This window comes from Nocardioides sp. CCNWLW239 (assembly GCF_037137035.1).
Lineage (GTDB): Bacteria > Actinomycetota > Actinomycetes > Propionibacteriales > Nocardioidaceae > Nocardioides.
Genome location: NZ_JBBBNW010000005.1, coordinates 113,472 through 170,373, shown reverse-complemented (window position 1 = coordinate 170,373; position 56,902 = coordinate 113,472). Strand labels below are relative to the sequence as shown.

Here is a 56,902-nt window from a genome sequence, read left to right as displayed (position 1 = left end):
AAACACCCAGCCCTACGGCCTGCTCCACGGCGGCGCCTCGATCGCGCTCGCCGAGACGCTCGGCTCGACCGGGTCCGGCATGCACGCCGCGACCATGGGCAAGATCGCGGTCGGCGTCGACATCAACGCCACCCACCATCGCTCGGCCACCTCGGGCATCGTCACCGGCACCGCGACCGCGATCCATCTCGGGCGCACCTCGGCGTCCTACGAGGTCGTGATCACCGACGAGCGCGGCAAGCGGGTCTGCACCTCGCGGATCACCTGCGCGCTCGTCGACGGGGAGCGGTTCGCGAAGTAGCGGACGTACGCAGCGAAGTGCCCCGAAGCTGTGTGGCTCCGGGGCACTTCGTGGTCGGGCTTGCTCAGAGACCGGATCTCGACACGCAGTTGCGGCTTCGCAGGCTCAGCCGCACGCTCGCTCGATCTCTTCGCGTGTGACCCTGCGACTTCGCCGCAGGGTCACAGGCTCAGACTTCGCCAGCGATGAACTTGACCGGGGCGTAGGTGCCCTTGTCGTTGTACTGGTAGATACCGATGGACGCCGCCGTCGGGCTACCGGTCTCGCCGAGCTCGATCGGGCCGGACTTGCCGTCGTAGTCGATGTCCTTGCCGTCCTCGAGGAGCTTGACGCAGTCGGTGTACGTCTCGCACTTCTCACCACCGGAGGTGATGTCGACGATCTCCTCGGCGATGGCCTCACCGGCGTCGCTCTCGGCCTTGATCGCCGCCAGTGCAGAGACGATCGTGGCGTCGTAGGACTCGGCCGAGTAGGAGTAGTCCTTCAGCTTCGGGTCGACCTTGAGCAGCTGCTCCTTGAAGTCGCCGGCGGTCTCGGCGCCCGGAAGGGTGCCCTTGACGCCCGTGAGCTCGCCCTTGCCGAAGTCAGCGGAGTAGTCCGACAGGTTGCCGTCGACGAAGTAGGTCGGCAGCTTCGCCGGGCCCACGCCCGCGGAGATCAGCTGAGGGATCAGCTTCTTGGTCTCCTCGAAGGCGATCACGACGACCGCGTCGGCGCCCGAGCCGGCGATCTCGTTGATCTGAGCGCTGTAGGAGGAAGCGTCCTCGGAGTAGAACGCCGTGGTCGCGACCTTGGATCCGGCGCCCTCGAGGTTGGCCTTGACCTCCTCGGCCAGCGTCTCACCGTAGGCGTCCTGGCGGGCCAGGATCGCCACGTTGGTGCGCTTGTCCTCGAGCAGCAGGTTGGCCATGACGGCACCCTGCAGGATGTCGGACGGAGCCGTGCGGAAGTAGAGGTCGGGCTTGGAGTAGTCGCCCTCGTCGAACTCGGTCGAGGTGTTGGCCGGCGAGAACATCACCGTGCCGGCCGACATGATCTTGTCGATCACGGTCATCGACACGCCCGAGGACGCAGTGCCGATGATGACGTCGGACTTGGCGGAGAGGAGCTTGTCCGCCTCGGTCGGAGCGATCGCGGAGGTGGTGTCACCGGAGTCGGCGAGGACCGGAACGACGTCCTTGCCGAGCACGCCGCCCGCGGCGTTGATGTCCTGGATCGCCAGCTTGACGCCGGCGAACTCGGGCGGGCCGAGGAACGCGAGGCTGCCGGTCTGCGGGAGGAGCTGCCCGATGGTGAGAGTGCCGTCGCCCTTGGCGGCAGCCTTCTTCTCCGGCTCCTCGGATGCGGTCTCGCCGCCGCAGGCGGCGAGGGTGAAGCTGAGTGCCAAGGCGCCGGCGCCTGCGGTCAGCTTCACCCAGGTAGAGGATGATGAGTTCACTGCTGTAGTCCCTCTTTCGTATGGGCCGGCCCGGCTCACGTCGGACCTTGCGGAGAAACATTAGAGACGGTCGGCAGGTGAATCACCCGAGGGACATTTCTTTTCACCAATCCGTTACATCTCCCCCATGGCACCATTGCATGGGTTGCCGCCATGATCGGCTCCGTATCATCGGGGCCGTGGTGACCCATGATCACTCGGGGAACCCGATTCCCGCCAGGAACAGGCACGATCGTGGAGGAATTGTGATGATCTGTACGCACGGCGCCCATGGAGGACCGACTCGATGAGCAGGGTGCCGGTGACGGTGCGGGAGGCACGAGCCGATGATGCGCTCTTCCTCCTGGGCATCTGGCAGGACTCGCTGCGGATGGCCGACTCCCAGGAGCAGCTGGGCGATCTGGAGACCATCATCCGCGACGCCGAGTCCTCAGCCGACCAACGCCTGCTGGTCGCCGAGTGCGGCAGCGAGCCGGTCGGCGCTGTCTACGTACGTGCCACGACCTTCGGTCCGCTCAACCTGGAGCCGACGGTGCAGATCTTCGCCCCCCACGTCGTTCCCAGCTTCCGCCGCCGCGGCGTGGGCCGGATGCTGATGGAGTCGGCCGTCGGCTTCGCCGAGGAGCGTGGGATCAGGACGATCGCGGCAGCGGCGTCCGCCGGCGGCCGCGACGGCAACCGGTTCCTCGCCCGGCTGGGCCTCGGAGCTCAGGCGGTCATGCGGGTGGCGCCGACCGCCGTCGTACGCTCCCGGCTCAACGTCCTCGGCCGAGCGCTCCCCCACCACGCCCGTCTGTCCCGCAGCCCGAAGCAGTCCAGCGCCGTCGGCGAGCTGCTCGCCGCCCGCCGCTCCCAGCGTCGCTCGCACACAGTGGCCTGAGCACGACCGACGGCAAGTGCCCCGGAGCAGCTGCTCCGGGGCACTGGCCATCTCAGGACGTACGGACTCAATCCTCCTTGGCACCCAAGGTGCCGAGGTAGAGCTCGATCACCTTCGGGTCATCGGCCAGGTCACGTCCAGCACCCGTGTAGGCGTTGCGGCCCTGGTCGAGCACGTAGCCGCGGTCGCAGATCTGCAGGCACCGGCGGGCATTCTGCTCGACCATCACGACCGAGACACCGGCCTTGTTGATCTTGCGGGTCTGGACGAAGACCTCGTCCTGCATCACCGGCGAGAGTCCCGCGGAGGGCTCGTCCAGCAGCAGGACCGACGGCTCCATCATCAGGGCCCGGCCCATCGCGACCATCTGACGCTCACCGCCGGAAAGACCGCCTGCCCGCTGCTTGCGGCGCTCGCCGAGGGCCGGGAAGATCCCGGTGACGAAGTCGAACCGCTCGGTGAACTTCTTCGGGGCCTGGTAGCAGCCCATCTGAAGGTTCTCCTCGATGGTCAGGCTCGGGAAGACGTTGTTGGTCTGCGGGACGAAACCGATCCCGCGGCTGACCAGCTCGTCGGCCCGTTTGCCGGTGATGTCCTCGCCATTGAGACGCACGGAACCCTCGTGGATCTTCACCAGCCCGAACAGCGCCTTCAGCAGCGTGGACTTGCCGGCACCGTTGGGGCCGATGATGCCGACCAGCTCGCCGGGCTGGCAGTAGAGGTCGGTGTCGTTGAGGATGTTGACACCGGGGAGATAGCCGGCGACCAGACCGTCGGCACGGAGCACCGCACCCTCGGCCTCGGCCAGGTGTGCCTCGCGGAACTTGTCCGCATCGGTGGATGTCACTTCGAGTCCTCCTCGTGGGCGATCTCGGCCTCGACCTCGGCCTCGAGCCGCTCTTCGTCGAGCTCGGTCAGATCGGTGTCGTGGTGAGCCCCGAGATAGGCGTCGATGACCCGCTGGTCGGCCATGACCGACTCCGGGGTGCCCTCGGCGACGATCTTCCCCTGTGCCATCACGATGACCCAGTCGGAGATGTCACGGACCATGTCCATGTCGTGCTCGACGAAGAGGACCGTCCGGCCCTCGTCACGCAGCGACTTCACGTGGCCGAGCAGAGACTGCTTCAGGGCCGGGTTCACACCCGCCATCGGCTCGTCGAGCATGACCAGCTCGGGGTCGACCATGAGCGCGCGAGCCATCTCCAGCAGCTTGCGCTGGCCACCCGAGAGGGATCCCGCGAAGTCCTCGCGCTTCTTGTCGAGCAGGAACCGGGCGAGCAGCTCGTCCGCCTTCGCGGTGACCTCGTCCTCCTGCTTGCCCCACAGGAACTTGAACGGCGCAGCCCAGAACCGCTCGCCCTTCTGGCCGGTGGCGCCCAGACGCATGTTCTCGATGACGGTGAGCTTGGCCAGCACCTTGGTGAGCTGGAAGGTGCGCACCATCCCGAGACGGGCGACCTTGTAGGGAGCGACGCCCTTGAGCGACTTGCCCTCCAGGCTCCACGAACCGCTGTTCGGCTGGTCGAAGCCGGTCAACAGGTTGAAGAACGTCGTCTTGCCGGCACCGTTCGGCCCGATCAGGGCGGTGATCGCGCCCCGCTGGATCTCGACGTGGTCGACGTCGACGGCGGTGAGCCCGCCGAACGTACGTGTGATCTTGTCCGCGACCAGGATCGGGTCGGGCTTCTTGGCACCCGGCTCGGTGTCCACGCCGACGAGGCCCGCAGGTCCCGTACGGGTTGTCTCCGTGTTGGTCTGATCAGTCATGTCAGCGTCCATCGATCGCGATCTCCCTACGGTCGCCGATGATCCCCTGAGGTCGGAAGATCATCAGCAGCATGATGGCCAGACCCAGCATGATGTAGCGGATCAGGCTGGCCTGGGTGTCGGACATGATCACCGTCGGGATCCAGCCGCCGTCACCGGCCGACTGGCTGAAGAACGAGCCCAGACCCGCGATCAGGAACCAGAACACGAACGCACCGATGACCGGACCCATCACCCGGCCGGCTCCACCGAGGAGCAGCGCCGCGAAGGCGTAGAAGGTCATCAGCGTCGAGTAGTCGCTGGGGACGACGGACGCCTGCTTGAGCGCCAGGAACGCCCCGCCCAGGCCACCGATGACGCCACCGAGCGCCAGCGCCTGCATCTTGTAGGCGAAGACGTTCTTGCCCAGCGAGCGGACCGCATCCTCGTCCTCGCGGATCGAGCGGAGCACGCGGCCCCACGGGCTGCGCATGAGCGCCCACACCAGCAGGCAGCACAGCGCGACCAGAGCCCAGCCGACGGTCAGCGACCACAGGTCGTTGCGCCCGAACGAGACGATGCCCAGGTCGAGCCCGCTGCTGAACGGGTTGGCCTCCTGGAACGGCTTGGCGTAGCCGTTGAGGCCGTTGGACCCACCGAAGGTGTCCTTGGTCTCCACCGCGCCGAAGATGAACCGCAGCACCTCCGCGGCGGCGATGGTGACGATGGCCAGGTAGTCGGCGCGCAGCCGCAGGGTCGGTACACCGAGGATCACCGCCAGCACGAGCGGGGCGACGATCGCCATCACGAGGCCGAGCCAGAACGGCGCGTCGAAGGTGACCACCGTGACGGCCATGCCGTACGCACCCGCGGCGACGAATCCGGCCTGGCCGAAGTTCAGCAGCCCGGTGTAGCCGAAATGGATGTTGAGGCCGATGGCGGCCAGGACGAAGACGATCGCCTGGGGGCCCAGCGCCTGCTGCAGCGCTGCCCGGAGAATGTCGAGAATATCCATGGTCTCTCCTACCCGAGCCGCTCTTTACGACCCAGGATGCCCTGGGGCCGCACCAGCAAGATCACGATCATGATCAGCAGCGGGCCGACCTCCTTGATCGACGTGGGTACGCCGAACAGCGGCCCGAGCTCGTAAACGAGCCCGATCACCAAGGAGCCGACCAGCGATCCCCAGATCGTGCCGAGGCCGCCGAGGGTGACCGCGGCGAAGATGACCAGGAGGATGCGCATCCCCATGAAGACGTTGACCTGCAGCGTGAGCGCGTAGAGCACACCGGAGAGCGCCGTCAGCGCAGCACCGATCACCCAGGCGTTGGTGATGACGCCGTCGACTCGCAGACCTGAGGACGCGGCGAGCGCCGGGTTGTCGGAGACCGCACGCATCGCCTTGCCCATCCGGCTCTTCGCCAGCCACACGCAGACCGCGGTGATCGTGACGATCGAGATCAGGACGGTGATCGCCTCCCGGTCGGCGAACGCGAGACCGAGGTAGTACCAGTGCGTTTCGCGCTGCTGACCGGAGTACTGCGACACCGACCTCGTCGAGGAGGTGTAGAAGTACTGGAAGAGGTAACGCAGGAAGATCGAGAGACCGATGGAGACGATCATCATCGCGATCAGACCGGTCCCGCGTCGCCGCAGCGGACCCCACAGCACCTTGTCCTGCACGTAGCCGCCGACGCCGCCGAGCACGACCGCGATGATGCCCGCGAGGATCACCGAGACCGTGGCCAGACCACCGGTCTTGAAGAGCTGGTCGAAGGTCCAGGCCATCAGCGCACCGAAGGTGAGCAGCTCACCGTGGGCGAAGTTGGACAGGCCGGTGGTGCCGAAGATCAGCGAGAACCCGAGAGCGGCAAGACACAGGACCAGGGCGAACACGATGCCCGCGCGCAGGTTCTGGGCGAGGTCCTTGCCGAAGTTCGACTGTTCGCCGGCGGTGACCCCGATCGGGAAGATGGCCCGGTTGTTGGGGCCCTGGAAGCGCACCTGGACGGTGGCCTCGTTCTTGGTGTTCTCGTCGAGGACCGTCCCCGACGGGAGCGTCTTCTCGTCGAGGGTCACGACGTACTTGCCGAGCTCCTCGACCTCGATGATCGCCACACCCTTGGCGTCGGTGACGCCTTCGCCGGCCTTCTCGCCGTCCTTGGTGACCTCGAGGGTCACTCCCTCGATCGGCTTCGGATTGCCTTGGGCATCCTTGTTGGCCTCGTCCTGCAGCGTCACCTGGATCGCGGTGGCGTCTGGCGGTGGGGTCTCGGTCGCCTGTGCGGCTCCCGGGGTTCCTACCATCAGCACCATCAGCGCACCGATGAGCGCGACCAGGACTCTGTAGAGCCGCTTGCGCACGTGGGTACTCCTACCTGTGTGTCCTAGGACGGACCCTGACACCAGCTGTGGGGTTGCTGGTCAGCCGGATCCGCCGGGGCAGTCTAGGCAGACTTTGATCGGGAAGGATATGGGTCTGGCGACTCCGCGAAGACCGCAACCGATCTGTGATGTGACGTTTACACGACCCAGCGACGGGGCGGCGCGACGAGTCAGGCCTGCGGGCCGCTGACGCCGTGCTCGATGACGCCCTCAGCGACCTGTCGCATCGAGAGCCGCAGGTCCATCGCAGTCTTCTGGATCCACCGGAACGCCTCGGGCTCGCTCAGGGTGAGCCCCTCCTGCAGGATCCCCTTGGCCCGGTCGACCGCCTTGCGGGTCTCCAGCCGGTCGGTCAGACCGGCGACCTCCTTCTCGAGCTGGGCCAGCTCTTGGAAGCGGCTCACCGCGAGCTCGATCGCGGGCACCAGGTCGGAGATGTTGAACGGCTTGACGAGGTAGGCCATCGCACCGGCGTCGCGGGCGCGTTCGACCAGATCGCGCTGCGAGAACGCGGTCAGCATCACGACCGGGGCGATGCGGTCGCGCGCGATCGCCTCTGCCGCCGCGATCCCGTCGAGCACCGGCATCTTCACATCCAGGATCACCAGGTCGGGTCGGTGCTCGGTGGCGAGCTCGATCGCGGCCTTGCCGTCACCGGCCTCACCGACGACGTGGTAGCCCTCCTCGGTGAGCATCTCCTTGAGGTCCATCCGGATCAGGACCTCGTCCTCGGCGATGACGACCGTACGTCGGGCCTGGGTCTCCGGGGTGCTGTTGGGGTTGCTCTCCGTCACGAGCACAGACTAGGGCATCGTCACGCCCGTCCCGACGTGATCTTGCCCTCTACACTCATGTAGGTTTTGACCGGCCGCCACGCCCCGGTAGTCCAACGGCAGAGACGATGTGCTCAAACCACATACAGTGTCGGTTCGAATCCGACCCGGGGCACAGAATTCGTCCGTACGTTCCACGAAAATGTCGGTGCTCGAGCGCAGACTGCGGGCATGTACGCAGCCCGGGTCCGCGCCGAAGCACTCGCGCTCCTTCATCGGGGCGAGTCGCTGTCCGCCGCGGCGCGCGCAACGGGCGTTGCCCGCTCGACGATCCGTGAGTGGCGAGACGGCGAGCCCGGCACCGGACCTGGCACCTGCCCACGGTGCGACGACCTTCCGATCGACGAGGAAGCGTACGCAGCGCTACTCGGCTTCTACCTCGGCGACGGCTACATCGCGAGAGCAGCGCGCTACTCCTTCCTCCGCATCACGTGCGACCTCGCCCACCCCGGGATCATCGACGACGTGGTCGACCTGCTCGGCCGGATCAGGCCAGGCGGGAAGGTATTCACCGTCAAGAAGTCCGGCTGCGTCGACCTTCAGTTGAACTGGCAGCACCTGACCTGTCTCTTCCCGCAGCACGGACCAGGCCGCAAGCACACCCGCCGCATCACCCTGGAGCCGTGGCAGCAGAAGATCGTGTCGACCCATCCCGGCCCTCTGCTACGCGGGCTCTTCCACTCCGACGGATGTCGCGTGAACAACTGGGCGACCCGCGTCGTAGGCGGTCAGAAGAAGCGCTATGACTACGGACGCTGGCAGTTCGTCAATCATTCCGACGACATCCGCGACCTGTGCACCTGGGCGCTCGACCTGGTCGGCATCCCGTGGCGCCAGTCCTCCTGGAAGACGATCAGCGTCTCGCGCCGCGACGCGGTCGCGGCGCTCGACGCACTGATCGGCCCGAAGACCTAGCCTTTGCGCTCGTAGGCGGGCGCGACCTCGTTGATCGCGTCGCCGATGCGGTGGATCCGCAGGGCGTTGGTGGAGCCGGGGATGCCGGGAGGCGAGCCGGCGATGATGACGACGAACTCGCCTTCCTCGACACGGCCGAGCTTGAGCAGGTTCTCGTCGACCTGGCGGACCATCTCGTCGGTGTGCTCGACCTCGTCGGTGCGGAAGGTCTCGGTGCCCCAGCTGAGCGCGAGCTGGCTGCGTACGGCGTCGGAGGGGGTGAAGGCGAGCAGCGGGATCGAGCCGCGCAGCCGGGAGAGGCGGCGGGCGGAGTCGCCGGAGGTGGTGAAGGCCACCAGATACTTCGCGCCGACACGGTCGGCGACCTCCGCGGCGGCCTTGGCGATCACGCCGGAGCGGGTGTGCGGGTCCCAGTCGATGCGGCTGAGCTCTGCGGCGGCGGAGCCGTCGCGGGAGAAGGCGTGACGCTCGGTGGCGGCGATGATGCGCGCCATGGTCTCCACGGTGTGGATCGGATAGTCACCCACGCTCGTCTCGGCCGAGAGCATCACCGCGTCGGCGCCGTCGAGGACCGCGTTGGCGACGTCGTTGGCCTCGGCCCGGGTGGGCGCGGGGTTGGAGATCATCGAGTCGAGCATCTGGGTGGCGACGATGACCGGCTTGGCGTTGAGGCGGGCCAGCTCGATGATCCGCTTCTGCAGGAACGGCACCTCCTCGAGCGGGCACTCCACACCGAGGTCACCACGGGCGACCATGAACATGTCGAAGGCCGCGATGACCTCGTCGAGGTTGTCGATCGCCTGCGGCTTCTCGATCTTGGCGATGACCGGGACGACACGTCCCTCCTCGTCCATGATCTTGCGGACGTCCTCGTAGTCCTTCGCGTTGCGCACGAAGCTGAGCGCGATCATGTCGACGCCGAGCCTGAGCGCGAACCTGAGGTCCTCCTCGTCCTTCTCGGACAGGGCCGGGACGGAGACGGCGACACCGGGCAGGTTGATGCCCTTGTTGTTGGAGACCGGACCTCCGACCAGCACCTCGGTGTGGACATCGGTGTCGTCGACCGCGGTGACCCGCAGCCGCAGCTTGCCGTCGTCGATGAGGATCGGGTCGCCGACCTTCACGTCACCCGGAAGGCCCTTGTAGGTCGTCCCGCAGATCTTGTCGTCGCCGGAGACGTCCCGGGTGGTGATGGTCCACGCCTGCCCCCGGTGGAGGGTCGCCGAGCCCTCCGCGAAGCGTTCGAGGCGGATCTTGGGCCCTTGCAGGTCGGCGAAGATGCCGACGCTGTGCCCGCTCGCCGCAGCCGCCTCCCGCACCAGCGCGTAATTGCTGGAGTGGTCGTCGTGGGACCCATGGCTCATGTTCATCCGGGCCACGTCCATGCCTGCGTAGACGAGCTCGCGGATGCGACGCTCCGTCCCGACGGCCGGTCCCAGGGTGCAGACGATCTTCGCTCTTCTCACGGGAGCCCAGACTACCCCTCTGGAACGTTCAAACCAGCACCCGCGAGGCGTCCCTTTTCCGAGGTTCATCGAGCATTCATGCCAGAGCGCCGGGTCAATGGAGAGGTGTCACAAACTCCTCGCCACATGTGTGTACGAACCTCGTCGGATCCTACGATCCACTGGCTGAGACCCGACTGGCCCGGCACCTCCGCGAGGGAGGTGCCGGGCCAGTGGTCGGCACGCCGTTGTGCCTCGATGTATCGGCCTGGCTGTCTGCCAGCCGGCCTCAGACCATCAGCTGCCGGTCCGTCGGGCGGATCGGCGCCGGCAGGGTGGTCGAGCCGGTGAGGAAGGTGTCGACCGCGGCCGCGGCGGCACGGCCCTCGGCGATCGCCCACACGATGAGCGACTGCCCGCGACCAGCGTCGCCGGCGACGTACACGCCGGGGACGGAGGTGGCGAAGGAGTCGTCACGGGCGACGTTGCCGCGCGCGTCGTACTCGACACCCAGCTGGGTGAGGAGACCGTCCTTCTCCGGGCCGATGAAGCCCATCGCCAGCAGGACCAGGTCGGCGGGGATCTCCTTCTCGGTCCCCTCCTTCTCGGTCAGCTTGCCGTCGATGAACTCGACCTCGACGAGCCTGAGGGCGCGTACGTGGCCGTCCTCGGTGCCGAGGAACTCCTTGGTGGAGACGGCGTAGACGCGCTCGCCACCCTCCTCGTGCGCGGAGGCGACCCGGTAGGTCATCGGGTAGGTCGGCCACGGCTGAGCATCGGGACGCTCCTCCGGCGGCCGCGGCATGATCTCCAGCTGGGTGATCGACTCCGCACCCTGGCGGATCGCGGTGCCGAGGCAGTCGGCACCGGTGTCGCCGCCACCGATGATGACGACGTGCTTGCCCTCGGCCAGGATCTGGTCCTCGACGGCCTCGCCGAGCGAGGCGCGGTTGGACTGGGGCAGGTATTCCATCGCCTGGTGGATCCCCTTCAGCTCACGCCCGGGGACCGGCAGGTCGCGGCCCACGGTCGAGCCGTTGGCCAGCACGATGGCGTCGTAGCGGTCCTGGAGCTGCGCGCCGGTGATGTCGGTGCCGACGTCGACGCCGGGACGGAAGACCGTGCCCTCGCGGCGCATCTGCGCCAGACGCTGGTCGACCTGCGACTTCTCCATCTTGAACTCGGGGATCCCGTAGCGCAGCAGTCCACCGATCTTGTCGGCCCGCTCGTAGACGGCCACGGTGTGGCCCGAGCGAGTGAGCTGCTGAGCGGCGGCCAGGCCCGCGGGTCCGGACCCGATGACGGCGACCGCCTTGCCGGAGAGCCACTCGGGCGGCTGCGGCTTGACGTGGCCCGCGTCCCAGGCCTTGTCGATGATCGAGACCTCGATGTTCTTGATCGTCACCGCCGGCTGGTTGATGCCCAGCACGCAGGCGGACTCGCACGGAGCCGGGCAGAGGCGACCGGTGAACTCGGGGAAGTTGTTGGTCGCGTGCAGACGCTCCGAGGCGCCCTCCCAGTCGTTGCGCCAGACCAGGTCGTTCCACTCGGGGATGATGTTGCCGAGCGGGCAGCCCTGGTGGCAGAACGGGATGCCGCAGTCCATGCAGCGCGAGGCCTGGGTGTTGATGATCGGGAGCAGGGTCTTGCCGATCTTGCCCGGGTAGACCTCGTGCCAGTCCTTGACCCGCTCCTCGACGGGACGACGGGTCGCGACCTCACGCCCGTTCTTCAAAAAGCCCTTGGGGTCAGCCATGGAGGACCTCCATAATCCGCTGCGCTGCCTCGTCCTCGTCGAGGCCCTCCTCAAGGGCCTCTTCCTGGGCTTCGAGCACGCGCTTGTAGTCACTGGGCATGACCTGCGTGAAGCGGGTCAGAGCGTTCGGCCAGTCGGCCAGGAGCGCCTCGGCGACGGCCGAGCCGGTCTCCTCGAGGTGGTCGCGGACGAGCTGCTCGAGCTCGGCGGCGTACTTCTCTTCGACACCGGTGGCCTCGACCAGCTCACCGTTGAGCCGCTGTTGTGCGAAGTCGAGGACCCAGGCGATGCCGCCGGACATGCCGGCGGCGAAGTTGCGCCCGGTCGGACCGAGCACGACGACACGACCTCCGGTCATGTATTCGCAGCCGTGGTCGCCGACACCTTCGGTGACGATGCTGGCGCCGGAGTTGCGGACCGCGGCCCGCTCCCCCACGCCACCGCGGATGTGGATCCGCCCGCTGGTGGCGCCGTAGGCCAGCGTGTTGCCGGCGATGATGTGGTCCTCGGCCCGGAACCCGGCCGTACGCTCCGGGCGGATGACCACCCGGCCACCGGAGAGACCCTTGCCGACGTAGTCGTTGGCGTCGCCCTCCAGGCGCAGCGTCAGGCCGCTCGGGATGAACGCGCCGAAGGACTGCCCGGCGGAGCCGGTGAAGGTGATGTCGATCGTGCCCTCGGGCAGACCCGCGCCACGGTAGCGCTTGGTGATCTCGTGCCCGAGGATCGTGCCGACGGTGCGGTTGACGTTGCGGATCGGCAGCTGAGCGCGCACGGGCTCGCCGCGCTCGAGGGCCGGAGCCGCGAGCGGGAGCAGCTCGGTCACGTCGAGGGACTTCTCCAGGCCGTGGTCCTGACCCTTGACGTTGTAGAGCGCCTGATCGGCGAACTGCGCCGGGGACTCCACGCGGGTGAAGATCGGCGACAGGTCGAGCCCGGACGCCTTCCAGTGGTCGATCGCGTCGCGGGCGTCGAGCGCCTCGGCGTGGCCGACGGCCTCGTCGATGCTCCGGAAGCCGAGCTCGGCGAGGAGCTCGCGGACCTCTTCGGCGATGTAGCGCATGAAGTTGACGACGTACTCCGCCTTGCCGGTGAATCGCTCGCGCAGGACCGGGTTCTGGGTGGCGACACCGACCGGGCAGGTGTCGAGGTGGCAGACCCGCATCATCACGCAGCCGGAGACGACCAGCGGCGCGGTGGCGAAGCCGAACTCCTCGGCACCGAGCAGCGCGGCGATGACGACGTCGCGGCCGGTCTTGAGCTGGCCGTCGGTCTGCACCACGATCCGGTCGCGCAGGCCGTTGAGGAGCAGCGTCTGCTGCGCCTCGGCGAGGCCGAGCTCCCAGGGGCCGCCGGCGTGCTTGAGGCTCGTCAGCGGGGAGGCACCGGTGCCGCCGTCGTGACCGGAGATCAGGACCACGTCGGCGTGGGCCTTGGAGACACCCGCGGCGACGGTGCCGACGCCGACCTCGGCCACGAGCTTCACGTGGACGCGAGCGCTCGGGTTGGCGTTCTTGAGGTCGTGGATCAGCTGAGCCAGGTCCTCGATGGAGTAGATGTCGTGGTGCGGGGGCGGGGAGATGAGACCCACGCCCGGAGTGGAGTGACGCGTCTTGGCCACCCACGGGTAGACCTTGTGGCCGGGCAGCTGACCGCCCTCGCCGGGCTTGGCACCCTGAGCCATCTTGATCTGGATGTCGTCGGCGTTCGTCAGGTATTCGCTCGTGACACCGAAGCGCCCCGAGGCCACCTGCTTGATCGACGAACGACGCTCGGGGTCGTAGAGACGCTCCGGGTCCTCGCCGCCCTCGCCGGTGTTGGACTTGCCACCGAGGATGTTCATCGCGATGGCGAGCGTCTCGTGGGCCTCCTGGGAGATCGAGCCGTACGACATCGCGCCGGTCGAGAAGCGCTTGACGATCGCCTCCACCGGCTCGACCTCGTCGATCGAGATCTTCTGGCGGCCCAGCTCCTCGGCGCTCTTGAGCTTGAAGAGCCCGCGCAGCGTCATCAGCCGCTCGGACTGCTCGTTGACGCGGTCGGTGTATTGCTTGAAGACGTCGTAGCGGCCGGTGCGGGTGGCGTGCTGGAGCCGGAAGACCGTCTCCGGGTCGAACAGGTGCGGCTCACCCTCGCGGCGCCACTGGTATTCGCCACCGATCGGCAGCGTGCGGTGGGCGTTGGCGACGCCGTCGCGCGGGTAGGCGGTGGCGTGCCGCTTCGCGACCTCCTCGGCGATCACGTCGAGGCCGACGCCACCGAGCTTGGAGGTGGTGCCGGTGAAGTAGCGGTCCACGACCTCCTGCGAGAGGCCGACGGCCTCGAAGATCTGTGCGCCGGTGTAGGACGCGACCGTGGAGACGCCGATCTTCGACATCACCTTGAGGACGCCCTTGCCGAGCGCCTTGATGGTGTTGGCCATGGCCTTCTCGGCGTCGGCCTTGACGAAGTAGCCCTCGTAGGCGAGGTCCTCGACGGACTCGATCGCCAGGTAGGGGTTGACCGCCGCGGCGCCGTAGCCGATCAGCAGGGCGACGTGGTGGACCTCGCGTACGTCGCCGGCCTCGACCAGCAGACCGACCTGCGAGCGGGTGCGCTCGCGGACCAGGTGGTGGTGGACGGCACCGGTGAGGAGCAGCGACGGGATCGGCGCCATCTCCTGGGTGGCGTGGCGGTCGGAGAGGACGATGATGCGGGCACCGTCCTCGATCGCCTGCGAGACCTCGGCGGCGATCTCGTCCAGGCGGTTGCGGAGCGCCTCCGCGCCGCCGTCGACCTCGTAGAGGCCGCGGACGATGTGGACCGCGAAGCCCGGCATGTCGCCGTCGCGGTTGATGTGCCGGATCTTGGCCAGGTCGTCGTTGGAGATGACCGGGAACGGCAGCACGATCTGGCGGCACGAGGCCGGGCCGGGGTTGAGCAGGTTGGACTCGGCGCCGATGGTGCCGTTGAGGCTGGTGACGAGCTCCTCACGGATCGCGTCCAGCGGCGGGTTGGTGACCTGTGCGAAGAGCTGGGCGAAGTAGTCGAACAGCATCCGCGGCTTGTCGCTCAGCGCCGCGATGGGGCTGTCGGTGCCCATGGAGCCGATCGGCTCGGCGCCGGTGTTCGCCATCGGCGCGAGCAGGATGCGCAGCTCTTCCTCGGTGTAGCCGAAGACCTGCTGGCGGCGGGTCACCGAGGCGTGGGTGTGGATGATGTGCTCGCGCTCGGGGATGTCCTCGAGGCGTACGAGACCGGCGTGGAGCCACTCGTCGTAGGGGTGCTCGGCGGCGAGCTCGGACTTGATCTCGTCGTCCTCGATGATGCGGTGCTCGGCGGTGTCGACCAGGAACATCTTGCCCGGCTGGACCCGGCCCTTGCGGACCACGGTGGCGGGGTCGATGTCGTCGAGCACGCCGGCCTCGGAGCCGAGCACGACCAGGCCGTCCTCGGTGACCCAGTAGCGGGAGGGGCGCAGGCCGTTGCGGTCGAGGACCGCGCCGATCTGGGTGCCGTCGGTGAACACGACGCTCGCCGGGCCGTCCCAGGGCTCCATCAGGCTCGAGTGGAACTCGTAGAACGCCTTGCGGGCGGGGTCCATCTCCTCGTGCTTCTCCCACGCCTCCGGGATCATCATCAGCATGGCGTGCGGCAGGCTGCGGCCGGCCAGGTGGAGCAGCTCGAGCACCTCGTCGAAGGAGGCCGAGTCGGAGGCGCCCTCGGTGCAGATCGGGAAGAGCCGCTCGAGGTCGCCGGGGATCAGGTCGGACTCGAGCAGCGCCTCGCGCGCCTTCATCCAGTTGCGGTTGCCCATCACGGTGTTGATCTCGCCGTTGTGGGCGATGAACCGGAACGGGTGGCTCAGCGGCCAGCTCGGGAAGGTGTTGGTGGAGAACCGGCTGTGGACGACGGCGATCGCGGAGGCGACCCGCTCGTCGGCCAGGTCGGGGAACACCTCGGCCAGCTGGGGCGTGGTGAGCATGCCCTTGTAGACCAGGGTGCGGCTCGACAGCGACGGGAAGTAGACGTCGGTCTCCTTCTCGGCCCGCTTGCGCAGGCAGAACGCGAGCCGCTCCAGGGCCAGGCCCGTCACCCGCTGCTTGCCGCCGGCCACGAAGAGCTGACGGAAGGTCGGCATGACCGCCTTCGCGGTGGCGCCGAGGGAGTCCGGGTTGACCGGTACGTCACGCCAGCCGAGGACCTCGAGGCCCTCCTCGGTCGCGATCTCCTCGACCAGCTTCACGGTGCGCTCGACCTGGTCGGCGTCGCCCGGGAGGAACGCGGTGCCGACCGCATAGGCGCGCTCGGCCGGAAGGTCGAAGTCGACGACCTCACGCAAGAAGGCGTCCGGGACCTGCAGCAGGATCCCGGCGCCGTCGCCAGAGTTGGTCTCGGCACCGGCGGCGCCGCGGTGGTCGAGGTTGACCAGAGCACGGATGCCCTGCTTCACGATGTCGTGGCTCGCCACGCCGGTCAGCGTCGCAACCATGGCGACGCCGCAGGCGTCCTTCTCGAACCGAGGGTCGTAGAGGCCCTGGGGGGATGGATACGAGTGCTCGTACGGCACTGTGATCTCCCGTCTGTCCGGGCTCGGACGCGCACCGACCGACGCAGCCCGATAACCCCGGATTTCCGGCTCTGCATCGAACCGGGTCCGGAGTGGGGAAAGTCTGCGACAGGTGCGCGCGCCCTTGCGGGGATGAAACTGGCAATCTGCAGGGGACAGCGTTGGCCCGCGCGAGTGCGGCTAGGTTACCACTGTGTCACGCGTGGGTTGCGAACGAGGGTCGCAGGGTGGACACCCTCCCGCGGAGCGCTTCCTTGCGCCCAGGATCTGCGCCTGATCAGGCCTTTGTCGAGGATTCCTCGTCGTCGGTGCCGTTGTCGTCCGCGTCGACGGTGACGTCGTCGGAGTCCTCGGAGTCGTGCGCCGGGGCCTTGGCAGGATCGCTGTAGACCTCCTCCTCGAGGTTACCCCGGCCGGTGAGGGTCGCGAAGACCCACCACGCAGCGGCGAGCAGGAAGAGGATGATCGACATCCACTCGCTCCAGCGCAGGCCGAGCACGTCGGCCAGCTGCACGTTGTCGATGCGCAGGGTCTCGATCATGCCGCGGCCCAGGCAGTAGGCCATCACGTAGAGCGCGACCACGCGGCCACCGCCGAGGCGGAGCTTCTTCTGCAGGTAGACGATGACGAAGAAGGCGAGGATGTCCCAGCAGAACTCGTAGAGGAACGTCGGGTGGAACGTGGTGCCGGCCGGGAACTGGCCGGGTCCTTCGGGATAGCGGGAGGGGTCGATCTCCAGGCCCCAGGGCAGGTCGGTGGGCCTGCCGTAGAGCTCCTGGTTGAACCAGTTGCCCCAACGGCCGATGCCCATCGCGAGCAGGCAGGTCGGAGCGATGGTGTCCAGCAGCGGGATGATCTTGATGCCCTTGGTCTTCGCGCCGATGATCGCGCCGACGGCGCCGAGCGCGATCGCACCCCACACGCCGAGCCCGCCGCGCCAGATGTAGAGCGCCTCGACCGGGTTGGCACCGTCGCCGAAGTAGAGCTGCCAGTCGGTCATGACGTGGTAGATCCGGCCGCCGATCAGCCCGAACGGCACCGCCCACAGAGCGATGTCCATGATGTCGTCGGGGTTGCCGCCTCGCGCCTTCCAGCGTCGCATCGAGACCCAGACGGCGACGACGATGCCGAGGATGATCGCGAAGGCGTAGCCACGCAACGGGACCGGCCCGAGCCAGAGCACGCCTTCGGCCGGGCTGGGGATGGACATCGGGAGCATCATGCGGCGTTTTCTTCCTGAAGAAGGTGGCGGATGTCGTCGGCGAACTGCTTCGGCGAGGTGTTCATCGACCACACGACGCTCGCCTCTCCCCCGGACACGGCGGAGACGTGGGTGTCGTGGACCCCGAGATCGTAGCCCCCGCTCGGTAGCCGGTCGGCCTCGCCCACGTAGAGCCGCATCGACTCGGCCACGGTGACGATGTCCTTCAGGTCGCCGGTGAGACCGATGAAGTCCTCGTCGTAGCGGTCGAGGTATTTCTCGAGCACCGTCGTCGTGTCCCGCGCCGGATCGGTGGTCACGAAGACGACGTCGACCTGCTTGCGCTCAGCCGGGTCGAGTCGGGTCAGCGCCGAGGTCAGGCTCGACATCACCAGCGGGCACTCGTCCGGGCACTGCGTGTAGCCGTAGAAGACCAGGGTCAGCGGCTTGTCCGCGTCGGTGGCGATCGAGAACGGCTTCCCGGCAGTGTCGGTCAGGGCGACGTCGGCGAGCTGGTAGGGGGTGTGCTCCTCCCCGGTCATCGCCGAAGCCGGCTTCTGGCCGGTGCCGGCCGCGCCGCAGCCGCTGAGGAGGCCGACAAGGGCGAGCAGGACGGACAGTACGACGAACCTCAACGCGCACGGACTCCCGCTGCCAGGTCCTCGGTCAGGGTCGCCAGCGCCTTGAGCGCCGCCTGCTCGTCGGAGCGGTTGTCCAGCAGCGTACGCACGAAGGCGGAGCCGACGATGACGCCGTCGGCGTACGCCGCCATCTCCGCCGCCTGGGCGCCGTTGCTGACCCCGAGTCCTACCCCGACGGGCAGGTCGGCCCCTGCGGGGCTGAGCTTCTTCGTCCGGGCGACGAGCGGGGCGGCCAGGTCGGAGGTCTTCGCGCGGGCGCCGGTGACGCCCATGACCGCGGTGGCGTAGACGAAGCCGCGGCACTGGGCCGTGGTCATCTCGATCCGCTCGTCGGTGCTGCTCGGCGCGACCAGGAAGACCTTGTCGAGGTCGCGGGCGTCGGCGGCCTCGATCCACTCCGGCGCGAAGTCCGGAGTGATGTCGGGCGTGATCAGGCCCGCGCCGCCGGCGTCCTGCAGCTGCTGGGCGAAGCGGTCCACCCCGCGGCGCTCGATCGGGTTCCAGCTGGTCATCACCAGGGTCGGCACCCCGGTCGCCGCCACGGCCTCGACCACGCGGAACACGTCGTCGACACGTACGCCGCCGTCGAGGGCCTGCTGCACGGCGTCCTGGATCGTGGGGCCGTCCATGACCGGGTCGGAATAGGGCAGGCCGATCTCGATGATGTCGCAGCCGGCCTCGACCATCGTGGTCAGCGCGTCGATCGAGCCCTCCACGGTCGGAAAGCCCGCCGGGAGGTAGCCGACCAGGGCGGCGCGGTTCTCGTTCTTCGCCTTCTCGAAGGCGGCCGACGTGCTCACTGTGCTTCTCCCTGCTCGCTCTCGCGGGTGGCATCGCCCAGCCCGAAGTATTCGATCGCGGTGCCCATGTCCTTGTCGCCGCGGCCCGACAGGTTGATCAGGATGGTGGCGTTCTCACCGTGTCGCTCACGGACCTCCGGGGCGATCTTGATGGCGCCCGCGATCGCGTGCGCGGACTCGATCGCCGGGATGATGCCCTCGGCGCGCGAGAGCAGCGCGAAGGCGTCCATCGCCTCCTTGTCGGTGATGCTCGTGTAGCTCGCCCGGCCGGACTTGGCCAGCCAGGCGTGCTGCGGTCCGACGCCCGGGTAGTCGAGACCGGCGGAGATCGAGTGGGACTCGATGGTCTGACCGTCCTCGTCCTGGAGCACGTAGGTGCGGGCGCCGTGGAGCACGCCCGGGTCGTTGGCCTGGATGGTGGCGGCGTGGCGGCCGGTCTCGAAGCCGTCTCCTCCGGCCTCGAAGCCGTGGATCTCGACGTCCTCGTCATCGAGGAAGGCGGTGAAGAGGCCGATGGCGTTGGAGCCGCCGCCGACCGCGGCGACGACCGCGTCCGGGAGGCCCCCGAACTGCTCGATCGCCTGTGCCCGGGCCTCGTCACCGATGCCGCGCACGATGTCGCGGACCAGCGTCGGGAACGGGTGGGGGCCGGCGGCGGTGCCGAACAGGTAGGCGGTGTGGTCGACGGTCGCGACCCAGTCACGCAGCGCCTCGTTGATGGCGTCCTTGAGGGTGCCGCTGCCGGAAGGCACCGGCACGACCTCGGCACCGAGCAGCCGCATCCGGGCCACGTTGAGCGCCTGACGGTCGGTGTCGACCTTGCCCATGTAGATGGTGCAGTCGAGGCCGAAGTAGGCCGCCGCGGTCGCGGAGGCCACGCCGTGCTGGCCGGCGCCGGTCTCGGCGATCACCCGGGTCTTGCCCATCCGCTTGGTGAGCAGCGCCTGGCCGAGCACGTTGCGGATCTTGTGGGCGCCGGTGTGGTTGAGGTCCTCGCGCTTGAGGAGAATGCGGACGCCGAGCTGCTCGGAGAGCCGGGTCGCGTGGTAGAGCGGGCTCGGCAGGTTGGCGTAGTCACGCAGGATCGCGTCGAACTCCTCCACGAACTCCGGGTCCGCCTTGGCCTGCTGCCAGGCCTCGTCGAGCTCGATGAGCGCCTTCATCAGCGCCTCCGGCATGAAGCGGCCGCCGAAACCCTCGGCCTCGCCGCCGAACCAGCCGAGCTCGTCGGCGTCGTAGGAGGTCTTCTCGTGGATGTGCGTCGTCATGCGCGTACTCCTGTGAACTCGGCGACCGTGCCTTGCGGGTCGCCATGCTTGACCAGCGCCTCGCCGACGAGGACCGCACGGGCCCCCTCGGAGACATGGCGCTTCACGTCGGTGGCGGTGAAGATGCCGGACTCGGCGACCTTCACCCGGTCCTCGGGGATGAGCGGGGCGAGCCGGCCGAAGACGTCCTGGTCGATCTCGAGGGTCTTCAGGTTGCGGGCGTTGACACCGATCAGCTCGGCGCCGAGGTCGACCGCCCGGGCGACCTCGGCCTCGTCGTGGGTCTCGACCAGCACGGTCAGGCCCAGCTCGCGCGCCTGGTCGTAGAGGCGGCGCAGGGTCTCGTCGTCGAGCGCGGCCACGATCAGCAGCGCCAGGTCGGCACCGGCGGCCCGGGTCTCCAGCACCTGATACGGCTCGACGATGAAGTCCTTGCGCAGGATCGGCGTCTCGACGGCTGCCCGGACCGCGGCGAGGTCGGCCAGCGAGCCACCGAAGCGGCGCTCCTCGGTGAGCACCGAGATCGCGGCGGCGCCGCCGGCGGCGTACTTCTGGGCCAGCTCGGCCGGGTCGGGGATGTCGGCCAGCGCGCCCTTGGAGGGGCTCTTCCGCTTCACCTCGGCGATCACGCTGCTCCCGGCCGCGCGGAAGTGCGGCATCGGGTCGCGCGGCGTCTCGACGTCGGCCAGCCGGGCCCGCAGGTCCGCCTCCGACACCGTCGCCTGGCGTTGCGCCAGGTCCAGACGTACGCCGTCGATGATCTTGTCGAGCACCGACATGTTTAAACCTCTCGTTTCCGGGTATGACCCACGTGCAAAGCCTCTCACCCGAACCGTGACACGCCCGATTTGGCGCCACAGTGCGGGCGGGAAACGTTAAGTTTCTCCCATCTCAACCCAACTCGCCTGACTTTGGAGGTCAGACACATGAGCTACGGAACTCCGCCGCCGCCACCGCCGCAGTACGGTGCACCGGCACCCGGCCAGCCGGCCGGAAACAGCAAGAAGGCGTTGTGGGCCATGATCCTCGGGATCCTCAGCCTCATCTGCTGCGGCATCTTCACCGGGATTCCGGCGCTGATCCTCGGCAAGCAGGCCCAGGGCGAGATCGACGCGTCCGGTGGAGCCATCGGCGGACGCGGCATGGCGACCGCAGGGTTCATCCTCGGGATCATCTCGATCGCCGTGACGATCCTGTGGATCATCCTGTACGCCACCGGCGCTGTGGACATCTCCGGCAGCACCACCACCTACTGAGCGACGCTCACCACATCAGCGAGGCCCCCGGCGGATCCGCCGGGGGCCTCGCTGTCTCACAGGCTCAGTGTGACTCGACGTTGAAGCCGAGCTTGGCGAGCACGATGAAGAGCAGGCCACCGACGACGGTCACGGCCACGCCGACCCAGAAGATGAACCAGCTGATCGGGTCGAGCATCATGGCGACGCTGCCGATGAGGAAGCCGAGGAGGCCGACCGCGACTGCGATCCAGGCTGCCGGGGTGTTGCCGTGGCTGGCGGACATGCGATGACTCCTCTACGAGTTCTTTGCTGAAGCGAAGCCCGAAGCGATCCAGGTGGGCTTGGCTGCAGTGTATTCATTGATCCCCTGTTGTCGGGTCGCGACCCTCGTCCAGAGACTTCCAGACGTCGATCGTGGACTGTTCCTCGAGGGGCTTCTGCTCGGGCTTCGCGGCGGCCGGGGCGTCGTACTTGCGGCCCATCTCGGGCCACGACGGCGCCGAGCGCACCGCGACGACGGCAGCTACCACGGTCAGGACGGCGCCGAGCAGTGCCAGATAGGGCCACACGGTGGTGGTGTGCTCGGTCTCACCCCACACGACCTCGGAGTCGATCGCCCGGCCGAGCGCGTCGATCCCGGGGTGGCCGAAGAAGGTGACGATCACCCCGATCCCGGCCAGGCCGGCGAGGGCGGCCACCAGGCGGCGTACGAGGCCACGGGTGACCAGGACCACGCCCCAGGCCGCGAGGGCGACCAGGGCCAGACCGGTGGTGGCCGGCGAGTCGTTGAGGTCGGCCGGCATCTGGGCCGGGGCGGTCACCTTCACCCACTCGTTGGAACCGGCCCACGCGGCCAGAGCCGCGCCGGCGAGACCGGCGGTGATGGTCGGGCCGAAAGCCTTCACGAGGCGGCACCGGAGATCAGGCCGGCGTCGAAGCAGGTGTGGTCGCCGGTGTGGCAGGCGGGCCCCTCCTGGTCGACCTTGAGCAGGATCGTGTCGCCGTCGCAGTCCAGGCGCACCTCCTTGACGTACTGCCGGTGGCCGGAGGTCTCCCCCTTGACCCAGTACTCCTGGCGGCTGCGGGACCAGTAGGTCGCTCGCCCGGTGGCGAGCGTGCGCGCCAGCGCCTCGTCGTCCATGTAGCCGAGCATCAGCACCTCGCCGGTGTCATGCTGCTGGGCCACCGCGGGCACCAGCCCGTCGGGGTTGCGCTTGAGGCGGTCGGCGATGGCGGGGTCCAGGCCCTCGCTCGCGGGTCCAGTAGTCACGCCTCCAGTATCGCGCACCGGATCAGCTGCCTTGCTGGGCCACCCACGAGGCGTGCAGGCGTGCGTACGTCGAACCTGGCTGCGCCACCAGCTCGGCGTGCGGTCCTCGCTGGACGAGCTGGCCGGCATCGACGACGAGCACCTCGTCAGCAGCCTCAGCGGTGGAGAGGCGATGGGCGATGGTGACCGAGGTGCGTCCGCTCATCAGGCGCTCCAGGGCGCGGTTGATGCGCATCTCCAGACGCGGGTCGACCGCGGAGGTGGCCTCGTCGAGGACCAGCAGGTCGGGATCGGCGAGCTGGGCCCGCAGCAGCGCCACCAGCTGACGCTCGCCGGCCGAGAGTGACTCGCCGCGCTGCCCGACGTGGGTCCGGACCCCGTCGGGCAGACCGGCCAGCCAGTCGCCCAGACCGAGCACTCCGGCGGCCTCGACGATCTCCTCGTCGGTCGCGTCCAGACGGCCGTAGCGGACGTTCTCGGCGAGCGTGGAGTCGAAGAGGAAACCCTCCTGCGGGACGAGCACGACGCTGGTGCGCAGTGAGGCGTTGCCGATGTCGCGTACGTCGACGCCGTCGAGTCGGACCTGTCCGTGCGTGACGTCCATGACCCGGGTGAGCAGCTTGGCGATCGTCGACTTCCCCGATCCGGTCTCGCCGACCACGGCGACCCTGCTGCCGGGGGCGATCTCGAAGGAGATGTCGTGCAGGACCGGGCGGCCGCCGGGGTAGGCGAAGGTGACCGCGTCGAACTCGATCGACAGCGGGCCCCGCGGCAGGACCGTGCCGTCGCTGCCCGGGTCGACCAGATCGGCAGGAGTGTCCAGGATCCCGATCGTGCGCCGCCAGGAGGCGATCGCGTTCTGCGCGTCGGTGAGGATCTGGGTGCCCATCTGCACCGGACCCACGAACAGCGTGACCAGGAACGCGAACGCGAGGATCTCGCCGACGCTCAGCGCTCCCCCGGTGCCCCGGTAGGCCAACGCCAGCAGGACGCCGCCGACGATGACACCGGCGTTGGCGAGACCGCCGGAGAGGCCACCGAGGCTGAAGAAGATCGAGGTGTAGGCCTGCGCCTTGATCTGGGCGGCGCTGGTGGCATCGATCTCGCGGTCGATGCGCTCCTGCGTGCGGTCCTCGACCGCGTAGGCCTTCACCACGGCCGCCCCGACGACCGGCTCGGAGACGGCGGAGAGCATCTTGGCGACCTGGCGACGCGAGAGCGTGTAGGCCGCGGACAGCTTGCGCTGGAAGAACCGCAGGCTCAGGAAGAGCGGACCGAAGCAGAGCCACACCAGGATCGCGAGCTGCCAGGAGTAGACCACCATCACGACGGTGGCGATCAGCATCTGCCCGATGCTGACGATGAAGAGCAGGCCGCCGAAGACGATGAACTGGCTGACCTGGTCGACGTCGCTCGTCACCCGGGAGACCAGCGCGCCGCGGTGCTCGGTCGACTGGGTGAGCATCGGCAGGTCGTGGACATGCCGGAATGCCTTGGTACGCAGCGTCGACAGGCCCCGCTCGGCGGCGGTGAAGAGCCGGCTGGTCATCGCGAACGACGCCCAGCCGGTGACGGCGATGGCGACCACGGCGATCAGACCGGCGCGCAGGACGTAGCCGAGGTCAGGACCTCCCGGGCCGCTCAGCCCGTTGTCGAGGGTCTGCTGGACCACGACCGGCACGACGACCTGGCCGACGCTCGCGAGCACCGCCAGCGCCATGGTGCCGCGGATGCCCTCCACCAGCTCCGGAGAGTGCTTGATGCCCCGGCGGATGGTCTCGATGGCGCCGAGCTCTTCGCCGCTGCCGACCCGGGTCTCGGGCTCGAGGGTGACGGTCACTGGACGGCCTCCGGGGTCTCGTAGGCGTTGACCAGGCGGGCGTAGGACTCATCGCGGGCGAGGAGCTCCGTGTGGGTGCCGCGGTCGCGGATCCTGCCGTCCTCGAGGTGGACGACCTCGTCGGCGAGCGCGATCGTCGCCTTGCGGTAGGCGACCACGATGAGGCTGGTGTCGCTGGAGCCGTCTCGCAGCACTCCACTGTCTGCGCTGCTCCGCAGCGCGGCGAGGATGCGCTGCTCGACCTCGGGATCGACCGCCGAGGTGGCGTCGTCGAGGATCAGGAGCCGTGGGCGGCGTACGAGGGCTCGGGCCAGGGCGAGGCGCTGGCGCTGGCCGCCGGACAGGCTCGCTCCGCGCTCACCGAGGGTGGTGTCGAGGCCGTTCGGCAGCGCGGCGACGAAGCCGTCGGCCTGAGCCGCCTTGAGGGCGGACCAGACGTCGTCGTCGGTGACGTCGGCGCCGAGGGTGACGTTGCCGCGTACGGAGTCGTCGAAGACGAACGCGGTCTGCGGCACCAGCGCCGCGACCCGCGCCCACTCCCCCGCACCCAGGTCGCGCAGGTCGGTGCCGTCGAGGGTGATCCGGCCCGTCTCCGGGTCGACCAGCCGGGCCAGCAGCATCGTCAGGGTGCTCTTGCCCGAGGCGGTCTCGCCGACGATCGCCACGGTGCGGCCGGGCTCGACCTCGAAGTCGACGCCGTCGAGGAGCGTCGGGCCGTCGGCGTACGCATAGGAGACGCCGTCGACCCGCACTCGCGCACCGGTGGGCTCGCGGCTCGTCCGCGCCGTGCCGTAGACCAGGCGTCCGGTCGCGTCCAGCACCCGCCGCACCCGGCGGTAGCCGACGACGCTGCGCGGGAACTCCCCCAGCAGCCATCCGAAGGAACGGATCGGGAAGGCGACGATGGTGAGCAGGAAGCCCATCTGGACGACGTCTCCCGGCGCGGCGGCACCGCTGGAGACACGGCCGACACCGACCGCCAGGACGGCGAGAACCCCGATGTTGGGCAGCGCGGCCAGGATCGGGTCGAAGGCGGCACGGATGCGGCCGGCGCGGATGTTGACGTCACGCAGCTCTTGGGACTTCTCCCGGAACCGGGTGGTCTCTTCCGCCTCGCGCCCCAGCGTCTTGACGACGAGGGCGCCGTCGAAGGACTCGTGGGCGATCGCGGACAGCTCCGCGCGCAGCTGCTGGGCACGGGTCATCAGCGGCGAGGAGAACCGCTGGAAGACCAGGTTGGCGACGACGACGGCCGGGAAGACGAGGATCGCGACCGAGGCCAGGACGACGTCGGTCCAGAACATCTGCCCGACCGCGATCACCATCATCGCGAGGGTCCCGACAGCCATCGGCAGGGGCGCGATCGGCGCCCAGGACGCCTCCACGTCGGAGTTGGCGTTGGAGAGCAGCTGGCCGGTCGGGTGCCGGTGGTGCCAGGCGAGCGGGAGCGCCAGGTATTGCCGGGTGACCGCACGGCGCGAGTGCGCCTGCATGCGGTACTGCATCACGCCCGCCCCCAGCCGGCGCGCCACCACCCCGATGGCGCGCAGGATCGCGACGCCGACGAAGAGCCCGACCACCGCCCACAGCCAACCGGCGCCGATCTCGCCGTCCCGCAGCGCGGGCACCAGCACGTGGTCGGTGGACCAGCCCAGCACCCAGGCATCGGCGACGGTCAACGCGCCGAAGAGCGCGGACCCGAGCGTCGAGAGCGTGAAGACCGCCCACTCACGCCGGATCGCCACTCCGAGAACCTTGAACCCGTCGGTCGTCGTGGCCCGCTGGGGTGTTGGATCCTCGTCACTCATCGCGAGGTAAAGCCTAGGTCAGCACCGTGAATGCGACGAATCAATTTGGGGCCGCCCCGATGTCAGGTGATCGGTAAGGTGCGGCCGTGGCCTCCTTCGCGCGATCCGAACGCCTCGCCCTGTGCGACACCGCCGTCTCTCTGGGGCCGACGGCCCCCACGCTCTGCGAGGGCTGGGAGGTCAAGGATCTGCTGGTGCACCTGCTCGTGCGCGAGCGTCGGCCGTGGGCCGCACCGGGCATCTTCCTGCCGCCGCTCGCGCCCGTGCTGAGGAGGGCCGAGGCCGCCTACGCCGCCCAGCCGCACGAGGATCTGGCGGCTCGCCTCCGCGACCCGAAGGGCACGCCGTTCTCGTTCGAGCCGATCGAGAAGGCGGTCAACACGGTGGAGTTCTTCGTCCATCACGAAGACCTCCGCCGCGCCCAGTCAGGCTGGGAGCCGCGTACGCTGCCCGCCGCCGTCGAGCGTGACCTCTGGCGCACGCTGAAGCTGTTCGGCAAGGGCCTGGTCAGGTCCGCTCGCACACCGCTGGTGGTCAGCGACGGCGCCGACTCCGCCACCCTCCGCGCCGGCGACGAGCCGGTGACCATCACCGGGCCGGCCAGCGAGCTCATCCTCTTCTGCTTCGGGCGACACGAGGTGCGCGGTCTCACCTTCGACGGGCCCGCGGAGAAGATCACCCAGCTGGAGAACACCAGCCTCGGCTTCTGAACCGGCGGTCGCCGCCGGGAGGTCCCACCCCGATCGGACTACGCCCCCTGGCCCGAACGAGCTATGGCTGTGTACTCGTGGCCGATCTGGCGGCGAACATCACCATGGACGTCGACGGCGACGAGATGAAGATCGTGCTGGCCGAGGAGAAGTGGTACGTCCACAGTGCCGACATGGGCGACCAGTGGATCGTCAGCGACCCGGACGACCCCAACGACCCGTTCGGCGCGGCCGTCTCCGAGATGGGTTCGATGAACCCGACGTCGCAGGCCGAGGACATCAGCCCCGCAGTCACCGCCGTCAAGGAGATCGGTGAGGAGAAGCTGGACGGCGCCGACACCACCCACTACGAGGTGACCGTTGACCCGAAGAAGCTCCCCGAGGACGCCGGCATCGACACCGAGGCGCTCGAGAAGGTCAACCTGGAGGACGGCCTGGTCTACGACTACTGGCTCGACGCCGATGACCTGATGCGGAAGGTGAGCTTCGAGATCGCCGGCCAGAGCATCGACATGACGATGACGGGCTGGGGTGAGACCTACGAGGTCGAGGCGCCGAAGAAGGCGATCACCTTCGCCGAGCTGATGCAGGCACCAGCCTGATCCGCAACGGGTGGGGCCGCCGGGAGACGGCCGCCCCGCCCGTAACCTCCGGGCGGCCCGAGGGGTTGTATTCGAGATAACCGAATCCCCCAGGAGGTCCCGCGATGCGTCGTGCGGCAGCAGTCACCGTCGCCATGCTCTTCGTCTTCTCGCTCACCGCAGCCGTCCCCGCCCTGAGCGCGGCCGCACCGCCGACGCTGCGGGACGTGATGGTCGTGGGCAACAACTGGGACGGGACGGCCTCGATCGTCGACGCTCGCAGCCTCGAGGTGCTGCGCAAGGGGGTCGACCTGGTCCCGGACAAGGACGAGGAGATCGCTGCGATCCACCAGGATCCCGAGCGCCTGGCCTACTACTACCTCGTCCGCTACGGCCCCGGCGAGGGCAACGACCAGCTCGTGGACGACATGTTCACCACCCGGGACGGAAGACTGCTGGCGGTCTCGCGTCCCAGCCTCGCCGACGTGGTCTGGATCGACATCGAGAAGGCGCTCGCCGGCTCCCCGGACCCCATCGTCGTCGAGCAGCAGATGGACGGCCACCGCACCGATCACATGGGCCTCTCCCCCGACGGGACCAAGCTGCTGGTCTCCGACTCGACCTCCCGGTCGGTGCACGAGTACTGGATGGGCGGTGCGGGCGACCCGCGGACCGGTGAGCGGCTGCGTACGTTCGAGTCCGGCGAGACACCCCATGAGAACAACTACTCGGAGGACGGCTCGCGCATCTTCCACGCCTCCATCGGCCGGGTCTACCTGCCCGGCGACCAGAAGGAGATCTCCCTCGACTCGCTGCCGCTGCTCAACCTCGACCAGCTCGGTCTCGGCACCATCCCCGGCACCGACCTGCTCCCACCGATCAAGATCGGCCCGATCCACGATGCGGTCAAGGGCGACCGCTGGTTCGAGATCGTCGACGAGTCCAGCTTCGGGATCTCCCAGCGCTGGGAGATGGGCAAGGAGCTGGAGGAGGCCGGCTACCCCGCGATCTCCTCAGCCGTACGTCCCATGGCGGTCGCTCCCGGCGAGCGGTTCATCTACTTCCAGATGTCGTTCCTGCACGGTCTGGTCGAGTTCGACACCCAGGCGGCCGACATCGACGGGAAGGTCGGCTACCCCACCGGCACCGTCGAAGAGCCCCGCACCGGTGCCGTCACGCGCGTCATCCCGCTGCCCAAGCGCACCCAGCTGCCGCGCGAGCTCTATGTCAACGACTCCGCCCACCACGGCCTCTCCATCGACTCCCAGGGCAAGACGCTGTGCGCCGCGGGCACCATGGACGACTACGTCGCGATGGTCGACCGCGCGACCGGCGAGTTCACGACGCTGGACGAGGAGACCACCGGCCACTACTACGGCAAGCCCTACTGGACCACCGAGGGCCTCGGCAACACCTGCTGGGCGTCGCTGTCGGACGCCGACGCGGTCGCCGTCATCGACTTCCGCACGGGCAAGGAGCTCGCCTACCTCGACGTCGGGAACCACCCCCAGCGCGTACGCCACGGGCAGATCCCGAGCTCGCTGCTGGGCTAGGCCGTGTCTCCCAAATCCACGCCCGCTACGCGACGTTTCGCATCCGATCTGGCTGCGTTGCCGCCACTCGACAGCCGTCAGGATGTCTTCGCGGCGGACGCCTGGCCAGATCGGCCCGAAACGCCGCTCGCGGCCGCCGTGTCTTTGGGAGACACGGCCTAGTCGCCGGTCCCGTCAGCGAACCGGAGCGCCGGCGCCGGAGAGCGCCTGCTTGACCTCGCCGATCCGCACCTTGCCGAAGTGGAAGATGGTGGCCGCGAGGACCGCGTCGGCGCCGGCCTCGACCGCGGGCGGGAAGTGCTCGGACCTGCCGGCGCCGCCGGAGGCGATGACCGGGACGGTCACCTCGCTGCGTACGGCCTTGATCAGGTCGATGTCGAAGCCGTCCTCGGTGCCGTCGGCGTCCATCGCGTTGAGCAGGATCTCACCGGCGCCGAGCTCGACGGCCTTCGCTGCCCACTCGATCGCGTCGAGGCCGGCAGACGTGCGGCCACCGTGGGTGGTGACCTCGAAGCCGGAGTCGGTCCCCGGCGCCCGGCGGGCGTCGACCGACAGCACGAGCACCTGGTTGCCGAAGCGATCGGCGATCTCGGCGATCAGCTCGGGGCGCACGATGGCGGCGGTGTTGACCGCGATCTTGTCGGCGCCGGCACGCAGCATCCGGTCGACGTCCTCGACACTGCGGATCCCGCCACCGACCGTGAGCGGGATGAAGACCTGCTCGGCGGTGCGGGTGACGATCTCGAGCGTCGTCGCCCGCCCCTCGTGGGAGGCCGAGATGTCGAGGAAGGTGAGCTCGTCGGCGCCTTCCTTGTCGTAGGTCGCGGCCAGCTCCACCGGGTCACCGGCGTCGCGCAGCTCCTTGAAGTTGATCCCCTTGACGACGCGACCGGCGTCGACGTCGAGGCACGGGATGACGCGTACGGCCAACGTCATGACTGGTCCCCGCGCGGCCGGCCGAGGGTGAGGTCGAGCGCCTCGGCGAGGTCGAGGGAGCCGGTGTAGAGCGCCGTTCCGGCGATCGCACCCTCCACGCCGACCTCCACCAGGCCCATCAGCGCCTCGATGTCGTCGATCGTGGTCACTCCCCCGCTCGCCACGACCGGGCGGTCGGTGGCCTCGCAGACCGCGCGGAGCAGGTCGAGGTTGGGACCCTGGAGCATGCCGTCCTTGTTGACATCGGTGACGACGTAACGCGCGCAGCCCTCGGAGTCGAGGCGGGCGAGGGTCTCGTAGAGATCGCCACCGTCCTTGGTCCAGCCGCGCGCGGCGAGGGTGCGACCACGTACGTCCAAACCCACCGCGACCCGGTCGCCGTAGGTCGCGATCGCCTGCCGGGTCCACTCCGGGTTCTCCAGCGCGGCGGTGCCGATGTTGACGCGGCGGCACCCGGTGGCCATCGCGGCCTCGAGGGACTCGTCGTCGCGGATTCCGCCGCTCATCTCCACCTTGATGTCGAGCTTGCCGACGATCCCGGCGAGGATCTCGCGGTTGTTGCCGTGGCCGAACGCGGCGTCGAGGTCGACCAGATGGATCCACTCGGCGCCGGTCTCCTGCCACCTCAGCGCGGCCTCGAAGGGATCGCCGAACCGCTTCTCCGACCCGTCCACGCCCTGGACCAGCTGCACCGCCTGCCCGCCCTTCACATCGACGGCCGGCAGAAGCTCGAGGTAGTCACCCATGGGGACGATCCTATGTTCTGTACGCCGCCGCTCCTGCCCCGCCGTCCGGCTGCGAGACGGCGGGATGTTCAGCAAGGTATGCAGGCCAACCGTCACTTCCCTCGTGGAGCTCCTCACGGGAAGCGATGGTTCGGCTGCGTACCTTGATGAACAGACCGACTCAGCGAGACGCCAGCACCTCGAACTCGTACGCATCCGGGTCGGCCATCCTCGCCCATCGACCCGCACCGCGGGTCTCGTCGACCAGGGTCGCACCGAGATCGACGAGGCGACGGATCTCGTCCTCGGGACCCGTTTCCTCGGGCGCGATCAGGTCGAAACGGAACCGGTCCCGGGGTCCGCGCGGCACCGGCGGCGGCCCGCCCCAGGCGACCTTGGCACTGCCGGACGGGGTAGCTACCGCGGTCTCGCCGTCCTGGTCCCAGACCAGCGGCCAGCCGAGCGCCGCGCTCCAGAACATTCCGTTGTCCCGGGATCCGTCGGCAGCGACCTCGCCGAGGGACCCAGTTCCGGCCAGCCAGCTGTTGCCGGCCGGGATGACGCACAGCTCGTTGCCCTCCGGGTCGCCGAGCACGATGTGGTCCTCCTCCGGCAGCTGGCCCACGTCGAGGTGCGTGGCGCCGAGGCCGATCAGCCGGTCCACCGTCCGCTGCTGGTCCTCGGGCAACCGGCTGGTCAGGTGGAGATGGTGCGGGTTCGCCAACGTCTTGGCCGTGTCCGTGGGCAGGAACCGGATCCGGAGATCCTCCTCGGCCCGTGGCGCCAGCCTGACCTCGTCGTCTCCGGTCTCGATCTCGCGTCCCAGCACCGCCGCCCAGAATCCCGCGACCCGCTCCGGGTCGTTCGCATCGATGCAGATCCCGAACCGACGAGGTGTCATGTCCGGCAACGTAGGACGTGCCCGGCCGCTTGCACAACCGGATTCGAGAGCCGTACGAGCCGGCTGCCGCGAGGACCGCCGGATGGCCCCAGGTGCCCTGGATCAGTCCGCGTCCGCGGGTCGCGAAGCCACGGTCGCGAGCTTGGCCAGCCCCTTCTCCATGTCGGGCGCGATCGCCTTCTCCATCGGGTAGACCTTGGCGACCAGGCCGACCAGACCACCCACCGAGCCGGCGTGGGTCCAGGTCACCCGGGTGCCGTCGGCAACCGTGGCGAAGTCGAAGCTCACCGTGCTCCGGCTCTTGAACGGCTTCAAGAACTCCAGCGCAACCTCGATGCGGTCCGGTCTCGACTCGATGATCTCCATCGCACCGGCACCCGCGCGCTTGTTGCCCGACCATGCATAGCGCGCCCCGAGGCCCGCGTCCGCACCCGAGTAGGTGCGCGACATGTCAGGATCGAGCTCCTCCCACGGCGACCAGGCCGGCCACTCGCGGAAGTCGTTGATCAGATCGTGAGCGCGCCCGATGTCGCACGGCAGGACCGCAGACTTGGAGACCTCATAGGTGCTCATAGGTCGACAGTACCTCCGGGGGCGATCCGCCCGAAGACGTCCGCTCAGAGCACCCTACGGATGCACACCGTCGTGACGGATGTGACGTTTGAGGCGCCTCATTCGTCACATCCGTAACCATCGTGTGCGCTCGGTCAGTAGAAGTCTTCGTGGGGCCGGGCGACTCAGCGGTTGACGCCGACCGCACCGTCGATCGACTCACGGAGGACGTCGGCGTGGCCGGCGTGACGGGTGGCGTCGCAGAGCCGGGCGGCCATGACGTTGAAGAGCATGACCTCCTCGTCCCACCACGGCACGTAGCCGGGTGCGTCGATCGGGAGTGCCTCGACGGTGGCGTCCACGTGCGACCCGACCAGCCCGTAGAGGTCGAGGATGTCAGCGCGGCTCTCGTCCTCCGTGGCGCGGTGGGTAGCGCCCCACCACCCGGCTGTGTCCCAGGGTGGCAGGTCGAGCGGCGGCGTACGGTCGAAGACCTCGCCGAAGTAGCGGGCGTCCGAGAGGGCGTTGTGCTTGACCAGCCCGAGCAGGTTGGTGCCCGTCGGGGTCATCGGGCGGCGGATGTCGTCCTCGGAGAGCCCTTCGAGCTTCCACACCAGCGCGTCTCGTACGCCGCGGATCTTGTCGTGCAGATGAGCCTTCGCGAAGTCGTCGATCACCGGCTCATCTTTCCGCGGCGCGCTGGCCGTAGGTGCCGGCGGTGAGGGTGGCGTAGGAGCGCCGGACGATCTTCTCGAGAACCTCCAGGTCGACCCTCGCCAGATCCTTGAGGTAGAGACAGCCGACGCCGGTGGTGTGCGGGCCGAGACGCGCGAGGAGCTCCTCGTGGGCGGAGATGCCGTCGTTGAGGTAGACGACGCAGGCAGCCTTGCGTGGCGAGAAGCTCGCAGCGGGCGCGTCGCCCTCCGTGCCGCTGGCGTAGGTGTAGTGGTAGTCGCCGAACCCCACGATCGAGGTGCCGAACATCCGCGGCGCGACCCCGGTGACGCGGCGCATCAGCTCCAGCAGCGCCGCTGCGTCCTGGCGACGTTTCTCCGGCGAGACAGCCGCGACGAAGGCCTCCGGATCCACGTCGGTCCAGGTGGTCTTCGCCATGTGCCAACCCTAACGGCGGAAGAGCAGCGTGTAGACCACAGGCGCAACCAGCACCGATGCTATGCCTGCGAAGATCACCGTCCCGACGTCCTGGGTGACCAGGTAGACCAGCGCGTTGAGGAGGAGCAGGACCACAACCAGGATCCGTACGTTGCGCCGCCGCCGCTCCGCGAGCGCGCTCGCGGGACGGGACCGGCGCGCCGGGATCCACCCCGTCAACCGCGCCTTCCGAGCGCGACGCGCGGCCTCCTTGGACTGGCGAGCGGCCCGCTCCTCGGCGGCGACCGCCGCGAGCCGCTCGCGCTCGGCACGGGCCTTCGCCCGGGCTCCGGTCTGGGCCACCTAGGCCGCCTTCAGGGAGAGCACCCAGTTGCGCAGGACCGCGGCACCGGCGTCGCCGGACTTCTCCGGGTGGAACTGGGTGGCGGTCAACGGGCCATTCTCGACGGCAGCCACGAACCGGTCTCCACCGTGCTCCGCCCAGGTGACCAAGGGCGCGACGGTCCGGTCGTTGGTGACCAGGGTCCAGTCGCGTACGCCGTAGGAGTGGACGAAGTAGAACCGCTCCTTCTCGACTCCGGCGAACAGCGAGGTGCCCGCAGGCGCGTCGACCGTGTTCCAGCCCATGTGGGGAACGATCGGCGCCTGGAGCCGCTCGACCACACCGGGCCACTCACCACAGCCTTCGGTCTCCACACCGTGCTCGATGCCGGTCTCGAAGAGGATCTGCATGCCGACGCAGATCCCCATGACGGGGCGCCCGCCGGCGAGCCGCCGCGCGATGATCCGCTCGCCGCGGATCGCGCGTAGGCCCTTCATGCAGGCCTCGAACGCACCCACGCCGGGCACCAGCAGACCGTCGGCCGCCATCGCGGCGTCGAGGTCACCGGTCAGCTCGACCGAGGCACCGGCGCGCTCGACGGCACGCACCGCGGACCGAAGGTTGCCCGACCCGTAGTCGAGGACGACGACGGACGGAGTCACAGGGCACCCTTCGTCGACGGGATCCCGGTCTCGCGCGGATCGTAGGCGACGGCGTCGCGGAACGCTCGTGCGAACGCCTTGAACTGGGTCTCCACGATGTGGTGCGGCTCCCGCCCGGCGAGCACGTTGACGTGCATCGTCAGGTGGGCGTGGTGAGCGATGGAGTCGAAGATGTGCTGGGTCAGCGAGCCGAGGTAGGGCACGCCCGAGCCGCCGAGCAGCACATACTGCTGGCCCTCCGGCTCGCCGGTGTGGACCGAGTAGGGCCGGCCGGAGACGTCGACGACGCAGCGTACGAGCGCCTCGTCGAGCGGGACGGTCGCGTCGCCGTAACGGCGGATGCCCTTCTTGTCCCCCAGCGCCTCACGGAGGCACTGGCCGAGCACGATCGCGGTGTCCTCGACGGTGTGGTGGGCGTCGATGTGCACGTCGCCCTCGGCGTGGACGGTCAGGTCGACCAGCGAGTGGCGTCCGAAGGCGGTCAGCATGTGGTCGTAGAACCCGACGCCCGTCGAGACGTCCACCCGCCCGGTGCCGTCGAGGTTCACCTCGACGACGACCTTCGACTCCGAGGTCTCCCGCTCGATGCGGGCAGTCCTTGCCGAACTCATGCGCGTGCTCCGTTCACATCGGTCAAAGCTTGCTTGAAGGCGGTCATCTCGTCGGGCGTGCCCACCGATACCCGCAGCCATCCCTCGGGCCCGGTCTCGCGGATCAGCACCCCGCGGTCGAGCAGCCCCTGCCAGACCGCGTGCCGGTCGGCGTAGCGCCCGAAGAGGACGAAGTTGGCGTCCGAGTCGGCCACCTCGAGCCCCTGCTCACGCAGCCATGCCACCAGCGCGTCTCGCTCCTCACGGAGCGAGGCGACGTAGCCGAGCAGCTCCGGCGCGTGCCGGAGCGCGGCGCTCGCCGCCGCCTGGGTGACCGCGGAGAGGTGGTAGGGCAGACGTACGACGCGGATCGCGTCGCAGATCGCCGGGTCGGCCGCCAGGTAGCCGAGCCGCAGCCCGGCTCCGGCGAACGCCTTCGACATCGTGCGAGTGACGATCAGGTTGCGGTGGCGGTCGAGCAGCTCGAGCGCCGAGGGCACCCCGCTGCGCCGGAACTCGCCGTAGGCCTCGTCGACCACGACGATCCCTCTGTCACCGACCGCCTCGCACAGCGCGGTGACCGCCTCCGGCGGCAGCGCGGTGCCGGTCGGGTTGTTGGGGCTCGGCAGCAGGACGACGTGGGGCTGGGTCTCCTCGACCAGCGCCCGCGCCTTCTCCAGGTCGATCGCGAAGTCGGTCTCGCGGTGGCCGACGACCCACTCGGTGTTGGTGTCGCGGGCGTACTCCGGATACATCGAGTAGGTCGGCGCGAAGCTGATCGCGGTGCGGCCCGGGCCGCCGAATGCCTGCAGCAGCTGCAGCATCACCTCGTTGGACCCGTTGGCGGCCCACACCTGCTCCGGTGTGATCTGTGCGTTCGGCACATCCGCGCGCAGGTAGGCCGCCAGCTCCTCCCGCAGCGCGACGAACTCGCGATCGGGATAGCGGTTGAGGTTGCGCGCCGCGGCGCCGACGCTCGCCGCGATGTCGGCGACCGTCTCCGCGGAGGGCTGGTAGGGGTTCTCGTTGACGTTGAGCTGAACCGGCACGTCGAGCTGCGGCGCACCGTAGGGCTCGATGCCGGCGAGCTCTTCCCGGATCGGGGGCCAGCTCACGAGAACCTCACCGACACGGCCGCGCCGTGGCCCGGGAGGTCCTCGGCCTCGGCCAGCGTGACCACGTGGTCCTTGACCGCCGCCAGCCCCTCGCGGGAGTAGTCGACGACGTGGACCGACTTGGTGAAGGCCCGCACGGAGAGGCCCGAGGAGTGACACGCGCAGCCACCGGTGGGGAGCACGTGGTTGGACCCGGCGCAGTAGTCGCCCAGCGACACCGGCGCGAACGGACCGACGAAGATCGCCCCGGCGTTGCGGATCCGGCCCGCCACCGTCAGCGCGTCGGCGGTGTGGATCTCGAGGTGCTCGGCGGCGTAGGCATTCACGACGTCGACGCCCTGGTCCACGTCGTCGACGAGCACGATGCCCGACTGGGCGCCGCTCAGCGACGTACGGATCCGCTCGACGTGCTTGGTCGCGGCGACCTGCTTCTCGAGCTCGGCCTCGACATCGGCGGCGAGCGTCTCGGAGTCGGTGACCAGCACCGAGGCAGCCAGCGGGTCGTGCTCGGCCTGGGAGATCAGGTCGGCGGCGACGTACGCAGCCTCGGCGGTCTCGTCGGCAAGGATCGCGATCTCGGTCGGACCGGCCTCGGAGTCGATCCCGACCTGGCCCTTGAGCAGGCGCTTGGCGGTCACGACGTAGATGTTGCCGGGTCCGGTGACCATGTCGACGCGCTCACAGGGGTCGACGCCGTAGGCGAACATCGCGATCGCCTGGGCGCCGCCGACGGCGTAGACCTCGTCGACGCCCAGCAGCGCGCATGCGGCCAGGATCGTGGGCTGCGGCAGCCCGCCGAACTCCTTCTGAGGGGGCGATGCCAGCGCGATCGAGGGCACCCCGGCGACCTGGGCCGGGACGACGTTCATCAGCACCGAGGAGACCAGCGGAGCCAGACCACCGGGCACATAGAGCCCCACGCGTCCCACGGGCACCTTGCGGTGGGTCACTCGGGCGCCGGGCGCCAGGTCGGTGACCGCGTCCCGCTCGAGCTCGGCGGTGCAGGTGGCCCGCAGTCGGGCGATCGACTCCTCGAGCCCGGCACGGATGTCGGGGTCGAGCTCATCGAGAGCCTTGGTCAGCGCGGCCGCCGGCACCCGGATGTCGTCGACACGTACGCCGTCGAACTTCTCGGAGAACTCCGCGATCGCCTCCTGCCCGCGCTCGCGCACGGCATCGATGATCGGCTGCACCGCATGAGTGGCCGCCTCGATGTCGAACTCGGCGCGCGGCACGGCGGCGCGGTAGTCGATGGTCGAAGCGGAGCCCGAGACGGTTGTCGCGGTGCCTCGGTCGGCACCCCTCAGGTCGATGCGGCGGATCATGCCTCAAGTCTACGAGTGCACGGACCCAGGAGCCGATCTGCCGACGCCACGTGGACGTCGCGCGACCCGGTGCCGCAGCACGCATACGGCGCGCCGATCCGGGTACTCGGAGTACTGACCCACTCAAGGAGGATCGTCATGGCACTGAGCGGACTTTTCCACAGAGAGAACAAGCATGCCGACGAGAGCCACACCGGGTTCGACGAGAACCACGCCGCGACCCGCGACTACCACCCCGGCGGTCCGGCGGTCGTAGGCCACGACGACCGTGTCGAACGTCCCCACAGCGCCAGCGGCGAGGTCGGGCACGCCCACGCGGGCGACGCCGTCGAACACCACCGCCACGCGGTGGAGGGCCGACGTGCCGCCCTCCACGACACCTACGGCGGCATCAACTGGGGCGCCTGCTTCTTCGGCTGGCTCGTCGCCGTCGGCGTCACCGTCCTTCTCGGGGCGATCATCAGCGCCGTCGCCTCGGCGATCGGCGCCGATCAGAACTGGACCCAGGCCGATGTCGAGTCGGTGGCTGACTCGGTCGGCATCGCAGCCGCGATCACGCTCGCCGTGGTGATGTTCGTCGGCTACTTCGCCGGCGGGTACGTCGCCGCGCGGATGTCCCGCTTCGACGCGCGCAGGCAGGGACTGGGCGTCTGGATCGTGGCGATCGTGGTGATGATCATCGCTGCGGCCGCCGGCGCGCTGTTCGGCTCGACCTACGACATCATGCAGCAGATCGATCTGCCCAACGTGGGGCTGAGCACCGATCAGCTCGGCCTCGGAGCCCTGATCGCCGCCGCCGTACTCCTGGTCGTGATGCTCGTCGGAGCGCTCCTCGGATCCGCTACCGGCCAGCGCTATCACACCAAGATCGACCGGGCGACGTACGACGCCTGACGGCTCGATTCCGACACCCAGCAGAAGACACGGACCGGGGCCGCGGGCGAAGATGCCCGCGGTCCCCCTAGGTTGGTGCCCGTGAACGAGCGCCAGCGAGTGAACCAGACGATCCACACGCCGCCGCCTCCGTACCATGGCGGTCGCGCCACGGAGGTGGCGGCGTGAACGAGCGCCAGCGGCTGCCGATGTTCCCGCTCAACGCGGTCCTCTTCCCGGGCGTCACGCTGCCGCTGCGGGTCTTCGAGGACCGCTATCGCGCGATGATGCACCATCTGCTCCGCCTGGACGAGGAGGAGCGTCACTTCGGTTCGGTCGCGATCCGCGAGGGCTACGAGGTCGGCGAGACCGGCGCTCAGTCGCTCTACCGGGTCGGCGTGAAGCTGCTGATCACCGAGGTGGATCGGCACGACGATGGTTCCTTCGACGTCGAGGTGCTCGCCGTCGACCGGATCCGGATGGACAGCCTGATCACCTCGGGCGACTTCCCCGTCGCCGACGTCGAGGAGATCCCGGAGGAGCAGGTCGCCGTCCCGAGTGCCATCGTCGACAGCGCCCGGGCGACCTTCACGGCCTATCGCGCCGCGCTGCAGGAGTTCCGTGACGACCCGTTCACCGGATCGCTCCCCAAGGACCCGGAGTTCCTCTCCTGGACCATCTCGGCGACCACTCCCCTGCCCATGCCCGACCGGCAGGCTCTGCTGGAGGCGCCCGATGCCGGGGTTCGCCTCGGTATGGCCATCGATCTGCTCCGTGCCGAGCTCAAGGCGATGAACGTCATCCCTTCGCTGCCCGCCACGGAGGTCGCTCGCACGAAGTGGTCGCCCAACTGATGGCGAAGAAGCAGGCCGGGAAACGAGCCGGTGGGGGCACCCCGGCGACCGTCGCCCTGACTGGGGCCGGCATCGACTACACGCTCCACCCCTACGAGCACGACCCGCGCGCCGAGTCCTACGGCCTGGAGGCCGCCGAGGCTCTGGGCGTCGATCCCGCGCGCGTCTTCAAGACGTTGATGGCCTCCCTCGACGGCAAGCTCGTCGTCGGCATCGTCCCTGTCACCGGCCAGCTCGATCTCAAGGCGCTGGCCCGCGCGCTGGATGGCTCCAAGGCGCAGATGGCGGACGTCACCGCGGCCGAGCGCGCCACCGGGTACGTCGCCGGCGGCATCTCCCCCGTCGGCCACAAGCGGTCGCATCCGACCGTCGTGGACGAGTCAGCCCTGGCCTACGACACCGTCTTCGTCTCCGGCGGTCGCCGTGGCCTGGACCTGGAGCTGTCCCCCTCGGACCTGATCAAGATCACGTACGCCACCACAGCACCGATCGCCCGCTAGACGCCGCCTCGCCGACGAGACGGTCAGTTCGCGCCGACTCGGCGATCGATCTCGTCGAGGTGCCCCGGCTCGGCGCCTTCGCGGGGAGCCCACATCAGGAAGATCACCATCAGGGCCAGCATCGCCGATCCCGGGACGAGCAGGATCAGCCACGGCGAGGCGAGCTGGAAGCTGTCGGGCAGGACAGCGCCGTCGGCGGCGCGCTTGGCGAGCCGGTTCGGGTCTTCGGGTGAGAGCAGCGTGGTGACGAGCAGCATCAGTGCGCCCCCGATCGCACCACCGACCGTGACGGCGGCCAGCGTGACGATCTCGGAACGATGGAGCCACACTGCGGCTGCGATCCCGACCAGCAGGCCGAGCGCGATCGCGCAGACAGAGAACCATCCGGTCGCCGCGAAGACGCCCTGATCGATGTTCTGCGCGATGGTCGGCGGATCGATCGAGATGAGCCCGCGATACCACTTCCCGTCGAGCACCATCCCGGTGGGCGGACGCCACAACGTCGCCGCGGCGTAGCCGGCGACGAGACCTCCGACGACGAAGGCGGCGACGATGATCGCCACCTGCACGAGCACCGGACGGGACAGGTCCGGGCGGGCAGGGCGGCGATCGGGCGCGTAGAGACTGGGTGGCGGCGGCACGATCAGATTGTCAGGCATCCTGGTCCGAGGAGGTGTTTGAGGTCGGCGAACAGCTCGGGAGTCGGTGCCACCCGCAGCCGGTCATCGAGCTTCATGACCCGGGTCGCGTCCCGTGTCATCAACCGTAGCCTGACCTCGGCTACGCCGGGATAGGTGGTCAGTACGTCGCGCAGCGAGGCGATCACCTGCGGCGTGCATCGCGTAGACGGCAGCGAGATCACCACCGGGCCCCCGGCAGCGCCCGGTCCGCCGGTCAGGTCCGGGACGGTGACCTCTTGGCCGCGCAGCTCGGGCTGGTCCTTGTCGCGGGAGAGCTGACCCTTGACCCGGATGATCGAGTCCTCGACCAGATGTGGCGCGGCGAGCTGGTAGGACGAAGGGAAGAGCAGCACCTCGACCGAGCCCTCGAGGTCCTCGAGGGTCACCGTCGCCCAGGCGTCGCCCTTCTTGGTGATCCGGCGGTTCACATTCGTGACCAGGCCACTCACCGTGACGGTGGCGTTGTGCGGCCGGGACTCGTCGGTCATCAGCTGGCCGATGGTGCAGTCGGTGCCATTGGCGAGCACGTGCTCGAGGCCCATCAGCGGATGGTCGGAGACGTAGAGGCCGAGCATCTCGCGTTCGTGTCCGAGCAGGGTCATCTTGTCCCACTCGTCCATCTCGGGGATGGTCACCGAGATCCCGAAGTCGCCTCCGTCGGCCTCGTCGAGGCCACCGAAGAGCGAGTCCTGACCGATCGCCTCGTTGCGCTTGATGTCGACGTACTGGTCCACCGCGGTCTCGTGGATCGCCACCAGCGACCGTCGCAGGTGCTTCATGTCGTCGAAGGCGCCGGCCTTGATCAGCGACTCGATCACACGCTTGTTGCAGACCCGGTCGGGCACCTTGGCGAGGAAGTCGTTGAAGTTCTCGAAGCGGCCCTTCGAGGTGCGCGCCTCGACGATCCCGTCGACGACCTGGGCCCCGACGTTGCGGACCGCGGTGAGACCGAAGCGGATGTCGCTACCGACCGCGGTGAAGTCGTGAGAGGACTCGTTGACGTCCGGCGGCAGCACCGCGATCTTCATCCGGCGACACTCGTTGAGGTAGATCGCCATCTTGTCCTTGTCGTTCTTGACCGAGGTCAAGAGCGCGGCCATGTATTCGGTCGGGTAGTTGGCCTTCAGGTAGGCGGTCCAGTAGGTGACCACGCCGTAGGCCGCCGAGTGCGACTTGTTGAACGCGTAGTCGGAGAACGGGAGCAGGATCTCCCAGATGGTGTCGATCGCGCTCTGGGAGTAGCCGCGCTCGAGCATGCCGGCCTGGAACCCGGCGTACTGCTTGTCGAGCTCGGCCTTCTTCTTCTTACCCATCGCGCGGCGCAGGTTGTCCGCCTGTCCCAGCGAGAAGCCCGCCAGGACCTGGGCGATCGACATCACCTGCTCCTGGTAGACGATGAGGCCGTAGGTCTCCCCCAGCACCTCCGCGAGCGGCTCCTCGAGCTCGGGGTGGATCGGCACGATCGGCTCGCGGCCGTTCTTGCGGTGGGCGTACTTGTTGTGGGAGTCGGCGCCCATCGGACCGGGCCGGTAGAGCGCGGAGACCGCGGTGATGTCGGCGAAGCGGTCGGGGAGCATCGAGCGCAGCAGGGCGCGCATGCCACCACCATCGAGCTGGAAGACGCCGAGCGTGTCGCCGCGCTGCATCAGCTCGTAGGTCGGCTTGTCGTCGAAGGGGACCTCCTCGAGCACCAGGTCGATGTCGCGGTTGGCCCGGATGTTGGCCAGCGCGTCCTCGAGGGTGTGGAGGTTGGAGAGGCCCAGGAAGTCCATCTTGACCAGACCGAGCGACTCACAGGTCGGGTATTCGAACTGGGTGACGACCTGGCCGTCCTGCTTCGGCTCCATCAGCGGGACGATGTCGATGATCGGCTCGGAGGCCATGATCACGCCCGCCGCGTGGATGCCGGTCTGCCGGATCTGGCCCTCGAGACCGAGCGCGGTCTCGTAGATCTTGCGGACGTCGGGGTCGGTGTCGTGCAGGGCGCGGAAGTCGCCACCCTCGCCGTAGCGCTTGTGGTCGGGGTTGAACAGCTCCTTGAGCGGCACCCCCTTGCCCATCACGTCGGGCGGCAGCGCCTTGGTGATCCGGTCACCGATCGCGAAGCCGTGGTCGAGGATGCGGGCGGCGTCCTTGATCGCCTGCTTCGCCTTGATCCGCCCGAAGGTGGCGATCTGGGCGACCTTCTCCGCGCCGTACTTCTCCGTGACGTACTTGATCGTCTCGCCACGACGGTGGTCGTCGAAGTCGATGTCGAAGTCAGGCATCGAGGGACGTTCGGGGTTGAGGAACCGCTCGAAGAAGAGTCCGTGCTCGAGCGGGTCGAGGTCGGTGATCTTCAACGCGTACGCCACGATCGAGCCCGCACCCGAACCGCGGCCCGGACCGATCCGGATGCCGTTGTTCTTCGACCACTGGATGAAGTCGGCAACCACCAGGAAGTAGCCCGGGTAGCCCTTCTGCAGGATGACGTCGATCTCGAACTCGACGCGGTCCTTGACCTCCTGGGTCAGCTTCTCGCCCGGATAGCGCAGCTCGATGCCGCGCCAGGTCTCCTTGCGCAGCCAGGATTCCTCGGTCTCGCCCTCGGGGATGTCGGCGCGCGCCATGTAGCCACCGGTCGACTCGGTGAACTCGACGTCGCAGCGCTCGGCGATCAGCAGGGTGTTGTCGCAGGCCTCGATCAGGTCCTGCTGACCCCACAGCTCACGCATCTCGGCGGCGGACTTGATGTAGTAGCCGCTGCCCTCGAACGCGAACCGCTTGCCGCCCTTGGAGTAGGGCGGCTCGGTCATCCGGCTGCCCGACTGGACGCACAGCAGCGCCTCGTGGGCTGCAGCGTCCTCGGGGTTGTTGTAGTGGGAGTCGTTGGTGGCCACCGGCCGGATGCCCATGGTCTTGCCGAGCTTGAGCAGGTCGTCGCGGACCCGCTTCTCGATGGAGATGCCGTGGTCCATCAGCTCCAGGAAGACGTTGTCCTTCCCGAAGATGTCCTGCAGCTCTCCGGCCTCCTTGAGCGCTTCCTCCCACTGACCCAGCCGCAGCCGGGTCTGGATCGCGCCCGAGGGGCAGCCGGTGGAGACGATGATCCCCTTGGAGTGCTCGGCGAGGATCTCCTTGTCCATCCGGGGCTTGAAGTAGTAGCCCTCGAGGCTGGACCGGCTCGAGAGCCGGAAGAGGTTGTGCATCCCCTCGGTGTTCTCCGCCCACATCGTCATGTGGGTGTAGGCGCCACCACCCGAGACGTCGTCGCCGCCCTCCTGGGCGGCGTCGCCCTTGCCCCAGCGCACCCGCTTGCGCTCCGAGCGCGGGGTGTTCGGCGTGATGTAGGCCTCGATGCCGATGATCGGCTTGACGTCGTGGGCCTTCGCCTTCTTCCAGAAGTCGTAGGCGCCGTGCATGTTGCCGTGGTCGGTCATCGCGATCGCCGGCATCTCGAGCTCGCTGGTCCGCTTGAACAGACCGTCGAGGAGCGAGGCACCATCCAGCATCGAGTATTCGGTGTGGACGTGCAGGTGGACGAAAGAGTCCTTGGAGCCGGCCGCCATGGGCGTGGAGCCCTCCTCGAGGTCGTACGTGGAACGGTGGGCGCAGGGGCCCGTTCGACGTGCGCACGGACAACCTGGGGGAAGGGCTCCAGCCTACCTTTCGCCACCGACAAGTGGGGGATCTGGGGCGTACGCCGCCGGGATAGAGTCTGGTCATGGTGACGATCCTCGACGGCGGTCTGTCCAACGCGCTGGAAGCACGCGGCCGCGACGTCTCCGGGGCCCTCTGGACCGCCCGGCTGCTGGACGAGTCACCCGAGGAGATCGCCGCGGTCCATCGCGCCTACTACGCCGCCGGCGCCGATGTCGCCACCACCGCCAGCTACCAGGCCAGCGTGCCCGGTTTCGTCGAGGCCGGGATGAGCGAGACCTACGCCACCGAGCTGCTGCGCCGCAGCGTCCGTCTCGCCCGCGAGGTCGCCGCCGAGGCTCCCGGCCGCTTGGTCGCCGCCTCGATCGGACCCTACGGCGCCTACCTCGCCGACGGCTCGGAATACCGCGGCCGCTACGGCGTCTCCCCGGCGACCCTCCGAGACTTCCACGCGCCGCGGCTGGCCCTGCTCGAGACCGAGGACCCCGACCTCATCGCCGTCGAGACGATCCCCGACGTCGAGGAGGCCGAGGTGCTCGTCGACCTCCTCGACGACATCGGCCTCCCGGTCTGGTTCTCCTACTCCTGCACCGGCACCCGCACCCGTGCCGGCCAGCCCCTCGCCGACGCCCTGGCGCTCGCCGCCGAGATCCGCTCGGTCGTCGCCGTCGGCGTCAACTGCTGCGAACCGGCCGACGTACCCGCCGCCATCGAGCTGGCCACCGCCACCGGTGAGCCCGCGGTCGTCTACCCCAACACCGGAGAGACGTACGCCGACGGCGCCTGGACCGGTGCTCCCCACTTCCGCCCCGGCGAAGCCCTCTCCTGGATCCGTTCCGGGGCCGGGTACGTCGGCGGCTGCTGCCGCGTCGGCCCTCGCGAGATCGCCCTCATCGCCGCCGAGATGTCCCACCTGCAGGCCGAGGCGTCAGGTACGTCGGCCGAGTAGGCATCGGCGCGCCACCTCGGCCGACGCGGGTGACGCCTCGACCGCCCGGGGTGACGCCTCGGCTAGGGCCAAGCCATCCGTACGTCGGGGGTCTTCTCCTGGTTGGCGGAGCCGTCGGTTCGCTCGACCTCGCGCAGACCGTGGCGGGCGTAGAAGGCCCGGGCGGGGGTGTTCATCTCGAAGACCCACAGGCCGAAACCGTCGGGGGCCGTCGACTTCACCAGATCGAGCAGCATGGTGCCGAGGCCGGTGCCCTGGGCGCGCGGATGGACGAAGAGGTCGTCGAGCCAGGTCGGGGTGAAGGCGGCGAAGGCGGAGACCTCGCCGGCGACCTCCGCGACCCAGACCTGCGACCCCTGCTGCGGGGCCAGGACCTTCACCGCGAGCCACTCCCGGATGTCGGAGACCGGGTAGATCGGCGGAGGCATCGGCGCAGCGGCGCGGGCCTCGACATAGGTGCTGACGATCTCGGCGATGTCCTCTGGCTCCGCCGGGCGGAGCACGGCCTCAGTCGGAGTCGCGGATGACATCGAGGGCGTGCTGGAGGTCGTCGGGGTAGGTCGACTCGAAGGTGACGTACTCACCGGTCTCCGGGTGGTCGAAGCCGAGCTCCACCGCGTGCAGCCACTGCCGCTCGACCCCGACGCGGCGCGCGAGCGCAGGGTCGGCGCCATAGGTCAGGTCTCCCACGCAGGGGTGCTTCAGCGCCGACATGTGCACGCGGATCTGGTGGGTGCGCCCGGTCTCGAGATGGATCTTCAGCAGCGAGGCGAACCGATGTGCCTCGAGCGTCTCGTAGTGGGTCACCGAGTGGCGTCCGTCGGCACGGACCGCGAACTTGTAGTCGTATTTCGGGTTGCGCCCGATGGGGGCGTCGATCGTCCCCTCGAGCGGGTCCGGGTGGCCCTGGACCAGCGCGTGGTAGGTCTTGTCGACCGTACGCTGCCGGAACGCGTTCTTCAGGACGGAGTAGGCGTGCTCGGACTTGGCGATCACCATCACACCCGAGGTGCCGACGTCGAGGCGCTGGACGATGCCCTCGCGCTCCTTCGCACCCGAGGTGGAGATCCGGAAGCCGGCCGCCACGAGGTGCCCGACGACGGTCTTGCCCTGCCAGCCCGGCGAGGGGTGCACGGCCACGCCGACGGGCTTGTCGATCACCACGAGAGCGTCGTCGTCGTAGATGATCTTGATGCCCTCGACGATCTCCGGCTTGATCTCCAGCGGATCGGCCTGGGACGGGATCGTGGCATCGAGCATCGATCCGGCGCTGACCCGGTCGCTCTTGGCCACCAGCGCGCCGTCCACGGTCACCAGTCCCTCCGCGATCAGCTCGGCGGCGCGGGTGCGGGAGAGCCCGAACAGTCGCGCCATCGCGGCATCGACCCGCTCCCCCTCCAGGCCGTCGGGCACCAGCAGCGTGCGCTGGTCGGCGTGACCGAAGCTCACTTCGCCTCGCCCTCGGCCGCGTCCTCGGAGTCGCTCTCGGGCTTGTCGTCGGCACCGCCGTCGATCGACCCGTCGAGCCCGATCCCCTTGAACGAGAGGATCACGATCATCACCGCCGCCACGTTGATGCACATGTCGGCGACGTTGAAGATCGGCCAGTTGGGCAGCTGCACGAAGTCGACCACGTGGCCGACGTAGAACCCGGGCTCGCGCGTCAGCCGGTCGACAAGGTTGCCGGCGACGCCGGCGACCAGGATGCCGAGCGCCAGGGCCCAGCCTCGGTGACGCACCCGGCGCGCGAACCAGAGCACTCCGATCGTGGCTGCGATCGAGAGGGTCGTGAAGACCCAGGTGTGCCCGGTGCCCGTCGAGAAGGCTGCTCCCGGGTTGCGGATGATGTTGAGCTGCAGCACTGAGCCGATCAGCTCCTGCGGCTGTCCGGGAACGAGCGTCGCGACCGCCCAGAGCTTCGTGATCTGGTCAAGGACCAGCAGAAACACTGCGACGGCCGCGAACTCTGCCCATCGAACAGGACGCACGTCGGACTCAGGACCGGTATGCGCGTCGCTCAGCGACGCTCCTCGCGCTGCTTGCATGTCATGCACAGTGTGGCACGCGGGAACGCCATGAGCCGCATCTTCCCGATCGGCTCTCCGCAAGACTCACAGATGCCGTACGTCCCGTCCTCGAGGTATCCCAGGACACGCTCGATCTGAGCGAGCTTGTCCTTCTCGCTGTTGACCACGGTCAGCTCGTGGTCACGCTCGAAGCTGGTCGCGCCCATGTCCGCCTGATCCTGACCGGCACCGTCGCCGGAGTCCTTCATCAGGCCGGAGAGCTCGGTCTCGAGAGCGGTGAGCACCTCGAGGCTGTGAGCCCTCATCTCGTGGAGCTCGTCGACGACCTCGTTGAGCTCGTCCTTGGTCCACGGGTCTTCGCCGTCCTTGACCTTCAGCTGGTCGGGAGAGACGACGGTCTTGGTTGCTTTCTTAGGCACGGCACTCGCTTTCTGGTGTGAGAAACGGCCCCCCGGGCCGCACAGTGGTCAGGTTGACTACGCGTTCGGTCGACTGGCCACCGACGTGGAAGCCATCACCGAGAGGCTGGTATTCCCAGAAAGCTCGGACGGCACCACCCAGATGCGTCCGGCGGTCGCACTGGCACGACCGCTCATAGCTACGGACATGGAGTCCCCTTTCTCCTGCCATCACTCGCCCCGCCGAGTCGGTGCGGAGTGCGTGCCCGGAATGTAGCCCGGGATCGGGCTCCACTCAACAAACACACCGAAACTGAACGCATATTGGTCCGTAGCGCGGAAAAATCACTTATTTCACCGACAGGACCCGCCTCACCTGCTACAACGCGCGCGGTCCGCGACCCGCGAGACGGGCACGGACGGGCACAGACAGGCACGGACGTACGCATCGGCCGGCCCCGCCATGCGGGACCGGCCGATGGAAGCCTGACTACGAGGAGGTCTACCCCTCGTCCTCCCCCAGGATGGAGCGCAGGCGCTTGGGCGCCGGGCCTGACTCGTTGACGGCGGCCGCCATCACGGGCGCCTGTGACTCAGCCGAGTTGTTGAGCGCGTCGAGCTGCTGCGTGAAGTAGCTCTTCAGGCGCGAACGGTATTCACGCTCGAAGTTGCGCAGCGTGTCGACCTCGGTGGTCAGGTTGTCCTTCTCCCGCTCCAGCTCGCCGAAGAGCTGCTGGCGGCGCTCGGCGGTCTCGCTGTCGAGCATCTGCGCACGGGTGCGCGCGTCGGCCTCCATGCGGTCGGCCTTCGCCTTCGACTCGGCCTCGAGACGCTCGGCCTTGGTGCGCGCCTCGCCGACGATCTTGTCGGCGTCGTTCTTGGCGGTGTCGATGAGCGCATCGTGGTTGCGCGTGGCCAGCTCGAGCAGGCGCGCGGCGGCGTTGGACGCCTCCGGCACGGTCTCGACCCGGATCGTCTCGATACCGCCGGTCTGCGGTGCCTCCTGATACATCGGCATCTGGTGCGAGACCGGCTCGGGAGCCGGCATCGGCTCAGGAGCAGGCGGCTCGGGAGCCATCGGGAAGGACGGACCCCCACCCGACTGCGCAGATGCCAACTTCCCGCGAAGGTCGTCGTTCTCCCGGGTGAGACGTGCCAGTTCGGCCTCGACCTCGTCGAGGAACTGGTCCACCTCGCCCATGTCGTAGCCCTCGCGGAGCCGGACGGGAGTAAAGCGCTTGTTGCTCACGTCCTCTGGCGTCAGCGGCATGACCTCACCCATTCATTACTCGGTTGACTCAGACGTACGGACTGCACCGCCGGGGGGCGGCATCAGGTAATGCTGTCGAAACTCTAGCGCCTGTCCATAGACATGCCAGATGCGGACCGCATCCAGGCGCCCACAGGCAGGTGCCGAAGGCTTCAGCTCTGGTTGAAGAAGCCGCCCTCAACGATCCTCTGCTTGGCCTCGGCAGTGACCGAAACGTTCGCAGGTGAGATGAGAAACACCTTGTTGGTGACCCTCTCGATGTTTCCATAGGTAGCAAAGATCAGGCCGGCCGCAAAGTCGACGAGCCGCTTCGCGTCCGCGTCGTCCATCTCGGTGAGGTTCATGATCACCGGAGTGCCGTCGCGGTAGTTCTCGCCGACCTGACGCGCTTCGTTGTAGGACGTCGGGGTCAGCGTGATGATCTTGGAAAGCTCTGCCACCGCCGGCACCACCGTTGCTCGTCGCCTCTCGGAAAGATCGGCCACCGGGGCCGGACGGGACTGCTTCGACCGCACCGGCGCCTTGACGGCCTCGTGGGAGCGGGTCTCGTCGTCGTCGCCCTCGTAGACATCGTCGTCATAGCCGGTGTCCTCGAGCAGGCCGAGGTATTCACCGAACCTGCGCATCGCGCCGCTCATGTTCCCACCTTCCCCAAAGTATTGCTTCCCGAGACATTACTTGACAGTTGGCCTCTGTCCGAGGACCGCAGACCCGACACGTACGTGTGTCGCGCCGTGGAGGATCGCCTGCTCCAGGTCGCCGCTCATCCCGGCCGACAGCACTGTCGCCTCGGGATGCTCGACCAAGAATTCCTCGCGGATCCGTGCCAGCCGGGCAAAGGCAGGGTCCGGATCCTCCCCGAGAGGCGCGACCGCCATCAGGCCGCGCAGCCGGAGCCTCTCGGTCGCCACGACCTCGGCAGCGAGAGCGGGTACGTCACCAGGATCCGCCCCGGCGCGACCTGCGCGTCCGGGCGGGTCGAGGGATACCTGCAGGAGGACGTCGACGTCCTGACCGCGCTCTTCGGCGCCGCGGCTGAGCCGCGGCAGCAGCGAGGATCGGTCGACGGACTCGACCACGTCGGCGTAGCCGGCGACGGCGGCCGCCTTGTTGGACTGGAGGCCGCCGATGTAGTGCCAGCGCAGGCCGAGGTCGGCGCACTCGGCAGCCTTGGCGGCCGCCTCCTGGTGACGATTCTCACCCACCTCGGTGACACCGAGGTCGGCCAGGATGCGTACGTCGGAGGCCGGGAAGAACTTGGTGACCACGACCAGATGAACGTCCTCGGGGTGGCGCCCGGCGGCCGCAGCCGCAGCCGAGATCCGCTCACGGGTCCGGGAGAGCCCCGCGGCGATCTCGTCGGTGCGAGTCGTCACCATCAGGCACCCCGCAGCCGGATCAAGGCGCCGAGGGACATGCCTGCGCCGTCGCGGCGGTAGGAGTAGAGGTCCTCGGACTCTCGGGTGCAGCGGCCGGCGTCGACGGCCTCGACGCCCTCGCGAGCGAGCTGGGCGCGCACACCGGCGCCCACGTCGAGGCTGGGGGTGCCCCAGCTCGTGGTGGCACGCGTGGAGGGCTCGACCGCGGCGATCTCGTCCTGCATCTCGGCAGGCACTTCGTAGCACTTGCCGCACACGTGCGGCCCCACCCACGCCGTGATCCGGGTCGCGCCGAGTGCGCGCATCCGGGCGACGGTCGCGGGCACGACCCCGACCGCCATCCCCTTGCGTCCGGCGTGGGCCGCACCGATGACACCGGCCGCCTCGTCCGCGAACAGCACGGGTACGCAGTCGGCGGTCCGGACCAGCAGCACCAGGTCACGCTCCGTGGTGACGATGCCGTCCGCCTCGGGGCGGGAGCCACACTCCGCATCAACGACCCCGTTGCCGTGGACCTGGTAGAGATCGGCGTAGGGCGCACCATCGGCGAAGTCGGCCAGCAGCAGTCGGTGGTTCTCCGCCTTCGCCTCCGGGGAGTCCGAGCCGTTGATCGCCAGGTTGAGCTCCGCGTAGGGAGCACGGCTGACCCCGCCGTACCTGTCGGTGAATGCCAGGTCGACGAGGCCTGCGGAGGCGCGGAAGGAATACAAATGTGGCCTTACTTCAAGAAATCGGGAACGTCGAGCTCGTCGTCGCTGTATTGGACGCTCGGAGCGGGCTTCTTGGCGACCGGAGCGGGCTCGGCCGGCGGAGTCGCAGGCGGAGGCGTGGCCGGCGCGGCGGGCGCGGGCTTGGCCGGCGGAGCGGCCGGCGTCTCGCTGGGCTCCTCGGTGCGCCGGGTCGCCACCGCGGTGGCCACGGCGGCGGTCTCACCGTTGTCGGCAGCCTGCCCGCCGCTGGAACGACCCTGCACGGTGCCGAGCGCCGAGGCACCCTCGCGACGCTTGGGCATGCCACCGTCGAAGCCGGCCGCGATCACGGTGACCCGGACCTCGTCGCCGAGCGCGTCGTCGATGGTCGCACCGAAGATGATGTTGGCCTCCTGGTGGACCGCGTCAGCGACCAGCGCCGCGGCCTCGTTGATCTCGAAGAGACCCAGGTCGGAGCCGCCTGCGATCGAGAGCAGCACGCCGTGGGCGCCGTCGATCGAGGCCTCGAGCAACGGCGAAGAGACGGCCATCTCGGCGGCCTCGACGCTGCGGTTGTCACCGCGGGCCGAGCCGATGCCCATCAGCGCCGAGCCGGCGTTGGACATGACCGACTTGACGTCGGCGAAGTCGAGGTTGATCAGGCCGGGGGTGGTGATCAGGTCGGTGATGCCGGAGACACCCTGCAGCAGCACCTGGTCGGCCTGGCGGAACGCGTCCATCACCGACACGTTGCGGTCCGAGATCGACAGCAGCCGGTCGTTGGGGATGACGATGAGGGTGTCGACCTCCTCGCGCAGCTTGGCGATGCCGTCCTCGGCGGAGTTGGCGCGACGGCGGCCCTCGAAGGCGAACGGGCGGGTCACCACACCGATGGTCAGAGCGCCGAGGCTGCGGGCGATCCGGGCCACGACCGGAGCACCACCGGTGCCCGTGCCGCCACCCTCGCCGGCGGTCACGAAGACCATGTCGGCGCCCTTGATGACCTCTTCGATCTCGTCGGCGTGGTCCTCGGCGGCACTCTCCCCCACGCTCGGGTTGGCACCGGCACCGAGGCCGCGGGTGAGCTCACGACCGATGTCGAGCTTGACGTCGGCGTCGCTCATCAGCAGCGCCTGGGCGTCGGTGTTGATGGCGATGAACTCGACCCCCTTGAGGCCGACCTCGATCATCCGGTTGACAGCGTTGACGCCGCCGCCACCGATGCCGACGACCTTGATGATCGCCAGATAGTTCTGTGCAGCTCCCACGGTGGTCGCCCCTTCGATCGCTATTTGGTCCTGACGGCGGGCTTCTCAACCCTTACCCTCAACCTGAGGGTTATAGTTATGTCAACCTCGCCGTTCTCAGAACAGTAGGCAGACGTACGTCCTCAAACTGCCGCGACACGCGGATGCGGATCAGTTGTGCCGATCTCGTGCCGTCCGGTAGAGGCACTGTGGCAGAGCCGTACGGTAGAGGACCTGGCAGGGGTCAGCCGACGCTCTTGCTGGTGACGGGCTGGCCGGGCACGGAGACGTCGTAGCGGGCCACGTCGGGTTCCGCCTTCATCAACGCCACCAGCACGTCGGCCTTGGTGTCGGACTGAGCACTGCTCCCCCACACCACGCGCTTGTCGTTGCGCATCTCCAGCGAGATCGAGTCGACGGTGGTCACCTCGACGTGGTCGACGCGCTTGGCCAGATCGGCGGGGAGCGCCGAGGCGACGGCGGCCGCCTCGCGGAGCGCGTCGGAGTTGGTGCCCGTCACGGTGTTGACCATCGGTAGGCCGGCAGGTGCCTTCTTGTAGTTCCAGAAGACCGTGCCGGTCTCGTCGAGGGCACGCAGCCGCCCGCCGATGGAGACCACCGCCACCGGCGTACGTTCGGTGACGTCGACCCGGATCTTGTCGGGCCACTCGCGCGAGACGTTGACCGAGCGCACCATCGGCAGACCGTTGAGGACCCGCACCTGCACCGCCTCCAGGTCAGCGGTGGCCAGCGGCTCCCCGACGGGCACCGCCGCGAACTCGACGACCTCCTTGGCGCTGGTCATCTTCATCGTGCCGTGCACCGAGGTGCCCTTGACCTGCAGCCAGGTGGAGAAGTAGACCGCCCAGATCCCGCCGAGCAGGAGCGCGATGACCAACGTGCCGACGATGAGGTAGCGCCACGCCAGCCAGCGCCGACGCCACTGGCGCCGCGCGAAGGCCTTGCGGCTCTTCAGGGTCGCCGCGTCGACCGCAGGAGCGTCAGCCTCCGAGACCGGTCCGTTCGACTCCCCCGGCTCGGCGGAGTCCGCGCTTCCCGCGGCTGCTTCCTCGCTCGACCGCACTCCGGTCGTCTCGAGGTCGATCTCCCGCTCCCCGGAAGCCGACTGGGCGATCTCCAAGGCCTCGGCGATCTCGATGTCCGAGCCCTTCTCCCCCATGTTCGCCTCCCCCAGCGTTACTGCTCGGCCGTACGTAGCCTGGCGAGCACCATCGGGCCCACCTCGGTCACGGTACCTGCCCCGAGAGTCAGAACCAGGTCACCCGGACGCGCGCGGCGAGCGAGCTCGGCAGCGGCCTCCTCGAGCCCGGAGACGCTGACGACCCGATCCGGCGGCAGCGGCACCGCGTCGGCGACGAGCTTGCCGGTGACCTCGGGGTCGTAGTCCTCACGGGCGAGGTAGACGTCGAGGACGACCACCTCGTCGGCGGCACCGAGCACCCGGCCCATCTCCTCGCCGAAGATCCGGGTGCGCGAGACCATGTGCGGCTGGAAGGCGACGACGAGTCGCCCCTCCCCCGCCACGGACCGGCCGGAGACCAGGTCGCCGGCGATCTCGGAGGGGTGGTGGGCGTAGGAGTCGTAGACGCGTACGCCCGCGGCCTCTCCCTTGCGCTCCATCCGCCGCCGGGTGCCCGTGAAGGACTCGAGCCCCGCCTTGAGCAGGTCGAAGGAGTGACCCAGGCGCAGTCCCACCGTCAGAGCGGCGAGTGCATCAGCAACGTAGTGGCGCCCGGGGATCTGCAGCGTGATCCGGCCGAGCTCGTCGAGCCCGTCGACGACGGTGAAGGAGGAGGTGGTGCCGGCCAGGACGACGTCGACCGCGCGGACGTCGGCGAGCTCGGACTCACCGACGCCGACGAAGCGGCGGCCCAGGGAGTGGGCGACGTGACGCAGGTCGGCGGCGCCGGGGTCGTCGATGACGGCGACCAGGAACCCGTCGGGGGCGAGCCGCCCCACGAACTGGGCGAAACCTTCGCGGTAGGCCTCCTCGGTGCCCCACTGGTCGAGGTGGTCGGCCTCGACGTTGGTGACGACCGCGGCGTACGGCTTGTAGACCAGGAACGCACCGTCGGACTCGTCCGCCTCGGCGACGAACAGGTCCCCGGCGCCCTCGGCGGCGTTGGTGCCCGAGGCGGCCAGCTCGCCGCCGACGGTGTAGGTCGGGGCTGCGCCCGCGGCCTGCAGGGCGACCGTCAGCAACGACGTCGTGGTGGTCTTGCCGTGGGTGCCGGCGACGGCGAGGACGCGGCGGCCCTCCATGATCGAGGCGAGGCCGGCCGAGCGCGGATAGATCCGTAGGCCCTTCTCGACGGCCGCGACGTACTCGGGGTTGTCCTCGCGGATCGCGGTGGAGACGATCAGCGTGTCGACGCCCTCGACCTGGGAGGCGTCGTGACCGACGTAGACGGTCGCGCCCTCCTCGCGCAGCGCCGCGACCATCGAGGAGTCGGCACCGTCGCTGCCGGAGACCTGGATCCCGCGGGCCAGCATGACCCGGGCGATCGCGGACAGGCCCGCACCACCGATGCCGATGAAGTGGACCCTGCCCAGCTGCTCGGCGGGAAGGATGTGCTCGGGAACCGGAACTCTCACGCTGCCACCTCCATGACGATCCTTGCCAGCCGCTCGTCCGCGTCCCGCGGGACCAGGTCGCTGGCCGCCTTCGACATCGCCTCGAGGCGGGCACGGTCGGTGACGATCGGGGGTACGTGGCTGGTGACCCAGCCGGCGTTCATCTCGGCGTCCGGCACCAGCACCGCACCGCCGGCCTCGACGACCGCCTTCGCGTTGAGCGACTGCTCGCCGTTGCCGATCGGGAGCGGTACGTAGATCGCCGGGATCCCCACAGCGCTCGCCTCGATCACCGAGTTGGCGCCGGAACGGCAGATCATCAGGTCGGCGGCGGCCAGGGCGAGATCCATCCGGTCGACGTAGTTGAGGACGTGGTAGCCGGGGCCCGGCGAGGCCAGCTCGTTCTTCGGGCCGATCACGTGGAGCACCTGGATCCCGTTGCTGGCCAGGGCCCGGTAGGCGCCGGAGACCGCCTGATTGATCGTCCGGGCGCCCTGCGAGCCGCCGGTGACCACGATCGTGGGCCGGTGCTGGTCGAGGCCGAAGAAGCTGCGCGCCTCGGCGCGCATCGCCCAGCGGTCGAGCGTCGAGATCATCCGGCGGATCGGCAGGCCGATGTATTCGGCCTTGGGCAGCTTGGTGTCCGGGAAGCTCACCGCGACCCGATCGGCCACCCGGGCGCCCGCCTTGTTGGCGAGCCCGGGCATCGCGTTGCCCTCGTGCACGACGATCGGGATCCGACGGCGCTTCGCAGCGACGTAGGCCGGCATCGAGACGTACCCACCGTAGCCCACGACGACGTCAGGACGGACCCGGTCGAGCACCTCGTAGGTCGCGTCGACCGCACCCTTCAGGTTGGCCGGCACCTTCAGCAGGTCGCTGCTGAGCTGGCGCGGCAGCGGGACCGGAGGGATCAGCTCGAGCGGGTATCCCGCGGCCGGAACCACCTGGTTCTCCAGGCCACGAGGCGTGCCGAGGCAGGTCACCTCCACACTCGGGTCCAGACGGCGCAGGGCGTCAGCCGTGGCGAGCAGGGGGGATGTGTGTCCAGCGGTGCCACCGCCGGCGAGGAGGGCCTTCATGATGCGTCAGAACTTATCGGGTGCGCTGCGCGGACCGGTAGGCGGCTGTCTGGCGGGCCCGATCCTTTGCCAAGGCTTTACGCTGCTTCAGCGCCGCGGCGGTCGCGGGCTCGCGACGGGCGAAGCCGATGACGACACCCAGCGCGACCATGGAGGGGATCAGCGCCGAGCCGCCGTAGGAGACCAGCGGCAGCGGGATGCCGATGACCGGCAGCAGCGCGAGCACCATGCCGACGTTGATGATCATCTGGCCGAGCAGCCAGACCAGCACGCCGAAGCTGAAGTAGCGTACGAACGGCCTGTCCGTCTGCCGCGCGACCTTGACCAGCGCGAAGGCGAGGGTCAGGAAGAGACCGACGACGAGCAGCGTGCCGACCAGGCCGAGCTCCTCCCCCAGCACCGCGAAGATGTAGTCGGTGTGGGCCTCGGGCAGGTCACCCCACTTCTGCTGCGACGCCCCGATGCCCTGTCCCAGGAGACCGCCCGAGCTGAGCGCGTAGAGACCGTGCGAGGGCTGCCAGCCCTGACCGTGGAAGTCCTTGAACGGGTCCACGAAGCTGGTCAGCCGGGCGAGCCGCTCGCCGTCCGTGCTGATCAGGAACAGCACCGAGACCCCGATGATCGAGATCGCGATGCCGAACAGCCTCCCGGGCGCACCGACCACCCACAGCATGCCGAGCACGATCGCGAAGAAGACCAGGGCGGTGCCGAGGTCCCTACCGGCGAGGACGAGACCGGTGGCCAGCGCGATGCCGGGCAGGACCGGCATCAGCACCTCGTGGAGCCTGTCGAGGCGGCGCTCCTTGAGCGCGTAGACGTGCGCCGCCCACAGCACGATCGCCAGCTTGGCGATCTCGCTGGGCTGGATCTTGACCGGGCCGGCCCCGATCCAGTTCTGCTGTCCGTTGACGTCGTGGCCGAGGAAGATCGTCAGGAAGAGCAGCACGCAGGCGACGACGAACCCCGGCCAGGCCAGCCGTCTCAGGTGCTTCGGCCTGATCCTGGAGGCGATGAACGCGCACGGGATGCCGATGATCACCCAGAGCACCTGGCGCCCGACGATCGCGTAGGAGTTGTCCAGATACTTGTAGGACCACACGCTCGACGCGCTCAGCACCATGATCAGCCCGATGGTCAGCAGCAGCGCGGTGCTGGTGAGCAGCAGGTAGTAGGCGGCCAGCGGCCGGTTCAGCGCCACCCGCAGCGCGTGGAACCACGCCTTGAGGTAGCCGAGGACCGTCTTCGGGTACGCCTTGGCCTGCTCGGCCGCGCCGGAACCGGTCTGGTCAGGACTGGTGGTGGTCACAGTCCTACCTCC

Annotated in this window: 56 protein-coding genes and 1 tRNA gene (1 of these 57 running past the window's edge); 12 read left to right on the top strand and 45 right to left on the bottom strand. The window is 68.8% G+C overall.

Annotated elements, in window-relative coordinates:
* Nucleotides 1-301 carry the 3' portion of a hotdog fold thioesterase gene (locus WBG06_RS19935; protein WP_336738707.1) on the top strand. 149 nt of this gene lie to the left of the window's left edge, so the window shows 301 of its 450 coding nt (coding positions 150-450); the start codon falls outside the window, past its left edge; it ends in the stop codon at nt 299-301.
* 169 nt (nt 302-470) lie between these two features.
* On the opposite strand, the gene WBG06_RS19930 is transcribed toward WBG06_RS19935, so the two are convergent.
* Nucleotides 471-1,715 carry an ABC transporter substrate-binding protein gene (locus tag WBG06_RS19930; RefSeq protein WP_336738706.1) on the bottom strand — a complete coding sequence of 415 codons (1,245 nt, stop codon included), beginning with the start codon at nt 1,713-1,715 and terminating at the stop codon, nt 471-473.
* Nucleotides 1,716-2,025: 310 nt separating this feature from the next.
* Between WBG06_RS19930 and WBG06_RS19925 the strand changes: the two genes are divergently transcribed.
* Nucleotides 2,026-2,619 carry a GNAT family N-acetyltransferase gene (locus tag WBG06_RS19925; RefSeq protein WP_336738705.1) on the top strand — a complete coding sequence of 198 codons (594 nt, stop codon included), beginning with the start codon at nt 2,026-2,028 and terminating at the stop codon, nt 2,617-2,619.
* A gap of 67 nt (nt 2,620-2,686) precedes the next feature.
* Here WBG06_RS19925 and WBG06_RS19920 read toward each other — a convergent pair whose 3' ends face one another.
* The 5 genes from WBG06_RS19920 to WBG06_RS19900 all read right to left on the bottom strand — a co-directional run bounded on the left by WBG06_RS19920 (nt 2,687) and on the right by WBG06_RS19900 (nt 7,553).
* Complete coding sequence (locus WBG06_RS19920) at nt 2,687-3,466, bottom strand: ABC transporter ATP-binding protein (protein WP_336738704.1); 780 nt, start codon at nt 3,464-3,466, stop codon at nt 2,687-2,689.
* Entirely contained in the window at nt 3,463-4,389 is a 927-nt protein-coding gene (locus WBG06_RS19915) for an ABC transporter ATP-binding protein (RefSeq protein WP_336738703.1), read from the bottom strand. Before WBG06_RS19915 ends, WBG06_RS19920 begins: the two co-directional genes overlap by 4 nt.
* A gap of 1 nt (nt 4,390) precedes the next feature.
* A complete protein-coding gene (locus tag WBG06_RS19910; RefSeq protein ID WP_336738702.1) occupies nt 4,391-5,383 on the bottom strand; it encodes a branched-chain amino acid ABC transporter permease in 993 nt (330 codons plus the stop codon).
* Between the two features lie 8 nt (nt 5,384-5,391).
* Nucleotides 5,392-6,732 carry an ABC transporter permease subunit gene (locus WBG06_RS19905; protein WP_336738701.1) on the bottom strand — a complete coding sequence of 447 codons (1,341 nt, stop codon included), beginning with the start codon at nt 6,730-6,732 and terminating at the stop codon, nt 5,392-5,394.
* 191 nt (nt 6,733-6,923) lie between these two features.
* Complete coding sequence (locus tag WBG06_RS19900; protein WP_336738700.1) at nt 6,924-7,553, bottom strand: ANTAR domain-containing response regulator; 630 nt, start codon at nt 7,551-7,553, stop codon at nt 6,924-6,926.
* A 75-nt stretch (nt 7,554-7,628) separates the two neighbouring features.
* On the opposite strand from WBG06_RS19900, the gene WBG06_RS19895 reads away from it, so the two are divergent.
* Nucleotides 7,629-7,701, top strand: a tRNA-Leu gene (locus tag WBG06_RS19895).
* Nucleotides 7,702-7,757: 56 nt separating this feature from the next.
* Nucleotides 7,758-8,501, top strand: a complete 744-nt coding sequence (locus WBG06_RS19890) for a helix-turn-helix domain-containing protein (RefSeq protein WP_336738699.1) — start codon at nt 7,758-7,760, stop codon at nt 8,499-8,501.
* Here WBG06_RS19890 and pyk read toward each other — a convergent pair.
* The 8 genes from pyk to trpC all read right to left on the bottom strand — a co-directional run bounded on the left by pyk (nt 8,498) and on the right by trpC (nt 20,940).
* Nucleotides 8,498-9,967 (bottom strand): pyruvate kinase, encoded by a 1,470-nt coding sequence (gene pyk, locus WBG06_RS19885; RefSeq protein ID WP_336738698.1) that lies wholly within the window; start codon nt 9,965-9,967, stop codon nt 8,498-8,500. The genes WBG06_RS19890 and pyk overlap by 4 nt on opposite strands.
* Nucleotides 9,968-10,235: 268 nt before the next feature.
* Entirely contained in the window at nt 10,236-11,702 is a 1,467-nt protein-coding gene (locus WBG06_RS19880) for a glutamate synthase subunit beta (RefSeq protein ID WP_336738697.1), read from the bottom strand.
* A complete protein-coding gene (gltB, locus tag WBG06_RS19875) occupies nt 11,695-16,173 on the bottom strand; it encodes a glutamate synthase large subunit (RefSeq protein ID WP_442945488.1) in 4,479 nt (1,492 codons plus the stop codon). Before gltB ends, WBG06_RS19880 begins: the two co-directional genes overlap by 8 nt.
* Before the next feature lie 355 nt (nt 16,174-16,528).
* Entirely contained in the window at nt 16,529-17,461 is a 933-nt protein-coding gene (lgt, locus tag WBG06_RS19870; protein ID WP_336738695.1) for a prolipoprotein diacylglyceryl transferase, read from the bottom strand.
* 8 nt (nt 17,462-17,469) lie between these two features.
* Entirely contained in the window at nt 17,470-18,087 is a 618-nt protein-coding gene (locus tag WBG06_RS19865; protein WP_336738694.1) for an SCO family protein, read from the bottom strand.
* Complete coding sequence (trpA, locus tag WBG06_RS19860; protein ID WP_336738693.1) at nt 18,084-18,893, bottom strand: tryptophan synthase subunit alpha; 810 nt, start codon at nt 18,891-18,893, stop codon at nt 18,084-18,086. The genes WBG06_RS19865 and trpA overlap by 4 nt, the downstream gene beginning before the upstream one ends.
* Nucleotides 18,890-20,161, bottom strand: coding sequence for a tryptophan synthase subunit beta (trpB, locus tag WBG06_RS19855; RefSeq protein WP_336738692.1), 1,272 nt, complete (start codon nt 20,159-20,161; stop codon nt 18,890-18,892). The genes trpA and trpB overlap by 4 nt, the downstream gene beginning before the upstream one ends.
* Complete coding sequence (trpC, locus tag WBG06_RS19850) at nt 20,158-20,940, bottom strand: indole-3-glycerol phosphate synthase TrpC (RefSeq protein WP_336738691.1); 783 nt, start codon at nt 20,938-20,940, stop codon at nt 20,158-20,160. The genes trpB and trpC overlap by 4 nt, the downstream gene beginning before the upstream one ends.
* 147 nt (nt 20,941-21,087) lie before the next feature.
* Between trpC and WBG06_RS19845 the strand changes: the two genes are divergently transcribed.
* Complete coding sequence (locus WBG06_RS19845; RefSeq protein WP_336738690.1) at nt 21,088-21,417, top strand: DUF4190 domain-containing protein; 330 nt, start codon at nt 21,088-21,090, stop codon at nt 21,415-21,417.
* Between the two features lie 64 nt (nt 21,418-21,481).
* Here the strand turns inward: WBG06_RS19845 and WBG06_RS19840 are convergent, their stop codons facing one another.
* From WBG06_RS19840 to WBG06_RS19820, 5 genes are all read right to left on the bottom strand, one after another.
* On the bottom strand, nt 21,482-21,682 hold the full coding sequence (locus WBG06_RS19840) for an HGxxPAAW family protein (RefSeq protein ID WP_292644314.1): 201 nt from the start codon (nt 21,680-21,682) through the stop codon (nt 21,482-21,484).
* Nucleotides 21,683-21,755: 73 nt separating this feature from the next.
* Nucleotides 21,756-22,304: a Trp biosynthesis-associated membrane protein gene (locus WBG06_RS19835; RefSeq protein WP_336738689.1), complete on the bottom strand. Its 549-nt coding sequence runs from the start codon at nt 22,302-22,304 to the stop codon at nt 21,756-21,758.
* On the bottom strand, nt 22,301-22,669 hold the full coding sequence (gene hisI, locus WBG06_RS19830; protein ID WP_336738688.1) for a phosphoribosyl-AMP cyclohydrolase: 369 nt from the start codon (nt 22,667-22,669) through the stop codon (nt 22,301-22,303). The genes WBG06_RS19835 and hisI overlap by 4 nt, the downstream gene beginning before the upstream one ends.
* Before the next feature lie 22 nt (nt 22,670-22,691).
* Nucleotides 22,692-24,509, bottom strand: coding sequence for an ABC transporter ATP-binding protein (locus tag WBG06_RS19825; protein WP_336738687.1), 1,818 nt, complete (start codon nt 24,507-24,509; stop codon nt 22,692-22,694).
* Entirely contained in the window at nt 24,506-26,317 is a 1,812-nt protein-coding gene (locus WBG06_RS19820; protein WP_336738686.1) for an ABC transporter ATP-binding protein, read from the bottom strand. The genes WBG06_RS19825 and WBG06_RS19820 overlap by 4 nt, the downstream gene beginning before the upstream one ends.
* Nucleotides 26,318-26,403: 86 nt before the next feature.
* On the opposite strand from WBG06_RS19820, the gene WBG06_RS19815 reads away from it, so the two are divergent.
* From WBG06_RS19815 to WBG06_RS19805, 3 genes are all read left to right on the top strand, one after another.
* Nucleotides 26,404-27,027, top strand: coding sequence for a TIGR03085 family metal-binding protein (locus WBG06_RS19815; RefSeq protein ID WP_336738685.1), 624 nt, complete (start codon nt 26,404-26,406; stop codon nt 27,025-27,027).
* Between the two features lie 77 nt (nt 27,028-27,104).
* Nucleotides 27,105-27,629, top strand: coding sequence for a hypothetical protein (locus tag WBG06_RS19810; protein ID WP_336738684.1), 525 nt, complete (start codon nt 27,105-27,107; stop codon nt 27,627-27,629).
* A gap of 104 nt (nt 27,630-27,733) precedes the next feature.
* A complete protein-coding gene (locus tag WBG06_RS19805) occupies nt 27,734-29,161 on the top strand; it encodes a YncE family protein (RefSeq protein ID WP_336738683.1) in 1,428 nt (475 codons plus the stop codon).
* 174 nt (nt 29,162-29,335) lie between these two features.
* On the opposite strand, the gene hisF is transcribed toward WBG06_RS19805, so the two are convergent.
* The 11 genes from hisF to hisD form a co-directional block, all read right to left on the bottom strand.
* Nucleotides 29,336-30,097: an imidazole glycerol phosphate synthase subunit HisF gene (gene hisF, locus WBG06_RS19800; RefSeq protein WP_336738682.1), complete on the bottom strand. Its 762-nt coding sequence runs from the start codon at nt 30,095-30,097 to the stop codon at nt 29,336-29,338.
* Nucleotides 30,094-30,843 carry a bifunctional 1-(5-phosphoribosyl)-5-((5-phosphoribosylamino)methylideneamino)imidazole-4-carboxamide isomerase/phosphoribosylanthranilate isomerase PriA gene (gene priA / locus WBG06_RS19795; RefSeq protein ID WP_336738681.1) on the bottom strand — a complete coding sequence of 250 codons (750 nt, stop codon included), beginning with the start codon at nt 30,841-30,843 and terminating at the stop codon, nt 30,094-30,096. The genes hisF and priA overlap by 4 nt, the downstream gene beginning before the upstream one ends.
* Nucleotides 30,844-31,003: 160 nt before the next feature.
* Nucleotides 31,004-31,723 (bottom strand): VOC family protein, encoded by a 720-nt coding sequence (locus tag WBG06_RS19790; protein WP_336738680.1) that lies wholly within the window; start codon nt 31,721-31,723, stop codon nt 31,004-31,006.
* Nucleotides 31,724-31,825: 102 nt separating this feature from the next.
* The gene (locus WBG06_RS19785) at nt 31,826-32,296 is read right to left on the bottom strand and encodes an SRPBCC family protein (RefSeq protein WP_336738679.1); all 471 of its coding nucleotides are present in this window, start codon (nt 32,294-32,296) and stop codon (nt 31,826-31,828) included.
* Nucleotides 32,297-32,460: 164 nt separating this feature from the next.
* Complete coding sequence (locus tag WBG06_RS19780; protein ID WP_336738678.1) at nt 32,461-32,952, bottom strand: DinB family protein; 492 nt, start codon at nt 32,950-32,952, stop codon at nt 32,461-32,463.
* A gap of 4 nt (nt 32,953-32,956) precedes the next feature.
* Entirely contained in the window at nt 32,957-33,388 is a 432-nt protein-coding gene (locus tag WBG06_RS19775) for a DUF1801 domain-containing protein (RefSeq protein ID WP_336738677.1), read from the bottom strand.
* A 9-nt stretch (nt 33,389-33,397) separates the two neighbouring features.
* The gene (locus tag WBG06_RS19770; protein ID WP_336738676.1) at nt 33,398-33,730 is read right to left on the bottom strand and encodes a hypothetical protein; all 333 of its coding nucleotides are present in this window, start codon (nt 33,728-33,730) and stop codon (nt 33,398-33,400) included.
* Nucleotides 33,731-34,372: an imidazole glycerol phosphate synthase subunit HisH gene (hisH, locus tag WBG06_RS19765; protein ID WP_336738675.1), complete on the bottom strand. Its 642-nt coding sequence runs from the start codon at nt 34,370-34,372 to the stop codon at nt 33,731-33,733.
* On the bottom strand, nt 34,369-34,983 hold the full coding sequence (hisB, locus tag WBG06_RS19760) for an imidazoleglycerol-phosphate dehydratase HisB (RefSeq protein ID WP_336738674.1): 615 nt from the start codon (nt 34,981-34,983) through the stop codon (nt 34,369-34,371). Before hisB ends, hisH begins: the two co-directional genes overlap by 4 nt.
* Nucleotides 34,980-36,077, bottom strand: coding sequence for a histidinol-phosphate transaminase (locus WBG06_RS19755; RefSeq protein WP_336738673.1), 1,098 nt, complete (start codon nt 36,075-36,077; stop codon nt 34,980-34,982). The genes hisB and WBG06_RS19755 overlap by 4 nt, the downstream gene beginning before the upstream one ends.
* Nucleotides 36,074-37,402 carry a histidinol dehydrogenase gene (gene hisD / locus WBG06_RS19750; RefSeq protein WP_336738672.1) on the bottom strand — a complete coding sequence of 443 codons (1,329 nt, stop codon included), beginning with the start codon at nt 37,400-37,402 and terminating at the stop codon, nt 36,074-36,076. The genes WBG06_RS19755 and hisD overlap by 4 nt, the downstream gene beginning before the upstream one ends.
* Nucleotides 37,403-37,540: 138 nt before the next feature.
* On the opposite strand from hisD, the gene WBG06_RS19745 reads away from it, so the two are divergent.
* The 3 genes from WBG06_RS19745 to ybaK all read left to right on the top strand — a co-directional run bounded on the left by WBG06_RS19745 (nt 37,541) and on the right by ybaK (nt 39,629).
* Nucleotides 37,541-38,296, top strand: a complete 756-nt coding sequence (locus WBG06_RS19745; RefSeq protein WP_336738671.1) for a hypothetical protein — start codon at nt 37,541-37,543, stop codon at nt 38,294-38,296.
* A gap of 164 nt (nt 38,297-38,460) precedes the next feature.
* The gene (locus WBG06_RS19740; RefSeq protein WP_336738670.1) at nt 38,461-39,129 is read left to right on the top strand and encodes an LON peptidase substrate-binding domain-containing protein; all 669 of its coding nucleotides are present in this window, start codon (nt 38,461-38,463) and stop codon (nt 39,127-39,129) included.
* A complete protein-coding gene (gene ybaK, locus WBG06_RS19735) occupies nt 39,129-39,629 on the top strand; it encodes a Cys-tRNA(Pro) deacylase (protein ID WP_336738669.1) in 501 nt (166 codons plus the stop codon). Before WBG06_RS19740 ends, ybaK begins: the two co-directional genes overlap by 1 nt.
* A gap of 23 nt (nt 39,630-39,652) precedes the next feature.
* Here the strand turns inward: ybaK and WBG06_RS19730 are convergent, their stop codons facing one another.
* The gene (locus tag WBG06_RS19730) at nt 39,653-40,270 is read right to left on the bottom strand and encodes a hypothetical protein (RefSeq protein WP_336738668.1); all 618 of its coding nucleotides are present in this window, start codon (nt 40,268-40,270) and stop codon (nt 39,653-39,655) included.
* Nucleotides 40,271-40,272: 2 nt separating this feature from the next.
* Nucleotides 40,273-43,857, bottom strand: a complete 3,585-nt coding sequence (gene dnaE / locus WBG06_RS19725) for a DNA polymerase III subunit alpha (protein WP_336738667.1) — start codon at nt 43,855-43,857, stop codon at nt 40,273-40,275.
* Nucleotides 43,858-44,012: 155 nt separating this feature from the next.
* Here dnaE and mmuM point away from each other — a divergent pair, with 155 nt between their 5' ends.
* A complete protein-coding gene (gene mmuM / locus WBG06_RS19720) occupies nt 44,013-44,897 on the top strand; it encodes a homocysteine S-methyltransferase (RefSeq protein WP_336738666.1) in 885 nt (294 codons plus the stop codon).
* Nucleotides 44,898-44,959: 62 nt separating this feature from the next.
* Here mmuM and WBG06_RS19715 read toward each other — a convergent pair whose 3' ends face one another.
* From WBG06_RS19715 to ftsW, 13 genes are all read right to left on the bottom strand, one after another.
* The gene (locus tag WBG06_RS19715) at nt 44,960-45,400 is read right to left on the bottom strand and encodes a GNAT family N-acetyltransferase (protein WP_336738665.1); all 441 of its coding nucleotides are present in this window, start codon (nt 45,398-45,400) and stop codon (nt 44,960-44,962) included.
* Nucleotides 45,401-45,404: 4 nt separating this feature from the next.
* Nucleotides 45,405-46,346, bottom strand: coding sequence for an RluA family pseudouridine synthase (locus tag WBG06_RS19710; protein ID WP_336738664.1), 942 nt, complete (start codon nt 46,344-46,346; stop codon nt 45,405-45,407).
* Nucleotides 46,343-46,942, bottom strand: coding sequence for a signal peptidase II (gene lspA / locus WBG06_RS19705; protein ID WP_336738663.1), 600 nt, complete (start codon nt 46,940-46,942; stop codon nt 46,343-46,345). Before lspA ends, WBG06_RS19710 begins: the two co-directional genes overlap by 4 nt.
* A complete protein-coding gene (locus tag WBG06_RS19700) occupies nt 46,915-47,343 on the bottom strand; it encodes a TraR/DksA family transcriptional regulator (protein ID WP_008363012.1) in 429 nt (142 codons plus the stop codon). Before WBG06_RS19700 ends, lspA begins: the two co-directional genes overlap by 28 nt.
* Before the next feature lie 481 nt (nt 47,344-47,824).
* Nucleotides 47,825-48,592 (bottom strand): DivIVA domain-containing protein, encoded by a 768-nt coding sequence (locus WBG06_RS19695; RefSeq protein WP_040757109.1) that lies wholly within the window; start codon nt 48,590-48,592, stop codon nt 47,825-47,827.
* A 152-nt stretch (nt 48,593-48,744) separates the two neighbouring features.
* Nucleotides 48,745-49,230: a cell division protein SepF gene (locus tag WBG06_RS19690; RefSeq protein WP_189119024.1), complete on the bottom strand. Its 486-nt coding sequence runs from the start codon at nt 49,228-49,230 to the stop codon at nt 48,745-48,747.
* 36 nt (nt 49,231-49,266) lie between these two features.
* Complete coding sequence (locus WBG06_RS19685; protein WP_336738662.1) at nt 49,267-49,971, bottom strand: YggS family pyridoxal phosphate-dependent enzyme; 705 nt, start codon at nt 49,969-49,971, stop codon at nt 49,267-49,269.
* Nucleotides 49,971-50,681: a peptidoglycan editing factor PgeF gene (pgeF, locus tag WBG06_RS19680; protein ID WP_336738661.1), complete on the bottom strand. Its 711-nt coding sequence runs from the start codon at nt 50,679-50,681 to the stop codon at nt 49,971-49,973. Before pgeF ends, WBG06_RS19685 begins: the two co-directional genes overlap by 1 nt.
* A gap of 8 nt (nt 50,682-50,689) precedes the next feature.
* The gene (gene ftsZ, locus WBG06_RS19675; protein ID WP_336738660.1) at nt 50,690-51,928 is read right to left on the bottom strand and encodes a cell division protein FtsZ; all 1,239 of its coding nucleotides are present in this window, start codon (nt 51,926-51,928) and stop codon (nt 50,690-50,692) included.
* A gap of 223 nt (nt 51,929-52,151) precedes the next feature.
* A complete protein-coding gene (locus tag WBG06_RS19670; protein WP_336738659.1) occupies nt 52,152-53,087 on the bottom strand; it encodes a cell division protein FtsQ/DivIB in 936 nt (311 codons plus the stop codon).
* Between the two features lie 17 nt (nt 53,088-53,104).
* A complete protein-coding gene (murC, locus tag WBG06_RS19665; RefSeq protein WP_336738658.1) occupies nt 53,105-54,523 on the bottom strand; it encodes a UDP-N-acetylmuramate--L-alanine ligase in 1,419 nt (472 codons plus the stop codon).
* Complete coding sequence (murG, locus tag WBG06_RS19660; RefSeq protein WP_336738657.1) at nt 54,520-55,584, bottom strand: undecaprenyldiphospho-muramoylpentapeptide beta-N-acetylglucosaminyltransferase; 1,065 nt, start codon at nt 55,582-55,584, stop codon at nt 54,520-54,522. The genes murC and murG overlap by 4 nt, the downstream gene beginning before the upstream one ends.
* A gap of 13 nt (nt 55,585-55,597) precedes the next feature.
* Entirely contained in the window at nt 55,598-56,890 is a 1,293-nt protein-coding gene (gene ftsW, locus WBG06_RS19655; RefSeq protein ID WP_336738656.1) for a putative lipid II flippase FtsW, read from the bottom strand.
* Nucleotides 56,891-56,902: the final 12 nt, after the last annotated feature.

What these genes read in the sequence shown, in the direction of transcription:
- WBG06_RS19925 (WP_336738705.1), top strand. Translation starts at nt 2,026, where the DNA reads ATGAGCAGGGTGCCGGTGACGGTGCGGGAGGCACGAGCCGATGATGCG.
- WBG06_RS19915 (WP_336738703.1), bottom strand. Translation starts at nt 4,389, where the DNA reads ATGACTGATCAGACCAACACGGAGACAACCCGTACGGGACCTGCGGGC.
- WBG06_RS19910 (WP_336738702.1), bottom strand. Translation starts at nt 5,383, where the DNA reads ATGGATATTCTCGACATTCTCCGGGCAGCGCTGCAGCAGGCGCTGGGC.
- WBG06_RS19890 (WP_336738699.1), top strand. Translation starts at nt 7,758, where the DNA reads ATGTACGCAGCCCGGGTCCGCGCCGAAGCACTCGCGCTCCTTCATCGG.
- WBG06_RS19880 (WP_336738697.1), bottom strand. Translation starts at nt 11,702, where the DNA reads ATGGCTGACCCCAAGGGCTTTTTGAAGAACGGGCGTGAGGTCGCGACC.
- gltB (WP_442945488.1), bottom strand. Translation starts at nt 16,173, where the DNA reads ATGGTTGCGACGCTGACCGGCGTGGCGAGCCACGACATCGTGAAGCAG.
- lgt (WP_336738695.1), bottom strand. Translation starts at nt 17,461, where the DNA reads ATGTCCATCCCCAGCCCGGCCGAAGGCGTGCTCTGGCTCGGGCCGGTC.
- trpB (WP_336738692.1), bottom strand. Translation starts at nt 20,161, where the DNA reads ATGACGACGCACATCCACGAGAAGACCTCCTACGACGCCGACGAGCTC.
- trpC (WP_336738691.1), bottom strand. Translation starts at nt 20,940, where the DNA reads ATGTCGGTGCTCGACAAGATCATCGACGGCGTACGTCTGGACCTGGCG.
- WBG06_RS19845 (WP_336738690.1), top strand. Translation starts at nt 21,088, where the DNA reads ATGAGCTACGGAACTCCGCCGCCGCCACCGCCGCAGTACGGTGCACCG.
- WBG06_RS19840 (WP_292644314.1), bottom strand. Translation starts at nt 21,682, where the DNA reads ATGTCCGCCAGCCACGGCAACACCCCGGCAGCCTGGATCGCAGTCGCG.
- WBG06_RS19820 (WP_336738686.1), bottom strand. Translation starts at nt 26,317, where the DNA reads ATGAGTGACGAGGATCCAACACCCCAGCGGGCCACGACGACCGACGGG.
- WBG06_RS19805 (WP_336738683.1), top strand. Translation starts at nt 27,734, where the DNA reads ATGCGTCGTGCGGCAGCAGTCACCGTCGCCATGCTCTTCGTCTTCTCG.
- hisF (WP_336738682.1), bottom strand. Translation starts at nt 30,097, where the DNA reads ATGACGTTGGCCGTACGCGTCATCCCGTGCCTCGACGTCGACGCCGGT.
- priA (WP_336738681.1), bottom strand. Translation starts at nt 30,843, where the DNA reads ATGGGTGACTACCTCGAGCTTCTGCCGGCCGTCGATGTGAAGGGCGGG.
- WBG06_RS19790 (WP_336738680.1), bottom strand. Translation starts at nt 31,723, where the DNA reads ATGACACCTCGTCGGTTCGGGATCTGCATCGATGCGAACGACCCGGAG.
- WBG06_RS19785 (WP_336738679.1), bottom strand. Translation starts at nt 32,296, where the DNA reads ATGAGCACCTATGAGGTCTCCAAGTCTGCGGTCCTGCCGTGCGACATC.
- WBG06_RS19775 (WP_336738677.1), bottom strand. Translation starts at nt 33,388, where the DNA reads ATGGCGAAGACCACCTGGACCGACGTGGATCCGGAGGCCTTCGTCGCG.
- hisB (WP_336738674.1), bottom strand. Translation starts at nt 34,983, where the DNA reads ATGAGTTCGGCAAGGACTGCCCGCATCGAGCGGGAGACCTCGGAGTCG.
- hisD (WP_336738672.1), bottom strand. Translation starts at nt 37,402, where the DNA reads ATGATCCGCCGCATCGACCTGAGGGGTGCCGACCGAGGCACCGCGACA.
- WBG06_RS19745 (WP_336738671.1), top strand. Translation starts at nt 37,541, where the DNA reads ATGGCACTGAGCGGACTTTTCCACAGAGAGAACAAGCATGCCGACGAG.
- ybaK (WP_336738669.1), top strand. Translation starts at nt 39,129, where the DNA reads ATGGCGAAGAAGCAGGCCGGGAAACGAGCCGGTGGGGGCACCCCGGCG.
- dnaE (WP_336738667.1), bottom strand. Translation starts at nt 43,857, where the DNA reads ATGGCGGCCGGCTCCAAGGACTCTTTCGTCCACCTGCACGTCCACACC.
- mmuM (WP_336738666.1), top strand. Translation starts at nt 44,013, where the DNA reads ATGGTGACGATCCTCGACGGCGGTCTGTCCAACGCGCTGGAAGCACGC.
- lspA (WP_336738663.1), bottom strand. Translation starts at nt 46,942, where the DNA reads ATGCAAGCAGCGCGAGGAGCGTCGCTGAGCGACGCGCATACCGGTCCT.
- WBG06_RS19695 (WP_040757109.1), bottom strand. Translation starts at nt 48,592, where the DNA reads ATGCCGCTGACGCCAGAGGACGTGAGCAACAAGCGCTTTACTCCCGTC.
- WBG06_RS19690 (WP_189119024.1), bottom strand. Translation starts at nt 49,230, where the DNA reads ATGAGCGGCGCGATGCGCAGGTTCGGTGAATACCTCGGCCTGCTCGAG.
- WBG06_RS19685 (WP_336738662.1), bottom strand. Translation starts at nt 49,971, where the DNA reads ATGGTGACGACTCGCACCGACGAGATCGCCGCGGGGCTCTCCCGGACC.
- WBG06_RS19670 (WP_336738659.1), bottom strand. Translation starts at nt 53,087, where the DNA reads ATGGGGGAGAAGGGCTCGGACATCGAGATCGCCGAGGCCTTGGAGATC.
- murG (WP_336738657.1), bottom strand. Translation starts at nt 55,584, where the DNA reads ATGAAGGCCCTCCTCGCCGGCGGTGGCACCGCTGGACACACATCCCCC.